56 protein-coding genes (1 of these 56 cut by a window edge) are annotated in these 53,184 nt (G+C 72.8%); 36 read left to right on the top strand and 20 right to left on the bottom strand.

The genetic code is table 11. The features are described from left to right. The first annotated feature begins 652 nt into the window (after positions 1-652). The 12 genes from HP550_RS21850 to HP550_RS21795 all read left to right on the top strand — a co-directional run bounded on the left by HP550_RS21850 (position 653) and on the right by HP550_RS21795 (position 13,677). Positions 653-1,621, top strand: a complete 969-nt coding sequence (locus tag HP550_RS21850; protein WP_343048326.1) for a hypothetical protein — start codon at positions 653-655, stop codon at positions 1,619-1,621. Next, positions 1,618-2,658, top strand: coding sequence for an HAD-IIA family hydrolase (locus tag HP550_RS21845; RefSeq protein WP_175349770.1), 1,041 nt, complete (start codon positions 1,618-1,620; stop codon positions 2,656-2,658). The genes HP550_RS21850 and HP550_RS21845 overlap by 4 nt, the downstream gene beginning before the upstream one ends. 153 nt (positions 2,659-2,811) lie before the next feature. Beyond that, complete coding sequence (locus tag HP550_RS21840) at positions 2,812-3,000, top strand: hypothetical protein (protein ID WP_175349509.1); 189 nt, start codon at positions 2,812-2,814, stop codon at positions 2,998-3,000. Between the two features lie 6 nt (positions 3,001-3,006). Then, complete coding sequence (locus HP550_RS21835) at positions 3,007-3,828, top strand: TlyA family rRNA (cytidine-2'-O)-methyltransferase (RefSeq protein ID WP_175349769.1); 822 nt, start codon at positions 3,007-3,009, stop codon at positions 3,826-3,828. Then, positions 3,825-4,718 carry an NAD kinase gene (locus HP550_RS21830; protein WP_175349768.1) on the top strand — a complete coding sequence of 298 codons (894 nt, stop codon included), beginning with the start codon at positions 3,825-3,827 and terminating at the stop codon, positions 4,716-4,718. Before HP550_RS21835 ends, HP550_RS21830 begins: the two co-directional genes overlap by 4 nt. Beyond that, positions 4,715-6,445, top strand: a complete 1,731-nt coding sequence (recN, locus tag HP550_RS21825) for a DNA repair protein RecN (RefSeq protein ID WP_175349767.1) — start codon at positions 4,715-4,717, stop codon at positions 6,443-6,445. Before HP550_RS21830 ends, recN begins: the two co-directional genes overlap by 4 nt. A 6-nt stretch (positions 6,446-6,451) precedes the next feature. Continuing rightward, a complete protein-coding gene (gene steA / locus HP550_RS21820; protein ID WP_175349766.1) occupies positions 6,452-7,630 on the top strand; it encodes a putative cytokinetic ring protein SteA in 1,179 nt (392 codons plus the stop codon). Positions 7,631-7,727: 97 nt separating this feature from the next. Beyond that, positions 7,728-8,762, top strand: coding sequence for a copper transporter (locus HP550_RS21815; RefSeq protein ID WP_175349765.1), 1,035 nt, complete (start codon positions 7,728-7,730; stop codon positions 8,760-8,762). Continuing rightward, positions 8,759-9,649 carry a hypothetical protein gene (locus HP550_RS21810; protein WP_175349764.1) on the top strand — a complete coding sequence of 297 codons (891 nt, stop codon included), beginning with the start codon at positions 8,759-8,761 and terminating at the stop codon, positions 9,647-9,649. The genes HP550_RS21815 and HP550_RS21810 overlap by 4 nt, the downstream gene beginning before the upstream one ends. Next, entirely contained in the window at positions 9,646-11,328 is a 1,683-nt protein-coding gene (gene murJ / locus HP550_RS21805; RefSeq protein WP_175349763.1) for a lipid II flippase MurJ, read from the top strand. The genes HP550_RS21810 and murJ overlap by 4 nt, the downstream gene beginning before the upstream one ends. An 85-nt stretch (positions 11,329-11,413) precedes the next feature. Further along, positions 11,414-13,084 (top strand): CTP synthase, encoded by a 1,671-nt coding sequence (gene pyrG / locus HP550_RS21800; RefSeq protein ID WP_175349762.1) that lies wholly within the window; start codon positions 11,414-11,416, stop codon positions 13,082-13,084. Beyond that, the gene (locus tag HP550_RS21795) at positions 13,084-13,677 is read left to right on the top strand and encodes an NUDIX domain-containing protein (protein ID WP_175349761.1); all 594 of its coding nucleotides are present in this window, start codon (positions 13,084-13,086) and stop codon (positions 13,675-13,677) included. The genes pyrG and HP550_RS21795 overlap by 1 nt, the downstream gene beginning before the upstream one ends. A gap of 54 nt (positions 13,678-13,731) precedes the next feature. Here the strand turns inward: HP550_RS21795 and HP550_RS21790 are convergent, their stop codons facing one another. The 5 genes from HP550_RS21790 to HP550_RS21770 all read right to left on the bottom strand — a co-directional run bounded on the left by HP550_RS21790 (position 13,732) and on the right by HP550_RS21770 (position 18,340). After that, a complete protein-coding gene (locus HP550_RS21790) occupies positions 13,732-14,544 on the bottom strand; it encodes an ABC transporter permease (RefSeq protein ID WP_175349760.1) in 813 nt (270 codons plus the stop codon). After that, on the bottom strand, positions 14,544-15,575 hold the full coding sequence (locus HP550_RS21785) for an ATP-binding cassette domain-containing protein (RefSeq protein WP_175349759.1): 1,032 nt from the start codon (positions 15,573-15,575) through the stop codon (positions 14,544-14,546). Before HP550_RS21785 ends, HP550_RS21790 begins: the two co-directional genes overlap by 1 nt. 58 nt (positions 15,576-15,633) lie before the next feature. Then, entirely contained in the window at positions 15,634-16,560 is a 927-nt protein-coding gene (locus tag HP550_RS21780) for a COX15/CtaA family protein (RefSeq protein ID WP_175349758.1), read from the bottom strand. 119 nt (positions 16,561-16,679) lie between these two features. Further along, complete coding sequence (locus HP550_RS21775) at positions 16,680-17,429, bottom strand: ABC transporter permease (protein ID WP_175349757.1); 750 nt, start codon at positions 17,427-17,429, stop codon at positions 16,680-16,682. Beyond that, on the bottom strand, positions 17,426-18,340 hold the full coding sequence (locus HP550_RS21770; protein WP_175349756.1) for an ATP-binding cassette domain-containing protein: 915 nt from the start codon (positions 18,338-18,340) through the stop codon (positions 17,426-17,428). Before HP550_RS21770 ends, HP550_RS21775 begins: the two co-directional genes overlap by 4 nt. A gap of 178 nt (positions 18,341-18,518) precedes the next feature. On the opposite strand from HP550_RS21770, the gene HP550_RS21765 reads away from it, so the two are divergent. The 9 genes from HP550_RS21765 (at position 18,519) to HP550_RS21725 (ending at position 25,852) form a co-directional block, all read left to right on the top strand. After that, positions 18,519-19,253, top strand: coding sequence for a helix-turn-helix transcriptional regulator (locus HP550_RS21765; RefSeq protein WP_175349755.1), 735 nt, complete (start codon positions 18,519-18,521; stop codon positions 19,251-19,253). Beyond that, the gene (gene sufB, locus HP550_RS21760; RefSeq protein ID WP_281362276.1) at positions 19,250-20,695 is read left to right on the top strand and encodes a Fe-S cluster assembly protein SufB; all 1,446 of its coding nucleotides are present in this window, start codon (positions 19,250-19,252) and stop codon (positions 20,693-20,695) included. Before HP550_RS21765 ends, sufB begins: the two co-directional genes overlap by 4 nt. Continuing rightward, positions 20,695-22,005 carry a Fe-S cluster assembly protein SufD gene (gene sufD / locus HP550_RS21755; protein ID WP_175349754.1) on the top strand — a complete coding sequence of 437 codons (1,311 nt, stop codon included), beginning with the start codon at positions 20,695-20,697 and terminating at the stop codon, positions 22,003-22,005. The genes sufB and sufD overlap by 1 nt, the downstream gene beginning before the upstream one ends. Next, the gene (locus HP550_RS21750) at positions 22,002-22,334 is read left to right on the top strand and encodes a non-heme iron oxygenase ferredoxin subunit (protein ID WP_175349753.1); all 333 of its coding nucleotides are present in this window, start codon (positions 22,002-22,004) and stop codon (positions 22,332-22,334) included. The genes sufD and HP550_RS21750 overlap by 4 nt, the downstream gene beginning before the upstream one ends. A 19-nt stretch (positions 22,335-22,353) precedes the next feature. Next, positions 22,354-23,118, top strand: coding sequence for a Fe-S cluster assembly ATPase SufC (sufC, locus tag HP550_RS21745; protein ID WP_175349752.1), 765 nt, complete (start codon positions 22,354-22,356; stop codon positions 23,116-23,118). 18 nt (positions 23,119-23,136) lie between these two features. Continuing rightward, entirely contained in the window at positions 23,137-24,447 is a 1,311-nt protein-coding gene (locus HP550_RS21740) for a cysteine desulfurase (protein WP_343048324.1), read from the top strand. Further along, the gene (sufU, locus tag HP550_RS21735) at positions 24,444-24,923 is read left to right on the top strand and encodes a Fe-S cluster assembly sulfur transfer protein SufU (protein ID WP_175349751.1); all 480 of its coding nucleotides are present in this window, start codon (positions 24,444-24,446) and stop codon (positions 24,921-24,923) included. The genes HP550_RS21740 and sufU overlap by 4 nt, the downstream gene beginning before the upstream one ends. After that, the gene (locus tag HP550_RS21730; protein ID WP_175349750.1) at positions 24,920-25,255 is read left to right on the top strand and encodes a metal-sulfur cluster assembly factor; all 336 of its coding nucleotides are present in this window, start codon (positions 24,920-24,922) and stop codon (positions 25,253-25,255) included. The genes sufU and HP550_RS21730 overlap by 4 nt, the downstream gene beginning before the upstream one ends. 99 nt (positions 25,256-25,354) lie before the next feature. Beyond that, entirely contained in the window at positions 25,355-25,852 is a 498-nt protein-coding gene (locus tag HP550_RS21725) for a hypothetical protein (RefSeq protein WP_175349749.1), read from the top strand. A 4-nt stretch (positions 25,853-25,856) separates the two neighbouring features. On the opposite strand, the gene ypfJ is transcribed toward HP550_RS21725, so the two are convergent. From ypfJ to HP550_RS21705, 4 genes are read right to left on the bottom strand one after another with little or no spacing between them, the layout of a single operon-like run. Next, complete coding sequence (ypfJ, locus tag HP550_RS21720) at positions 25,857-26,723, bottom strand: KPN_02809 family neutral zinc metallopeptidase (protein ID WP_175349748.1); 867 nt, start codon at positions 26,721-26,723, stop codon at positions 25,857-25,859. A gap of 50 nt (positions 26,724-26,773) precedes the next feature. Further along, a complete protein-coding gene (locus HP550_RS21715) occupies positions 26,774-27,406 on the bottom strand; it encodes a CbiQ family ECF transporter T component (protein ID WP_175349747.1) in 633 nt (210 codons plus the stop codon). Then, on the bottom strand, positions 27,403-28,116 hold the full coding sequence (locus tag HP550_RS21710; RefSeq protein WP_175349746.1) for an energy-coupling factor ABC transporter ATP-binding protein: 714 nt from the start codon (positions 28,114-28,116) through the stop codon (positions 27,403-27,405). Before HP550_RS21710 ends, HP550_RS21715 begins: the two co-directional genes overlap by 4 nt. Positions 28,117-28,123: 7 nt before the next feature. Beyond that, a complete protein-coding gene (locus HP550_RS21705; RefSeq protein WP_175349745.1) occupies positions 28,124-28,813 on the bottom strand; it encodes a biotin transporter BioY in 690 nt (229 codons plus the stop codon). A 161-nt stretch (positions 28,814-28,974) separates the two neighbouring features. On the opposite strand from HP550_RS21705, the gene HP550_RS21700 reads away from it, so the two are divergent. Then, positions 28,975-30,573 (top strand): ATP-binding cassette domain-containing protein, encoded by a 1,599-nt coding sequence (locus HP550_RS21700; protein WP_175349744.1) that lies wholly within the window; start codon positions 28,975-28,977, stop codon positions 30,571-30,573. Here HP550_RS21700 and HP550_RS21695 read toward each other — a convergent pair. The 3 genes from HP550_RS21695 to HP550_RS23175 are packed head-to-tail and all read right to left on the bottom strand — an operon-like array spanning position 30,570 to position 32,097. Further along, entirely contained in the window at positions 30,570-31,502 is a 933-nt protein-coding gene (locus HP550_RS21695) for an SURF1 family cytochrome oxidase biogenesis protein (RefSeq protein WP_175349743.1), read from the bottom strand. The genes HP550_RS21700 and HP550_RS21695 overlap by 4 nt on opposite strands. Next, positions 31,499-31,741, bottom strand: coding sequence for a hypothetical protein (locus HP550_RS21690; protein WP_175349742.1), 243 nt, complete (start codon positions 31,739-31,741; stop codon positions 31,499-31,501). Before HP550_RS21690 ends, HP550_RS21695 begins: the two co-directional genes overlap by 4 nt. Continuing rightward, the gene (locus HP550_RS23175; RefSeq protein ID WP_343048323.1) at positions 31,738-32,097 is read right to left on the bottom strand and encodes a DUF3099 domain-containing protein; all 360 of its coding nucleotides are present in this window, start codon (positions 32,095-32,097) and stop codon (positions 31,738-31,740) included. Before HP550_RS23175 ends, HP550_RS21690 begins: the two co-directional genes overlap by 4 nt. 133 nt (positions 32,098-32,230) lie before the next feature. Here HP550_RS23175 and fabG point away from each other — a divergent pair, with 133 nt between their 5' ends. The 4 genes from fabG to HP550_RS21665 all read left to right on the top strand — a co-directional run bounded on the left by fabG (position 32,231) and on the right by HP550_RS21665 (position 34,844). Next, entirely contained in the window at positions 32,231-32,962 is a 732-nt protein-coding gene (gene fabG, locus HP550_RS21680) for a 3-oxoacyl-ACP reductase FabG (protein ID WP_175349740.1), read from the top strand. 41 nt (positions 32,963-33,003) lie between these two features. After that, entirely contained in the window at positions 33,004-33,774 is a 771-nt protein-coding gene (fabI, locus tag HP550_RS21675; RefSeq protein WP_175349739.1) for an enoyl-ACP reductase FabI, read from the top strand. Positions 33,775-33,804: 30 nt separating this feature from the next. Next, positions 33,805-34,323 carry a histidine phosphatase family protein gene (locus tag HP550_RS21670; protein WP_175349738.1) on the top strand — a complete coding sequence of 173 codons (519 nt, stop codon included), beginning with the start codon at positions 33,805-33,807 and terminating at the stop codon, positions 34,321-34,323. A gap of 122 nt (positions 34,324-34,445) precedes the next feature. Further along, positions 34,446-34,844, top strand: a complete 399-nt coding sequence (locus HP550_RS21665; RefSeq protein ID WP_175349737.1) for a hypothetical protein — start codon at positions 34,446-34,448, stop codon at positions 34,842-34,844. Positions 34,845-34,906: 62 nt separating this feature from the next. Here the strand turns inward: HP550_RS21665 and serB are convergent, their stop codons facing one another. Together serB and glgC are read right to left on the bottom strand one after the other, a co-directional pair. Beyond that, a complete protein-coding gene (gene serB, locus HP550_RS21660; RefSeq protein WP_343048322.1) occupies positions 34,907-35,551 on the bottom strand; it encodes a phosphoserine phosphatase SerB in 645 nt (214 codons plus the stop codon). A gap of 44 nt (positions 35,552-35,595) precedes the next feature. Then, entirely contained in the window at positions 35,596-36,837 is a 1,242-nt protein-coding gene (gene glgC / locus HP550_RS21655; protein WP_175349736.1) for a glucose-1-phosphate adenylyltransferase, read from the bottom strand. A gap of 112 nt (positions 36,838-36,949) precedes the next feature. Between glgC and glgA the strand changes: the two genes are divergently transcribed. Beyond that, positions 36,950-38,176 (top strand): glycogen synthase, encoded by a 1,227-nt coding sequence (glgA, locus tag HP550_RS21650; protein WP_175349805.1) that lies wholly within the window; start codon positions 36,950-36,952, stop codon positions 38,174-38,176. A 26-nt stretch (positions 38,177-38,202) separates the two neighbouring features. Here the strand turns inward: glgA and HP550_RS21645 are convergent, their stop codons facing one another. Then, positions 38,203-38,991 (bottom strand): hypothetical protein, encoded by a 789-nt coding sequence (locus HP550_RS21645; protein ID WP_175349735.1) that lies wholly within the window; start codon positions 38,989-38,991, stop codon positions 38,203-38,205. A gap of 86 nt (positions 38,992-39,077) precedes the next feature. On the opposite strand from HP550_RS21645, the gene HP550_RS21640 reads away from it, so the two are divergent. The 9 genes from HP550_RS21640 to HP550_RS21600 all read left to right on the top strand — a co-directional run bounded on the left by HP550_RS21640 (position 39,078) and on the right by HP550_RS21600 (position 49,486). Next, on the top strand, positions 39,078-39,872 hold the full coding sequence (locus tag HP550_RS21640; RefSeq protein WP_175349734.1) for an ABC transporter ATP-binding protein: 795 nt from the start codon (positions 39,078-39,080) through the stop codon (positions 39,870-39,872). 94 nt (positions 39,873-39,966) lie between these two features. After that, on the top strand, positions 39,967-40,401 hold the full coding sequence (locus tag HP550_RS21635; protein WP_175349733.1) for an NfeD family protein: 435 nt from the start codon (positions 39,967-39,969) through the stop codon (positions 40,399-40,401). 52 nt (positions 40,402-40,453) lie between these two features. After that, on the top strand, positions 40,454-41,617 hold the full coding sequence (locus HP550_RS21630) for an SPFH domain-containing protein (protein WP_175349732.1): 1,164 nt from the start codon (positions 40,454-40,456) through the stop codon (positions 41,615-41,617). A 104-nt stretch (positions 41,618-41,721) separates the two neighbouring features. After that, positions 41,722-42,405: a TetR/AcrR family transcriptional regulator gene (locus HP550_RS21625; protein WP_343048320.1), complete on the top strand. Its 684-nt coding sequence runs from the start codon at positions 41,722-41,724 to the stop codon at positions 42,403-42,405. Beyond that, a complete protein-coding gene (locus HP550_RS21620) occupies positions 42,405-44,150 on the top strand; it encodes an ABC transporter ATP-binding protein (RefSeq protein WP_175349731.1) in 1,746 nt (581 codons plus the stop codon). The genes HP550_RS21625 and HP550_RS21620 overlap by 1 nt, the downstream gene beginning before the upstream one ends. After that, positions 44,147-46,120, top strand: coding sequence for an ABC transporter ATP-binding protein (locus HP550_RS21615; RefSeq protein WP_175349730.1), 1,974 nt, complete (start codon positions 44,147-44,149; stop codon positions 46,118-46,120). The genes HP550_RS21620 and HP550_RS21615 overlap by 4 nt, the downstream gene beginning before the upstream one ends. Before the next feature lie 47 nt (positions 46,121-46,167). Then, complete coding sequence (locus HP550_RS21610; RefSeq protein WP_175349803.1) at positions 46,168-47,400, top strand: MFS transporter; 1,233 nt, start codon at positions 46,168-46,170, stop codon at positions 47,398-47,400. A gap of 27 nt (positions 47,401-47,427) precedes the next feature. Further along, a complete protein-coding gene (locus tag HP550_RS21605) occupies positions 47,428-48,654 on the top strand; it encodes an endo-1,4-beta-xylanase (protein WP_175349729.1) in 1,227 nt (408 codons plus the stop codon). 4 nt (positions 48,655-48,658) lie between these two features. Further along, the gene (locus HP550_RS21600) at positions 48,659-49,486 is read left to right on the top strand and encodes a TrmH family RNA methyltransferase (protein ID WP_175349728.1); all 828 of its coding nucleotides are present in this window, start codon (positions 48,659-48,661) and stop codon (positions 49,484-49,486) included. Between the two features lie 19 nt (positions 49,487-49,505). Here HP550_RS21600 and HP550_RS21595 read toward each other — a convergent pair whose 3' ends face one another. The 5 genes in view from HP550_RS21595 to HP550_RS21575 are tightly spaced (at most 57 nt apart) and all read right to left on the bottom strand, a layout consistent with a single transcriptional unit that may run on beyond the window. Next, positions 49,506-50,000, bottom strand: coding sequence for a DUF4240 domain-containing protein (locus HP550_RS21595; RefSeq protein ID WP_246281218.1), 495 nt, complete (start codon positions 49,998-50,000; stop codon positions 49,506-49,508). 57 nt (positions 50,001-50,057) lie between these two features. Continuing rightward, complete coding sequence (locus tag HP550_RS21590) at positions 50,058-50,990, bottom strand: alpha/beta hydrolase (RefSeq protein ID WP_175349726.1); 933 nt, start codon at positions 50,988-50,990, stop codon at positions 50,058-50,060. Between the two features lie 29 nt (positions 50,991-51,019). Further along, positions 51,020-52,315 carry a Fic family protein gene (locus HP550_RS21585; protein WP_175349725.1) on the bottom strand — a complete coding sequence of 432 codons (1,296 nt, stop codon included), beginning with the start codon at positions 52,313-52,315 and terminating at the stop codon, positions 51,020-51,022. Positions 52,316-52,364: 49 nt separating this feature from the next. Then, on the bottom strand, positions 52,365-52,931 hold the full coding sequence (locus HP550_RS21580; protein WP_175349724.1) for a YbaK/EbsC family protein: 567 nt from the start codon (positions 52,929-52,931) through the stop codon (positions 52,365-52,367). Continuing rightward, on the bottom strand, positions 52,928-53,184 hold the 3' end of the coding sequence (locus tag HP550_RS21575; RefSeq protein ID WP_175349723.1) for a YbhB/YbcL family Raf kinase inhibitor-like protein. It continues 268 nt past the right edge of the window; only the last 257 of its 525 coding nucleotides appear in the window; its start codon lies off the right edge, out of view; its stop codon occupies positions 52,928-52,930. The genes HP550_RS21580 and HP550_RS21575 overlap by 4 nt, the downstream gene beginning before the upstream one ends.

Genomic DNA, 53,184 nt, shown 5'->3' with positions numbered 1-53,184 from the left:
CCCGTCCTACGGCCAGCGCCCTTCGGGTGACCGGCCTTCGTACGGTGACCGCTCAACTGGAGGGCGTCCTTCGGGTGACCGCCCCTCGTACGGTGACCGCTCCGGCGGTGGCCGTCCCTCGGGCGACCGCCCGTCCTACGGTGACCGCGATCGTTCTGGTGGTGGCCGTCCTTCGGGTGACCGGCCGTCCTACGGCCAGCGGCCCGATGGTGACCGGCCCTCGTACGGCGATCGTTCTGGTGGTGGCCGTCCTTCGGGTGACCGGCCGTCCTACGGTGATCGTTCCGGCGCTGGGCGTCCGGATGCTCGCGATGGTCGGTCGTCCGGTGAGCGCAGCGGCTCCGACCGGCGACCGTCCGGGGACCGTCCGGCGTCGTCCGGTCAGCGTCCCTCGTACGAGGACCGCAACGGGCGCCCCACGGGCGACCGTCCGCAGCGCACGTCCTCGTCCCGTCCGCCCGCGGCCGGCAACCGTGCCGACCGACCGGCGACGGGTGACCGCCGCGGCCCGGGCGGCCGGCCGGCTCGGGACGACCGTTCCGCGCCGCACGCAGGCGCCAACGGGGAGCGTCGCGAGGGCGGCGACGACCGCCGTCTCACGCGTCCCCCGCAGGAAGAGCGCGCCGTCGCGCCCGAGATCCCGGACGAGGTCGTGTTCAGCGACCTGGACCGGGCAGTCCGCGGCCGGCTGCGCACGCTGAGCAAGGACAACGCCGACGGCGTCGGTCGTCACCTGGTGATGGTCGGCCGGCTGCTCGACACCGAGCCGGAGCTGGCGTACGAGCACGCGCAGGCTGCGGTCCGTCGTGCGGGTCGCGTCGACGTCGTGCGGGAGGCAGCCGGACTGGCCGCCTACCGGACGGGCCGATACGCCGAGGCGCTGCGCGAGCTGCGGACGGTGCGGCGGCTCAACGGGTCCTCGGAGCACCTGGCGATCATGGCCGACTGCGAGCGTGGCCTGGGCAGGCCCGAGCGCGCACTCGCCCTGGCGCAGGAGCCGGAGGCCGACACGCTCGACGCCGAGTCGAGCATCGAGCTGGCGATCGTCGTCAGCGGCGCGCGGCTGGACCTCGAGCAGCCCGATGCGGCCGTGGCGGCGCTCTCGACCGCTGCGGTGCGGGCGGCGACCGGTCTGGTCGCCGTGCGGGTGGCTCAGGCGCGGTCGACTGCGCTCGAGGCAGCCGGGCGTGCCGACGAGGCCGCCGCCGAGCTGGCCCCGTACACGCAGGAGCAGCTCGACGAGGCCGCAGGCGATGTCGAGGTGGAGGACGAGGTGGTCTCGTTCGACCTCAGCGAGTTCGACGAGGACGGCGAGTACGACGAGGACGCCTTCGAGGCGCCGGCCGCCGCAGACGACAGCGCACTGGCCGTCGCGGACGCCACCGCACCGACCGTCCCGGACGACAGCGCACGCAACACGGATGACGACGCCGACGACGAGGAGAACGACGTCGTCGACGGAGCCGAGGACGCCAGCGATGGCAGTGACGAGGCGGACGACGCCACGGCCGACGAGCCGGACGAGTACGTCGACGCCGGTGCAGCCGACGGCCGGACGCTCGACGAGCCGGAGAACCTGCTGGGCGGTCAGGAGTCGGACGAGGCGGAGGGCGGTCGGTGACGGGCGGGCTCATCGGCTCGGACACGCCGCTGGCGGACCGGTTCGACCTCGCGCTCGTCGACCTGGACGGGGTGGCCTACCGCGGTCACGAGCCGATCGACGGTGCGGCCGAGGGGCTGACTGCGGCGCGGGAGCGCGGGATGCGGCTGGTGTTCGTCACCAACAACGCGTCGCGCGAGCCCGAGTCGGTCGCGGACCAGCTCACAGACCTCGGGATCGTCACGCACGCCTCCGAGGTGATGACCGCCGCGCAGGCGGCCGCGCAGCTGCTGCGGACGCGGCTGCCGCGCGGGTCGAAGGTGCTGGTCGTCGGCGGTGCCGGGCTGGTCACGGCCGTGCGGCTGGCCGGGTACGAGGTCGTGCACTCCGCCGACGACGAGCCCGCGGCGGTCGCGCAGGGCTTCTCGCCCGAGGTGGGCTGGCCGCAGCTCGCGGAGGCGGCCTATGCCGTCGGCCGCGGGGCATGGCACGTGGCGTCGAACCTCGACCTGAGCCTGCCGACGGCACGGGGCTTCGCACCGGGGAACGGTTCGCTCGTCGGTGCCGTGCAGGCGGCGACGGGCGTCGTGCCGGACAGCGCGGGCAAGCCCTCACCGACCATGTACCAGATGGCCGTGGAGCGGGTCGGCGCGCGCGAGACTCTCGTGATCGGCGACCGGCTCGACACGGACCTGGGCGGTGCGCGCGCGGGCGGCTACATCGGGCTGCACGTGCTGACCGGCGTGAGCTCGGCGCGTGACGACGTGCTCGCCGTGCCGGGGGAGCGGCCGCACCTCATCGGCGCGGACCTGCGCTCGTTGCTCGTCGCGCACCCGGAGCCGCACCAGGCCGCGGAGGGCTGGTGGACCGTGCGGGACGCGTCGGCGCGGGTGGTCGACGGCCGGCTCGAGCTCGGCCGCACTGCCGACACGTCCGTCGAGGGCCAGGTCGACGTGGTCCGCGCCGCGTGCGCCGCGGCCTGGGCTTCCGTCGACGGCGGAGCGGAGCTCGACCCGAGCTCGGTCCCCGAGCTGGCGACGGACCTCGCGAGCCCGTGACGAGGACCGGTCGCGCCTGTGTGTGGCGACCGGTCGACGTCGGCTCCGCCAGGTAGCGTGGGCGCGGTCCCGGACTCCGTGCAGCGGGGGCGCCTGCCGAGGTCGGCGCGCACAGGGACCACGGCGGGACACGACCACGTCAGGAGCGGCGCAGTGAGCGAGACCGGCATGGAAGCGGCACCGGCACGGGCGTCGGAGCTCGAGTCGACCTCCGACGCGGCGGTCGACGAGGCGCTGTCGACGCTGGTGGGTCTCGAGGACCAGCCGCTGCGAGCCCACGTGGCGGTGTTCGACGCGGTCCACGGGGCGCTCCAGGACCGGCTCGCGGACGCGGAGGGCTGACCCGCGGTGACCACACGCCTCGACACCGAGCTCGTGCGCCGCGGCCTGGCCCGGTCGCGTCGGCACGCCGGTGAGCTCATCGCGGCCGGCCGAGTGACCGTCGACGGTTCCGAGGTCTCGCGGAGCGCCGCACAGGTGACCGACGAGCGCGAGGTGACGGTCCGGTCCGACGACGCCGACCCGGGGTACGCCTCGCGCGCCGGTCACAAGCTGGCGGGTGCGCTCGACGCGCTCGGCGCCGACGGCCCGGTGGTCGACGGTCGACACTGCCTCGACGCCGGCGCGAGCACCGGAGGGTTCACCGACGTGCTGCTGCGCCGGGGTGCCGCCGTGGTCGTCGCGGTCGACGTGGGCCACGACCAGATGGTCGACGAGCTGCGCGCGGACCCGAGGGTCGACGTCCGCGAGGGCGTCAACGTCCGCAGCCTGACGCGCGGTGACGTCACCCCCGCTCCGGAGCTGGTCGTCGCCGACCTCTCGTTCATCTCGCTCACGCTCGTTCTTCCTGCCCTCGTCGAGGTCGCCCGTGACGACGCCGACCTCCTGCTGATGGTGAAGCCGCAGTTCGAGGTCGGGCGCGAGCGACTCGGGTCGGGCGGCGTGGTGCGTCTGCCGGGTCTGTGGGTCGACGCCGTGCTGGGCGTCGCGCGCGCGGGCGCCGAGCTCGGGCTGGCCGTGCGGGACGTCGTGCGCAGCCCTCTGCCTGGCCCCAGCGGCAACGTCGAGTTCTTCGTGTGGTTCCGCCGTCCGGACGTCGCGGGTGCCGTCGAGGTCCCCGTCGACCGGATCACCTCCGCGGTGCTCGCGGGCGGGGAGGCGGACCGATGACCCGGCGCGCCCTGGTGGTCACCCACGGCGGCCGCGAGGAGGCCGTGGCGGCCACCCGCGAGGTGGTGCGCGAGCTCGAGCGCGCCGGCGTCGAGCCCGTGCTCGCCGCCGAGGACGCAGACGCCACCAGCCTGCCGCCGTTCGAGCTGGCGATCGTGCTCGGTGGCGACGGCACGATCCTGCGGGCCGCGGAGCTCACCCGCGGCTCGTCCGTCGCCCTGCTCGGTGTGAACCTGGGGCACGTCGGGTTCCTCGCCGAGAGCGAGCGCGAGGACGTCGGCGAGGCGGTGCGGCGGCTGACCGCCGGCGAGTTCGACGTCGAGGAGCGCGGCACCCTGGACGTGCGGGTGCTCCGTCCCGACGGCAGCACCGGCACCGGGTGGGCGCTCAACGAGGCGGCGCTCGAGAAGGTCGACCGCTCTCGCATGCTCGAGGTGCTCCTCGAGGTCGACGGCCACCCGCTGTCGTCGTTCGGTTGCGACGGGATCGTCGCGGCGACCGCCACCGGCTCCACCGCGCACGCGTTCTCCGCCGGCGGGCCCGTGGTGTGGCCGGACGTGGACGGCATGATCCTGGTGCCCATCTCCGCGCACGCGCTGTTCGCCCGGCCGCTGGTCGTCGGGCCCCGCAGCACGCTCGCGATCGAGGTCCTGGAGCGTTCGCCGGCGGCGGGGTTGGTCACGCTCGACGGGCGTCGTCGGCTCGAGGTACCCCAGGGCTCGCGCGTCGAGGTGACCCGCAGCGACGTCCCGGTGCGCCTGGCGCGACTGACCCCGGCGCCGTTCACCACCCGGCTCGTGAACAAGTTCGGGCTGCCGGTCGACGGCTGGCGGGGGCGGCCCAGCGCACCCCGGCCCACGCGCTCCATCCACCCGGAGGTGCGGCCGTGATCGAGGAGATCCGGATCGAGAACCTCGGGGTGATCGGCCGCGCGCACGTCGAGCTCGGTCCCGGGCTCACCGTGCTCACGGGCGAGACGGGTGCGGGCAAGACGATGGTGCTGACGGCGCTCAACCTGCTGCTCGGCGGCAAGGCGGACCCGGCCACGGTGCGGGTCGGGTCGGCGACCGCGTCCGTCGAGGGACGCGTGGTGCTGGACCCTGGCGCTCCCGCGCTCGCCCGCGCCGCCGAGGCGGGCGCCGACCTGGACGACGACGGGAGCCTGGTCCTGCTGCGGACCGTCGGCGCGGGCTCCGACGGCACCACGGGGCGGTCACGCGCGTACGTGGGCGGACGGTCGGTGCCCCAGGGGCTCCTGGCGGAGCTGGCGGACGAGCTGGTCACGGTGCACGGGCAGGCGGACCAGGCTCGGCTCCGCTCGCCCGCCGTGCAGCGCGAGGCGCTGGACGAGTTCGTCGGTGCGGCACACCGTGAGCTTCTCGCGAGCTACCGCGGTGCCTGGGCGCAGCGTGCGCGGGTGGATGCGGAGCTCACCGACCTCGTCGACCGCGCGCGGGACCGCACGCGCGAGGCGGAGCTCCTGCGTCTGGGGCTGGCCGAGGTCGAACGGGTGGACCCGCAGCCGGACGAGGACGTGACGCTGGCCGACGAGGTCGAGCGGCTCTCGCACGCGGAGGACCTGCGGACCGCCGCCGCGGGCGCGCACACGGCGCTCGTCGGCGAGGACGACGGGGCCGACGGGTCCGCCGCCGTCGGCACCATCGAGCTCGCGCGTCGGCTCCTCGAGCACGAGGGCAGCCACGACCCCGCACTCGCCGCGCTCGCCACGCGCATCGCCGAGGCGGGGTACCTGCTCGCGGACGTCTCGACCGACCTCGCCGCCTACCTGGAGGACCTGCAGGCCGACCCGCTGCGGCTCGAGGCCGCCCAGCGTCGTCGCGCGGAGCTCGGCAGCCTGACCCGGAGCTACGGGTCGACGATCGCCGAGGTGCTGGCCTGGGCGGACACCGCCGGCCGGCGGCTGCTGGACCTCGACGGCGGCGAGGGGCGGATCGACGAGCTGCGGGAGGACCGCGCTCGCCTCGACGCCGAGCTCGGCACGCTCGCGGAGCAGCTGACGAGCGGCCGACGCGCCGGCGCCGAGCGGCTGTCGACGGTGGTGTCCGACGAGCTCGCGGGCCTCGCGATGGGCGGGGCCGAGCTGCGCGTCGTCGTCGAGCCTGCCGACGAGCCCGGACCGCACGGCGCCGACAGGGTCGAGATGCTGCTGGTGCCGCACGCGGGTGCGCCGGCCCGGGCGCTCGGCAAGGGGGCGTCCGGTGGCGAGCTCTCCCGCGTCATGCTGGCCATCGAGGTCGCGCTGGCCACCGCGCCGGGCGCCACGCGGCCCGGGACGTTCGTGTTCGACGAGGTCGATGCGGGCGTCGGCGGCCGTGCCGCGGTGGAGGTCGGACGGCGGCTGTCGTCCCTCGCGCAGGGCAGCCAGGTGCTCGTCGTCACCCACCTCGCGCAGGTCGCGGCGTTCGCGGACCGGCACCTGGTGGTCACCAAGTCGACCGCCGACGGTGTCGACGTCGTCACCGAGTCGGACGTGCGCTTGGTCACGCAGGAGGACCGCGTACGTGAGCTCGCCCGCATGCTGTCCGGTCAGGAGGACTCGCACGCCGCGCGGACGCACGCCGCAGAACTGCTCGAGCTCTCGTCCGTGGGACGATGAGCGGCGATGAGAGCCTCCCTGCGCAAACGCACCGCCCTGCCCGAAGCCGGCGTCGTCGCCGGTCCGGCACGTGTCGACCCCCGGACCAAGGGGCTGACCAAGCGTCTGCGCCCCGGTGACATCGCGGTCATCGACCACCTGGACCTCGACCGCGTGTCCGCCGAGGCGCTGGTGGCGTGCCAGCCGGCCGCGGTGCTCAACGCCGCGCGCTCGACGTCGGGCCGCTATCCCAACCTCGGCCCGGAGATCCTCATCGAGGCCGGGATCCCGCTGATCGACGACCTCGGCGCGGACGTCATGTCTCTCACCGAGGGCCACCGGCTCCGCATGGTGGACGGTGCCGTCTACGACGGCGAGACGCTCGTCGCCGAAGGGGTCCTGCAGACCGAGGCCACGGTTGCCGCCGCGATGGAGGAGGCCCGCGCCGGCCTCTCCGTGCAGCTGGAGTCGTTCGCCGCGAACACCATGGACTACCTGCGCCGCGAGCGGGACCTGCTCCTCGACGGTGTCGGCGTGCCCGACATCTCGACCGTGATCGACGGCCGGCAGGTTCTCATCGTGGTCCGCGGCTACCACTACAAGGAAGACCTGGTCACGCTGCGGCCGTACATCCGCGAGTACCGGCCTGTGCTCATCGGGGTCGACGGGGGAGCGGACGCGATCCTCGACGCCGGCTGGAAGCCCGACCTGATCGTCGGCGACATGGACTCCGTGTCCGACCGCGCCCTGATGTGCGGCGCGGAGGTCGTGGTGCACGCCTACCGCGACGGCCGCGCGCCGGGTCTCGCCCGCGTCGAGCAGCTGGACGTCAAGCACGTCGTGTTCCCGGCCACCGGCACCAGCGAGGACGTCGCGATGCTGCTCGCCGACGACAAGGGCGCCGAGCTGATCGTCGCGGTGGGGACGCACGCCACGCTGGTGGAGTTCCTCGACAAGGGCCGTTCCGGCATGGCGAGCACCTTCCTCACGCGCCTGCGCGTCGGCAGCAAGCTCGTCGACGCCAAGGGCGTCTCGCGGCTCTACCGGAACCGCATCTCCAACCTCCAGCTGACGCTCCTGGTCCTCGCCGGACTCCTCGCCCTCGGCGTGGCGCTGGCGTCGACCGCGGCAGGCCAGACCCTGATCGGCCTCTCGGGCGCCCGGATCGACGACATCACGTCGTGGGTGAGCGGTCTGTTCGGATGACGCCTCGGATGAGCCCTCGGACGAGCACAGCCGCCGCCCTCGCCCTGCACCTGGTCCCGGCGAACGCCGGTGACGTACCCGACGGAGACCTCGCACCGTGATCGACTTCCGCTACCACATCGTCTCGCTCATCTCGGTCTTCCTGGCGCTGGCCGTCGGCATCGCGCTGGGTGCCGGTCCGCTGAAGGAGACGATCGGCGACACCCTCACGGGCCAGGTCGAGCAGCTCCGCGGGGAGAAGGACGCGCTCCGGGCCGAGCTCGACACCACGTCGAGCGACCTTCAGGACGCCGAGACCTACATCGACGCGGCCGGCCCGCAGCTTCTGGACGGCACGCTGACGGACCGTCGGGTCGCCGTCGTGGCGCTCGGTGAGGTCGACGAGTCGATCCGCACCGCGATCGACGCGCGGCTGACGCAGGCCGGTGCCAGCGTGACGGCGCACGTCACCCTGACGGAGACCTGGATGGACCCGGACGCGCGCACGTTCCGCCAGGCGCTGGTCGGACAGCTGCTCACGTACCTCGACCCGGTCCCGGCCGACGACGCCGGTGTCGAGGGGGAGCTCGCCTCCGCCCTGGTGCAGGCGCTCGTCACGTCGGACCCCACCAACCCGGACGTGCTCTCCGACGACGCCTCGGTGCTGCTCCAGCTGCTCTCGTCGAGCGAGAGCGACAGCCCGCTGGTGACCGTGGCCGACGAGGTCACGGTCCCCGCGGACGCGATCGTGGTCATCGGCGTACCCCGCGAGGAGCCGACCACGGAAGCGACGCCGAGCCCCGAGCTGTCGGAGTCGACCGTCGAGGCCCAGCTCGCGGTCCTCAGCGCCGCGCAGGAGCTCTCGTCCGGCGCGGTGCTCGCCGACGGCCCTCGCGGCGAGGGCAGCCTGACCGACGCCGTGCTCGCCGACCAGGACCTGGCCGCGACGATCACCACCGTCTCCGGCACGGCGATCGTCACCGGGCAGGTCAACGTGCCGCTCGCCCTGGCCGGCCGGATCGCCGGCACCAACGGTCACTACGGCTTCGGTGACGACGAGACCCCGCTGCCGGCCGCCGTGGTCCTGCCACCGGTCGACCGCACGCCGCGGCTGCCCGAGGGTACGGAGCCCACCGCCGGGACCGAAGGATGACGGTAGGCGTCCCTCGGCGCGTCCTCGCGGGTGTCGTCGCGAGTGCAGTGACCGCCGTCGTGCGGGGAGCGTTCGATCACCAGGCGCCGGGCGGGCAGGCGCGCTGGACCCGCATCAACCACCGCGGTGAGCCGATCAGCCTGCTCGAGGGGCCTGCAGCGGCCGCGGGACTGCTCGCCGGGGGACTGGTCGGCGCGCCCTCGCCACGCGGGGCCGTCGCGCTCACGCTGGCGACCGCGTCCGGAGCGGCCTTCGGCCTGGTCGACGATCTCGCCGAGGACACGTCGTCGCGACGCAAGGGGCTGCGCGGCCACCTCGGTGCTCTCGCGCGCGGCGAGCTCACGACCGGCGGTCTGAAGGTGCTCGGCATCGGCGGCGGGGCGCTCGTCGCGGCCGCCGTGGCCACGCCGGGGCACCGCGCGGACGGCACGCGGCGCTCGGCGGTCGGCTGGCTGGCGGACGTCGCGGCGTCGGGTGCGCTGATCGCCTCCAGCGCCAACCTCGTGAACCTGCTCGACCTGCGCCCGGGACGCGCGCTCAAGGCGGCCACGCTCGTCGCGGCCCCGCTCGCGCTCGGACCGGGCGACGGCGCCGGCGCAGGTGCCTCGGTGCTGGGCGTGGTGGGGGCTGCCATGGACCAGGACCTGGCCGAGGCGGACATGCTCGGGGACGGTGGCGCGAACGCCCTGGGGGCCACGCTGGGGACCGCCGTGGTGCTGAGCACGCCGCGGCCCGTGCGGCTCGCGTGCCTCGCGGTCGTCGTGGCGCTCACCGTCGCCAGCGAGAAGATCAGCTTCACGCGCGTCATCGAGCGCACCCCGGTGCTGCGCGAGGTGGACGGCTGGGGTCGGCGGCCGGTCGACCCGCCTGCGGACCGGTCCGCGTGAGCCCGGCCGCGCGGCGCACGCTCGCCGGTCTCGGTGGCGCCGCTGCGATGATCGCCGCCGTCACCGTCCTGAGCCGCGTGCTCGGGTTCGGCCGGTACCTCGTCCAGGCGCACGCGTTCCACGACGGCAGCATCGGCGGCGTCTACAACGCGGCCAACACGCTGCCCAACGTCCTCTTCGAGGTCGCGGCGGGCGGCGCGCTGGCCGGCGCACTCGTGCCGCTGCTCGCGCTGCCCGTCGCCCGCGGCCTGCGCAAGGACATCGACGCGATCACGTCCGCCACCTTCGGCTGGACGCTCCTGGTGCTGGTGCCTCTCGGCGCCGCACTCGCGGCCTCCAGCGGGCTCATCGCGTCGGTGTGGCCGGGGCGCCTCGACGACGCGCAGCGGGACCTGCTCCAGTACTTCATCGCCGTCTTCGCGGTCCAGGTGCCCATGTACGGCATCGCGGTGCTCCTCTACGCGGTGCTTCAGGCGCACAAGAAGTTCTTCTGGCCGGCGTTCGCTCCGGTGCTGTCGTCCGTCGTCGTCATCGCGACCTACCTGGTCTACGCGGCGCTCGCCGGCGGGGAGCTCGACGACCCCGCGGCAGTCACGTCCGAGGCGCTGGCGGTGCTCGGGTGGGGGACCACGCTGGGCGTCGCGGCGATGTGCTTCCCGATGTTCGTGCCGGTCCGGCGGCTGGGCGTACGCATCCGGCCGACCCTGCGATTCCCCGCGGGCACGGGTCGGCGCCTGGCCGCCCTCGCGTTCGCCGGGGTGGGCTCGCTCGTCGCTCAGCAGCTCTCGGTGCTGGTGGCGCTGCTGGTGGCCGCCGAGCGCGGGAACGCCGGCACCTGGTCGGTCTACCTGTGGTCCCAGCAGGTGTACCTGCTGCCCTACGCGGTCCTCGTGGTGCCCCTGGCCACGTCGACGTTCCCCCGGCTCGCGCAGCGCGCGGCGTCGGGTGAGCACGACGCGTTCGCCCGGATGGCGTCCGGGACCGCCCGTGCGGTGCTGGCCGCCGCGGCCCTCGGTGCGGCCGCCGTCGCCGCCGCCGCTCCCGCGGTCACGGACGTGTTCGTGGCCATCGCCGACGGCGGTACGGGCCTGCGTGCCATGACGCTCACGATCTCCTGGCTCATGCCGGGCCTGCTCGGCTTCGCGCTCATGTTCCACGCGTCGCGGGCGCTCTACGCACTCGAGCGCGGGCGCGCCGCCATCACGGCCAACGTCGCGGGATGGGGGACCGTCGCTGTGGCGACGCCCGTGCTCGCAGCGGTGCGGGCGCCCGCCGGGAACGACCCGGAGGCGACCCTGCTCGCCCTGGCCCAAGCCAGCTCGCTCGGCATGCTCGTCGGGGGTGTCGTCGCGGTCGTGCTGCTGCGGCGCGCGGCGGGCAGAGCAGCGACGGCGGGGCTGCCGCGCACGGCGGTGGTGCTCGTCCTCGGAGCCGGGGTCGGTGCCCTGGCGGGACGGTGGGTCGTGGACGCGGTCGCCGAGGTCGGCGGCCACGGTCCGCTCACCGCGCTCGGCGCGGCCGCGGGCGGCGGGATCATCGCCGCCCTCGTCGTCGCCGGTGCGCTCGCTCTGGGTGACCGGGCGACGCTGCGGGACTTCCGGAGCATCGAGGCGGAGCCGCGGCCGGTCGTCGTCGACCGGGTCCCGGACCCCGCGAACCCGAGCGCGCCGACGTTGTGACCGCCGGGCCCCGGAGCGACGACGTGTCCGGACTCACCCGCGCCGTGCTCCGGTAACGGGCAATCGTCGGGTAGGTTGGAATCCCGTGACAGAGCGCGCGCATCGACTCTCCGGGCGGTCGGATTCCACGACCCGGCACATCTTCGTCACCGGGGGTGTCGCCTCCTCCCTCGGTAAGGGTCTGACGGCGAGCAGCCTCGGCAGACTCCTTCGCTCCCGTGGCCTCCGCGTCACGATGCAGAAGCTCGACCCGTACCTCAACGTGGACCCGGGCACCATGAACCCGTTCCAGCACGGCGAGGTCTTCGTGACCGAGGACGGCGCCGAGACGGACCTCGACGTCGGCCACTACGAGCGGTTCCTGGACGTGGACCTCGTGGGCTCGGCCAACGTGACCACGGGCCAGGTCTACTCGCAGGTGATCGCCAAGGAGCGTCGTGGCGAGTACCTCGGCGACACGGTGCAGGTCATCCCGCACATCACCGACGAGATCAAGACGCGGATGCGCCAGCAGGCGAACTCCGACATCGACGTGATCATCACAGAGATCGGCGGCACGGTCGGCGACATCGAGTCGCTGCCGTTCCTCGAGGCGGCCCGCCAGGTGCGTCACGACCTGGGCCGCGACAACTGCTTCTTCCTGCACGTCTCGCTGGTGCCGTACATCGGGCCGTCGGGCGAGCTCAAGACCAAGCCGACCCAGCACTCCGTCGCCGCCCTGCGCAGCATCGGCATCCAGCCGGACGCGATCGTGCTGCGGGCCGACCGCGACGTCCCGGACGCCACCAAGCGCAAGATCGCGCTCATGTGCGACGTCGACATCGAGGGTGTCGTCACCGCCAAGGACGCGCCGAGCATCTACGACATCCCGCGGGTGCTGCACTCGGAGGGCCTCGACGCCTACGTCGTGCAGCGGCTGAGCCTGCCGTTCCGCGACGTCGAGTGGAAGGGCTGGGACGAGCTGCTCCACCGCGTGCACCAGCCGTCCCACCGCGTCGAGGTCGCGCTCGTCGGCAAGTACATCGACCTGCCGGACGCGTACCTGTCCGTGACCGAGGCCCTGCGCGCCGGCGGCTTCCACCACGACACCAAGGTCGTCATCCGCTGGGTCACCTCGGACGACTGCCAGACACCCGAGGGCGCCCGCCTGGCGCTCGAGGGCGTCGACGCCGTGCTGGTGCCCGGCGGCTTCGGCGTCCGGGGGATCGAGGGCAAGCTCGGCGCGCTGCGCTGGGCGCGCGAGAACCTCATCCCGACGCTCGGCATCTGCCTGGGGCTCCAGTGCATGGTCATCGAGTACTCGCGCACGGTCCTCGGGCTCGACGGCGCGTCGTCCTCCGAGTTCGACGCCGACCCCGCGCACCCGGTGATCGCCACGATGGCCGAGCAGCTGGCGATCGTCGGCGGCGACGGTGACCTGGGCGGGACCATGCGCCTGGGCGCCTACGAGGCCGTCCTGACGCCCGGGTCCGTCGTCGCGGAGGCGTACGGGGCCACGCGCGTCTCCGAGCGGCACCGGCACCGGTACGAGGTGAACAACGCGTACCGCGACAAGCTCGAGGACGCAGGCCTGGTCATCTCCGGCGTGTCGCCCGACACCTCGCTGGTCGAGTTCGTCGAGCTGCCCAAGGACGTGCACCCGTACTACGTGTCCACGCAGGCGCACCCCGAGTTCAAGTCGCGGCCCACGCGGGCGCACCCGCTGTTCTCCGGGCTCGTCGAGGCGGCCCTCGCGCAGCGCGGCGACGAGTCCTGATGCTCGCTGACGTCGAGGCGCCCCGCCCGGTCGTGTCGCACGACGTGATCCACGCGGGGCGGATCTTCGACCTGGTCGGCGACGTGGTGGACCTCGGCGAGACGCAGGTGCTTCGGGAGTACGTGGCGCACCCGGGTGCGGTCGCGGTCATCGCGCTCGACGACGACGACCGCGTGCTGCTGCTCTCGCAGTACCGGCACCCGGTGCGCTCCGAGCTGTGGGAACCGCCCGCGGGGCTGCGCGACGTCCCGGACGAGGACCTCGCCGTGGCCGCTGCACGGGAGCTCGCCGAGGAGGCCGACCTGGTGGCCGGCTCCTGGTGGCGGCTGGTGGACTTCTTCACCACGCCCGGCGGGTCGGACGAGCGGATCCGGGTGTTCCTGGCGCGCGACCTGCAGCCCGTGGCGGAGGCCGACCTGCACACGCGCACCGACGAGGAAGCGGGCATGGTGCCGGTGTGGGTCCCGCTCGACGACGCCGTCGATGCGGCGCTGTCCGGGCGCCTGCGCAGCCCCACGGCGGTCACCGGGGTGCTCGCCGCCGCGGCGGCCCGGGCACGCGGCTGGTCGACGCTGGAGGCTGTGACCGTCTGACGGTCGCTGAGCACGACGATGCCGCCCCTCGGGGCGGCATCGTCGTCTCCGGGCTCAGCGGCTGGTCGAGCGCTGGTACTGGAGGTTGGACAGCGGGACGAACACGATGATGAAGATCGCCGCCCAGATCAGCGTGTAGAGCACCGAGTTCTGGAGCGGCCACGCGTCCGGGGTCGGCACCCCCTCGGGGATGTTGCCGAACAGCTCGCGGGAGGCCTGCGTGACCGCCGACACCGGGTTCCACTCGGCGAACGTCTGGAGCGGCGCCGGCAGCGTCTCGAGCGGGACGAACGTGTTGGCGACGAACGTGAGCGGGAAGATCACGATGAACGTCGCGTTGTTGAACACCTCGACGCTGGGTACCAGCATCCCCAGCCACGCCATGATCCACGAGATCGAGTACGAGAAGATCAGCAGCAGCAGGAAGCCGAGCGCCGCCTCGCCGAACGAGCTGTGGATGCCCCAGCCCACCAGCAGGCCCGTCAGAGACATGACGATGAGCACCAGGATGTTGTTGGCGACGTCCGAGATGGTGCGGCCGGTCAGCACGGCGGAGGGCGCCATCGGCAGGGACCGGAACCGGTCGATGATCCCCTTCTTGATGTCCTCCGCCAGGCCGGCGCCCGTGATGGTGGCACCGAAGATGACGGTCTGGGCGAAGATCCCCGCCATGAGGAACTCGCGGTAGGCGTCGGCGTCGGCACCGCCGGGGACGTCGATCGCGCCGCCGAACACGTAGGCGAACAGCAGCACGAACATGATCGGGGAGAGCGTGGTGAAGACCAGCAGGTCGGGGACGCGCTTGATCTTGATGATGTTGCGCTTGGCGACGACGTAGCTGTCCGAGAACACGGTGGGCGCAGCCATCAGGCACCTCCGCTGACGGACTGTGGGGCGGCGGCGTGACGACCCGGAGCCGGGGGCGGGTCGGGCTCGCTCGCTCGGGCCTCCGGTTCCTCCTCGCTGGCGTGCCCGGTCAAGGACAGGAACACGTCGTCCAGCGTGGGCCGTCGCAGGCCCACGTCGTCGATGCCGATGTGTGCGTCGTCGAGGACGCGCAGCGCCTCGGTGAGGACCTGCGCGCCCCCGCTGATCGGCATGAGCAGCGTGCGGCGGCCCTCGTCGAGTGCGGCCTTGCCCACGCCGAGGGGTTCGAGCAGGTCCCGGGCGGCCAGCAGTGTGTCGGGGTCGCGGACCGTGAGCTCGAGGCGCTCGCCGCCCACCTGGGTCTTCAGCTGGTCGGCGGTGCCCTGCGCGATGATCTTGCCGTGGTCGATGACCACGATGTCGTCGGCCAGCAGGTCGGCCTCCTCCAGGTACTGCGTGGTGAGCAGCAGGGTGGTGCCACCGGCCACGAGGTTCTGGATCACCTCCCACATCTCGGTGCGGCCACGCGGGTCCAGCCCGGTGGTCGGCTCGTCGAGGAAGATGATCGGCGGGTCCGCGACGAGCGCGCCGGCGAGGTCGAGCCGGCGGCGCATGCCGCCCGAGTAGGTCTTGGACGGTCGGTCTGCCGCGTCCTCGAGCCGGAACGCCGCGAGCAGCTCCCGCGCCCGCTCCCGGGAGCGTTTGGCGCCCAGGTGGTACAGCCGGCCGATCATGTCGAGGTTCTCGAAGCCGGTGAGGTACTCGTCGACGGCGGCGTACTGGCCGGACAGGCCGATGCGTCGCCGCACGTCCCGCGGCTTGGTCAGGACGTCCACGCCGGCCACGGTGGCCGAGCCCGCGTCGGGCCGCAGGAGCGTGGTGAGGATGCGGACGATGGTCGTCTTGCCGGCCCCGTTGGGACCGAGCAGGCCCAGCACGGAGCCGGTGGGCACGGCCAGATCGACCCCGTCGAGGGCCGTGACGGTCTTGTATCGCTTGACGAGTCCCTGAGCGGTGATCGCGTCTGCCATGGTTCGAGGCTAGGAGAGACCACCGACACGAGAACAGCAGATACCGGGACGAAGCACGTCAGGCACCCCGCGTGCGCAGGCTCCCGACGAAGAACGTGACCGCAGCCGCGAGCAGTGCCGCGCCGAGCATGTGCAGGTTGACCAGCGCGATCGGCAGGCCGGTGAACAGCTGGACGTAGCCGATGGCGCCCTGGCCGAGCGTGACGGCGAGGACCACCAGACCCGTGGTCCACGGCCGCCCCCGGACCCCGCGGCGGCGCAGCAGGACCAGGACGACCACGAGCACCGCGACGAACGCCCAGACGGAGGCCGCGTGCAGCTTGGCCATGAGCCACGGGTCGACGCCGAAGCGGTATCCGACCTCGTCGTCGCCGGAGTGCGGGCCGGCGCCGGTGACGACCACGCCGAGCACGAGGACCACGGTGGTGAGCGCGACGAGGGCGCGCACGGCGAGCGTCGTGGTGCGGTCCACGAGCCGGACGGCCGGACCGTCGCCCTCGCTGGTCCGCACGACCAGCCACGCCGAGAACGCGACGAGCGCCATCGAGATGAGCAGGTGGCTGCCGACGATCGCGGGGTGCAGGTCCACCAGCACGGTGATCCCGCCGATGACGGCCTGGATCAGCACGCCGACGACGGGGACCAGCCCGAGGCGGCGGTAGGACCACGGCCGGCGCCGGTCGAGGACCACGAGGACCGCGACCACGGCGGCGACGGCCACGAGCAGCACGCTGACGGTCCGGTTGCCGAACTCGACGTACGGGTGGAACGACGTCGCACTGTGGAGCTGGGGGGTGAACTGGCCGGGCTCGCACTGGGGCCACGTGGAGCACCCGAGGCCGGAGGACGTCAGCCGCACCGCACCGCCGGTGACGATGATGACGATCTGCCCGACGAGGTTGGCGACCACGGCGGTCCAGGTCCACCGGTCGCGGAACCGGTCCAGGGTCGACTGGCGGGTGTCGAGGGCAGGGGACGAGCTCACGACGACCAGCCTACGGTCCGGCCACCACGCACCGGACCGGCCCGTGGGCGAGGCGCGTCACAGCGCTCGGCGCACGGAACCGCGCTCTGTGCCGACGGTCAGTGCCAGCGGAACGGTGCTCAGTGCCAGCGGAACAGCCGGCTCGCACCCCAGCCCAGGGCGGCGGTCCAGCCGACGAGGACCACGACCGACCAAGCGGGTAGGGCGCCGTGCATCAGCGTCTCGCGCATGGCCTCGCCGAGGGCGCCCGACGGCAGCAGCAGGGCGATGTGGGCCATCGGGCCGGGCAGCTGCTCGGCGGGGATGACGACCCCGCCGGCGACCGCGAGGACGAGCAGCAGCAGGTTGGCGAGCGCGAGGACGGCCTCGGCACGCAGCGTCCCCGCGACGAGCAGGGCGAGCGCGGTGAAGGCGGCGGTGCCCAGGACGATCGCCACGAGGGCCAGGACGAGGCCCGCGGGGTCGGGGCGCCAGCCGAGCAGGAGCGCGACCGCGCCGATCACGACCACCTGCACGAGCTCGACCACGAGGACGCCCAGCACCTTGCCCGCGAGCAGCCCGCCGCGCCCGAGCGGGGTGGTGGACAGCAGCCGCAGGACGCCGTTCCGGCGGTCGAAGGAGGAGGCGATGGCCTGCGAGGTGAACGACGACGTCATCACCGCGAGCGCCAGGATGCCGGGCGTGAGGAAGTCGATCCGGCTGGCGCCGCCGGTGTCCAGGTCGATCGCGGTGACCCTCGACAGACCGGCGAGCACCAGGACGGGCACGATGAGCGTGACGAGCAGCTGCTCGCCGTTGCGCAGGATGGCGCGCGCCTCGAACGCGGTCTGCGCGAGGACGCGCTGGGTCGTCGGGGCTGCCGTGCTCATCGCAGGTTCCGTCCGGTCAGGTCGAGGAAGACGTCCTCGAGGGTGCGACGCCCGACGGTCAACCGGGTGGCCAGCGCCCCGTGCGCGGCGAGCCAGGCCGTCACCGCCGCGACCGCCTCGGGGTCGACGGCCCCGGTGACCGTGTACGAGCCGTCGCGCGGCTCGGTGACGTCGAAGTCCGTCCCCAGCGCGTCGCGCAGGGCGAGGCCGGGGGTGGTCTCGAGCCGCAGGGTGCGGTCGTCGGCGGACGAGACGAGCGACGGCACCGAGCCCTCGGCGATCACGCGGCCGTGGTCGACCACGACGACATGGTCGGCGAGGTCCTCGGCCTCGTCCATGAGGTGCGTCGTGAGGACGACGGCGACGCCCTCGTCGCGCAGCTCGCGCACCAGGTCCCAGACGGCGTGCCGGGTCTGCGGGTCCATGCCCGCGCTCGGCTCGTCGAGGAACACGACCTCGGGCCGGCCGACGATCGCCGCGGCGAGCGCGAGCCGCTGGCGCTGGCCCCCGGAGAGCCGCCGGACCGTGGTCCGCGCGAACGAGCCGAGCCCGAGGCGCTCGGTCAGCTCGCCCACGTCCCGCGGGTCGGCGTACATCCGGGAGACGTGCGCGAGCATCTCGTGCGCCTTCACGCCGGTCGGCAGCCCGCCGTCCTGGAGCATGACCCCCACCCGCGGGCGCAGGTCCCGGGCGTCGGCGAGCGGGTCGAGCCCGAGGACGCGCACCGAGCCGCCGTCGGGCTCCCGCAGACCTTCGCAGCACTCGACCGTCGTGGTCTTGCCGGCGCCGTTGGGCCCGAGGACCGCGGTCACCTGTCCGCGGTGGGCGACGAGGTCGAGCCCGTCGACGACGGCGCGGCCGCCGTAGCGCTTGACGAGCCCGGAGATCTCGAGCGCGGGGGAGTCGGGCACGAGAGGGAAGTCTAGGGCGCTCGCCGGACGGTGCCGGTGTGAGGGACGCGACCCTGAGCGAAGGCTCACCTTGCTTGCGGGGATGGATATTCGCAACAAGGATGTTGCCAATATCGCGGCCCCTTCTCTCAGACATCCGTGCGCGGCCGCTCGTACCGAAGACCCGACGGAGGTGTGCATGAACGCGACGCTGCGTGCAGTCGACCACCCCACCGCGGACACCGCCACGGACTTCGACGCCGGCACCCGCCAGCGCGTGCTCCAGATCATCGCCGCGGCCGGTCCGGTGTCCGCCGCCGAGCTCGCCGCGCAGCTCGACCTCGCGCCCGCCGGCATCCGTCGCCACCTCGGTGTCCTCGAGGCCACGGACCAGATCACGGTGCACGACGGAGCCAACGGGCCGAAGGGTCGCGGTCGCCCGGCGCGCCGGTACGTCGTGACCAGCCACGGGCAGTCCGCGCTCTCGCACCGGTACTCCGAGCTCGCCGCGCAGGCGCTCCGCTTCCTCGCCGAGACCGCCGGCCCGCAGGCCGTCCAGGGCTTCGCCGAGCAGCGCGTCCGCGAGCTCGAGGAGCGGCACGCCGTCGCCGTCGACGCCGCCGGACCGGACGTCGCCGCCCGCGTCCGCGCGCTGGCGGACGGCCTCGCCGCGGACGGGTATGCCGCCTCCGCGCGACCCGCCCCCGGGGGAGCCGCCATGCAGCTGTGCCAGGGGCACTGCCCCGTCCAGGACGTCGCGCACCAGTTCCCGCAGCTGTGCGAGGCCGAGGCGCGGGCGTTCTCCCGGCTCCTCGGCGTGCACGTGCAGCGCCTCTCGACGCTGGCCGGCGGCGGCCACGTCTGCACCACGAACATCCCGATCTCCACCGCCCCTGCCCACCCCGTGCTCTCCGTGGAAGGACATTCAGCATGAGTGCACAGACCGACAGCACTGCGGCAACCCCGCAGATGACCCAGGACGAGGCCATCGCCTCCATCGGGAACTACAACTACGGCTGGCACGATGCCGACGCAGCCGGGGCGGTCGCCACCCGTGGCCTGTCCGAGGCCAAGGTCCGCGAGATCTCCGCGCTCAAGAACGAGCCCGAGTGGATGCTCAAGACGCGCCTGAAGTCGCTGCGCCTGTTCGACAAGAAGCCCATGCCCTGGTGGGGCTCGGACCTGTCGGGCATCGACTTCGACAACATCAAGTACTTCGTGCGGTCGACGGAGAAGCAGGCCACCAGCTGGGAGGACCTGCCCGACGACATCAAGAACACGTACGACCGGCTGGGCATCCCGGAGGCCGAGAAGCAGCGCCTCGTCGCCGGCGTCGCCGCGCAGTACGAGTCCGAGGTGGTCTACCACCAGATCCAGGAGTCGCTCGAGGAGCAGGGCGTCATCTTCCTCGACACCGACACTGCTCTGAAGGAGCACCCGGAGATCTTCGAGCAGTACTTCGGCTCGGTCATCCCGCCCGGGGACAACAAGTTCGCGTCGCTCAACACCGCCGTGTGGTCGGGTGGCTCGTTCGTCTACGTGCCGCCGGGCGTGCACGTCGAGATCCCGCTCCAGGCCTACTTCCGGATCAACACCGAGAACATGGGCCAGTTCGAGCGGACGCTGATCATCGCCGACGAGGGCTCGTACGTGCACTACGTCGAGGGCTGCACGGCACCGGTGTACTCGAGCGACTCGCTGCACTCCGCGGTCGTCGAGATCATCGTCAAGAAGAACGCGCGCGTCCGGTACACGACCATCCAGAACTGGTCGAACAACGTGTACAACCTGGTCACCAAGCGGGCGACCGCGGCCGAGGGCGCCACCATGGAGTGGGTCGACGGCAACATCGGCTCCAAGGTGACCATGAAGTACCCGGCCATCTACCTGCTGGGCGAGCACGCGCGCGGCGAGACGCTGTCGATCGCGTTCGCCGGTGCGGGCCAGCACCAGGACGCCGGCGCCAAGATGGTGCACGCCGCGCCGTACACTTCCAGCTCGATCGTCTCCAAGTCGGTCGCGCGCGGCGGCGGTCGCACGTCCTACCGCGGGCTGGTCCAGGTGCTCGAGGGTGCCCACCACTCCGCGTCGAACGTGCTCTGCGACGCGCTGCTGGTCGACCAGATCTCCCGCTCGGACACGTACCCGTACGTGGACGTCCGCGAGGACGACGTGTCGATGGGCCACGAGGCGACCGTGTCGCGCGTGAGCGAGGACCAGCTGTTCTACCTGATGTCCCGAGGCATGCCCGAGACCGAGGCCATGGCCATGATCGTGCGCGGGTTCGTCGAGCCCATCGCCCGTGAGCTGCCCATGGAGTACGCCCTCGAGCTGAACCGCCTCATCGAGCTCCAGATGGAAGGGGCCGTCGGCTGATGACGACCACCACAGACCTCTCGACGGACCACTCCCGGGCCACGGCTGACGGCAGCCACAGCCACGGGGTCGGGCCGCTTCCCGAGGCCTCCCGGGCGTCCCGCCCCACCTCGTTCGACGTCGCCGACTTCCCGGTGCCGAACGGACGCGAGGAGGAGTGGCGCTTCGCGCCGGTCGCCCGGCTGGCACCGCTGTTCGCGGCGGCGACCGACGGCGTGCTCGACGGCCACGGCGTGCTCACGACCGTGGTCGAGGCGCCCGAGGTGCGGGTCGAGATCGTCGAGCGCGACGACGCCCGCCTCGGCAAGGCCGGCAAGCCCGGCGACCGCACCGCGGCCGTCGCGTGGGCCTCGTTCCCGCGCGCCACGATCGTCACGATCCCCAAGGAGGCCGTCGCCTCCGAGGTGACGTCGATCCGGATCGAGGGCGTCGAGGGTGCCGGCACGCACGAGGCCGCGCTCGAGCCGAGCGCCACGCACCTGCTCGTGCACGCCGAGCCGCTGTCGCAGGCGGTCGTCGTCATCGACCACGTCGGGCACGCCGCGCTCACGGAGACGGTCGAGATCGTCGCCGACGAGGGCGCGCACCTGACCGTCGTCACGGTGCACGACTGGGCCGAGGGCTCGGTGCACGCCTCCTCGCACCGGCTGCGCATCGGCCGCGACGCGACGGTCAAGCACATCGCGGTGACGCTCGGCGGCGACGTCGTGCGGATCACGCCCGACGCCGAGTTCGTCGGCGAGGGCGCGAACGTGAAGATGGTCGGCCTGTACTTCGCCGACGCCGGCCAGCACCAGGAGCAGCGCCTGTTCGTCGACCACGCGGTGCCTAACTGCATCTCGCGCGTCACGTACAAGGGCGCGCTCCAGGGCGAGGGTGCGCACACGGTGTGGGTCGGTGACGTGCTCATCCGGGCCGCCGCCGAGGGCACCGACACGTACGAGCTCAACCGCAACCTCGTCCTGTCCGACGGCGCCCGCGCCGACTCGGTGCCCAACCTCGAGATCGAGACCGGTCTCATCGAGGGTGCCGGGCACGCCAGTGCGACCGGCCGGTTCGACGACGAGCAGCTCTTCTACCTGCGCGCCCGCGGCATCCCGGAGTCCGACGCGCGCCGGCTCGTGGTGCGCGGCTTCTTCGCGGAGCTCATCCACGAGATCGGCGTCCCGTCGATCGAGGAGCGCCTCATCGGGGCGATCGAGCGCGAGCTCGAGAAGTCGATGAGTGTGCTCGACGCGCTGTCAGAAGACACGACGGCCATCACTCACGTCGAGGGTTCCGAGGTGTCCCTCACGACGGAGCGTGCATGAGCGCCCAGCTGGCCTGCTACGACGAGGACGTGCCCGTCGAGGGCACGCTCCGCGTCGAGCTGGAGGCTGAGCACGGCACGGTCGAGGTCGCGCTCGTGCGCGACTCCGCCGGAGAGCTCCACGCCATCAGCGACATCTGCTCGCACGGCGCCGTCTCCCTGTCGGACGGGGAGGTGGAGGACTGCACGATCGAGTGCTGGCTCCACGGCTCCCGCTTCGACCTGCGCACCGGCAAGCCCACCGGGCCGCCCGCCGTGCGCTCCGTCCCCGTCTACCCCGTGACCGTCGACGGCCAGCGCGTGCTGGTCGACGTCGACGCCCCGCTCTAAGAAGTCTGGAAGGAACAGCATGTCCACCCTGGAGATCCGCGACCTGCACGTCAGCGTCGAGACGAAGGAGGGCGCCAAGCAGATCCTGCGCGGCGTCGACCTGACCGTCGCCAGCGGCGAGACCCACGCCATCATGGGTCCGAACGGCTCCGGCAAGTCGACGCTGGCGTACTCGCTGGCCGGCCACCCGAAGTATCACGTCACCAGCGGCACCGTGACGCTGGACGGCGAGGACGTCCTCGCGCTGTCCGTCGACGCCCGCGCCCGCGCCGGGCTGTTCCTGGCCATGCAGTACCCGGTCGAGGTCCCCGGGGTCAGCGTGTCCAACTTCCTGCGCACCGCCAAGACCGCGATCGACGGCCAGGCTCCGCCGCTGCGCACCTGGGTCAAGGACGTCCGCAAGGCCATGGACGACCTGCGCATGGACCCGACGTTCGCGGAGCGGTCCGTCAACGAGGGCTTCTCGGGCGGCGAGAAGAAGCGCCACGAGATCCTGCAGATGGAGCTGCTCAAGCCGAAGTTCGCGATCCTCGACGAGACCGACTCGGGCCTCGACGTCGACGCGCTGCGCGTCGTGTCCGAGGGCGTGAACCGCGTCAAGGAGAACCCGGACGTCGGCGTCCTGCTGATCACGCACTACACGCGGATCCTGCGCTACATCACGCCGGACTTCGTGCACGTGTTCGTGGACGGCAAGGTCGCCGAGGAGGGCGGGCCTGAACTGGCCGACCGCCTCGAGAACGAGGGCTACGACCGCTTCCTGTCGAGCACTGCGGCCGTCTGAGGACCTCGGAGACCCACCGTGACCAGCATCCTCGACGGCGCCGCCCGGACGCTCGACGCGTCCGAGCTGGCCGCCGTGCGCGCGGACTTCCCGCTGCTCGCACGGACCCTGCGCGGCGGGCGGCCGCTGGTCTACCTCGACTCCGGGGCCACCTCGCAGAAGCCCGAGGTCGTCCTCGACGCCGAGCAGGACTTCTACGGGCAGCGGAACGCCGCGGTGCACCGTGGCGCGCACCAGCTCGCCGAGGAGGCCACCGAGGCGTTCGAGGACGCGCGTGACCGTGTGGCGTCGTTCGTCGGTGTCTCGCCCGGGTCCCTGGTGTGGACGTCGAACGCGACCGCAGGGATCAACCTCGTCGCGTACGCGATGTCGAACGCGTCGCTCGGCCGCGGGGGAGCGGCCGCCCGGCAGTTCGCCCTCGGCCCGGGCGACGAGATCGTGGTCACCGCTGCGGAGCACCACGCGAACCTGGTGCCGTGGCAGGAGCTCGCGCTGCGCACCGGGGCGACCCTGCGGTGGCTCGGGGTCGACGACGACGGGCGGATCCGCGTCGACGAGCTGGACACCGTGGTGACCGAGCGCACCAAGGTGCTGGCGTTCACGCACGCCTCGAACGTGACGGGTGCGATCACGCCGGTCGAGCCGTTCGTGGCCCGCGCCCGCGCGGTGGGTGCTCTGACCGTGCTGGACGCCTGCCAGTCGGTCCCGCACCTGCCGGTGGACCTGACAGCCCTGGGCGTCGACTTCGCGGCGTTCTCGGGGCACAAGATGCTCGGACCGACGGGTGTCGGCGCGCTCTACGGGCGGCGCGAGCTGCTCGAGGCCATGCCCCCGGTGACCACCGGCGGGTCGATGGTCGAGGTCGTCACCATGGAGTCGACGACGTACGCCCCCCCGCCGCAGCGGTTCGAGGCCGGCACGCAGATGGTCGCCCAGACTGTCGGGATGGGCGCCGCAGCCTCCTACCTGGCCGAGCTGGGCATGGACGCCGTGGCCGCGCACGAGGCGCACCTGGCGCGGCTGCTGCTCGACGCCGTCGCCTCGGTGCCTGGCGTGCGGGTCATCGGCCCCACGGACACCCGCGACCGCCTGGCCACCGTCTCGTTCGTCGTCGACGGCGTGCACGCGCACGACGTCGGCCAGGTGCTCGACGACGCCGGCGTGGCCGTGCGCGTGGGCCACCACTGTGCGCAGCCCCTGCACCGGCGGTTCGGCGTAGCGTCGACGTCACGCGCCAGCGCCGCGGTCTACACGACGAACGAGGAGATCGAGGTCTTCCGGGAAGCACTGACGGGGGTCCGGGCGTTCTTCGGTCTGGAGGTGTCATGAGCACGGGATCGATGGAGCAGCTGTACCAGCAGGTCATCCTCGACCACGCCAAGTTCCCGCACGGCAAGGGACTGGGCGCGGCTGCCGACCTGCACTTGCACACGGGCGAGTCGCACCAGGTGAACCCGACGTGCGGCGACGAGGTCACCCTGCAGGTGGACCTCGACGACACGGGTGTCGTCCGCGACGTCCGCTGGGACGGTCAGGGGTGCAGCATCTCTCAGGCCTCGGTCTCGGTGCTGCACGACCTGGTCGTCGGCAACGACCTCGCCACGGTGGACCAGCTCGGCGGCACGTTCCGCGCGCTCATGCAGACGCGCGGCAACGGGCTGGACGACGAGGCCGAGGACGCCCTCGGCGACGCGACCGCCTTCACGGGCGTCGCCAAGTACCCCGCGCGGATCAAGTGCGCCCTGCTCGGCTGGGCGGCGCTGACCGACGCACTCATCAAGACCGGCGCACGGGAGAACTCATGAGCACGGACACGCCCACGCCCGCCCCCATCACCGTGGCCGACATCGAGGAGGCCATGCGCGACGTCATCGACCCCGAGCTGGGCATCAACGTGGTCGACCTCGGGCTGGTCTACGGGCTGACCATCGACCAGACCAACACCGCCGTCATCGACATGACGCTCACGTCGGCGGCCTGCCCGCTGACCGACGTCATCGAGGACCAGTCGGCGCAGGCGCTCGAGGGCCTGGTCGACGGCTTCCGCATCAACTGGGTGTGGATGCCGCCGTGGGGTCCCGAGAAGATCACGCCCGACGGCCGCGAGCAGATGCGTGCCCTCGGGTTCAACATCTGAGGTCGCCGTCTCCGGAGCCCCGGTCAGCCCTGTGCCGACCGGGGCTTCTGCGTGCAGGAACAGCGGTCGGCGGGGAGCTCGATGGAGCATCCTGAGGGTATGAGAGCACTCGAGGGCAACGTCGCCACCGCCCCGATCACGTTCCGACTGCGCGCCGATGCCGTGGTCGTCAGCGCGGTGGCGGCTGCGACGGGGGTCGCGGTGCTCGCCATCGCGCGGTCGATCGGGAGCGTCGGCTGGATGCTCGCCGACGTGCCGGGCGCCGCCAACAACGTGCTGCGAGAGGCCGCGTTGGCGTCGTTCGGCGCGGGGTTCGTGATCGTTGCCGTCGTCGGGGCGGCGGCTCGGCGGCACGGGGTGAAGCGCAGGGCGGGCGTCGTCGCGGTGCTCCTGAGCGTGGCCGCGCTGTTCCTGGCCGTGGTGGGGGCAGGCAGGTTCGCCGCCCACTCCGCCGCGGCGGTGCTCCGGCCGGTGCTCGTCGACGCCGCAGCGCTGAACACATCGGGGGGCTCGAACGGTGTCGCGATGCTGGCCGTCGCCCTGAGCATGGCTGGGGCAGCGCTCGTCGCGCTGCGCGTGGGGCGCACACGCCCCTGAGACCTCAGAGCTGGTCGGTGGCGAACGTGTCGCAGGCGGCGAGCGTGCCCTGCTCGTAGCCGGTGGTGAACCAGCGCTCCCGCTGCTCGCTCGACCCGTGGGTCCACGAGTCCGGGTTCACGCCACCGCCGGACTGCTCCTGGATGTTGTCGTCACCGACCGCCTCCGCCGCGCCCAGGGCGTTCTGGAGCTGCGCCGTCGTGATCGGCTCGAGGTAGGTGACGCCGGTGTCCGGGTCCACGGTCGTCGCCGCGTTCCCGGCCCACATGCCGGCGTAGCAGTCCGCCTGCAGCTCGACGCGGACGGAGTCGGACTCGGCGCCCGCGCCCTGACGGTCGGCCTGGTCCATCACGCCGGTGATCTGCTGGATGTGGTGGCCGTACTCGTGCGCGATGACGTACTGCTCGGCCAGGGGACCGTCCTCGGCACCGAGCTGGGCCAGCTGGTCGAAGAACGAGACGTCCACGTAGATCGTGGCGTCCGGCGGGCAGTAGAACGGCCCGGTGGAGCTCGACGCGTTGCCGCAGCCGGTGCTGACGGCGGCGTTGAACGACACCGCCTCGGGGATGCTGAACTGGCCGCCGGCGGCCGGGATGGTCGCGCCCCAGAACGTGTCGAGCGAGTCGAGCGTGGCGCTGTACAGGCACTCCCGGTCGGTGTTCGCCTGCTCGGCCGTGCAGGCCCCGACGGTCTCTCCGGTCTCGGGCGTGGGCTGCTGGGCGCCGCCGGTGACCCCCGACAGGTCCACCCCCGTGAAGAGGTAGACGACGAGCGCGAGGATGCCGATCGCACCGCCGCCCGCCGCGACCTTGCCGCCGCCGCCCTTGCGGACACGGCCGCCACCGAAGCTGCCACCCTCCTGGAACGTCACGCAGGCAACCTAGCGGGGCGCGGGTCCGTCCGCCCGTCGAGAGCGGGTGATCAGCGCTCGTCGAGACCCCGGGCGGCGAGCGCGTCGCCGGTTGCGCGGGCGTGGGCGACCATCCGGACCGCGGCGGGCACGAGGAGCGCGCGCGGCTCGCGCTCCAGCCCTCGGGCGCGTGCGGCGTCGCGCGTCTCCAGCGACATCCGCGCCAGCACGGGGATGGTCCGCAGGAAGAGGCCGACGGCGAGCGCGAACGTCTCGGGGCGCAGACCGACGTGCCGGAGCGGGCGCGCGAGGCGGGCGAGCACGTCCAGGAGCGTGTCCGCGCGCGTGGTGGCCGTGACGACCGCCGCCAGCAGCACGAGGGCCACCAGGTCGAGGGCGACCTCCACGGCGGTGGCCCAGCCGCGCGTCCACCACTGGTAGGCGCCGACGAGCACGGCCGTGAGGAGCGCCGGCACGAGTCCCCGGGTGGTGCGGTGCCACGGGACGCGTCCCACCAGCTGAGCGAGCAGGGCGACGGCCAGGAAGACCAGCGCCGAGACCGGCCCGCGGACGGCGACGACGGCGACCGCGACGAGTGCCAGGAACGCGAGCTTGACCCCCGCCGGCGCGCGGTGGATGACGCTGGTGCCGGGGTGGTAGAGCCCGAGCGGTCCGGCCCACGGAGGGCGGATCGGCCCGCTCACGTCGGCACCTGCATCAGGGCCCGGTACGACGCGACGCCGTCGGCCGGGTCCCCGTCGAACACCACGGCACCGTCGTCGATCACCAGGACGCGCTGCGCCCGGAGCGCGGCGTCGAGGTCGTGGGTCACCGTGATCACCTGCTGGTCCAGATCGTCCAGCAGGCGGTCGACCACGCCGCGCCACCGCAGGTCGAGCAGCGTCGTCGGCTCGTCGCACACCAGCACCGCGGGCTCCGTCGCTAGGACGGAGGCCAGGGCGAGCAGCTGGCGCTGACCCCCGGACAGGGCGTGCACGGGGACCTCGGCGCGGTCGGCCAGACCGAGGCGCGCGAGCGCGGCACGGGCGGCGACGTCGCGTTCCGTCGAGGTCAGCGGCAGCCGGCGCAGCGACAGGGCGACGTCCTCGACCGGCGTCGGCATGACGAGCTGCGCGTCGGGGTCGGTGAACATGAACCCGACCCTGCGGCGCACCGCCGCCCCGTCCCTTGCCGTGTCCAGGTCGTCCACGCGCACGGTGCCGGACGACGGCAGGACCAGCCCGTTGAGCAGCCGGGCCAGGGTGGACTTGCCCGAGCCGTTCGCCCCGACGATCGCGATGCGGCGCTCGGCGAGCTCCAGGGTCACCGGCCCGAGCAGCCGCACGACCCGGTCGGCACCGCCGTCCGGATCCGGGCTGTAGGCCGTGACGAGGACGTCGTCGAGCGCGATCATCGGCAGGTCAGCGGCGCGAGCGCAGCATGTCGGGGAACGCCTTGAAGATCGCGACGGCCACCGCGGCGGCGGCGAGGTTCTTGATCACGTCACCGGGCCAGTACACGACGTCGATCGCCAGGGCCTCGCGGAACGTGACCCCGAGCCGCGCCATGAGACCGACGATCCCGGCGGGGTGGATGACGACGAAGCTGGTGGCCAGCCCCGCGACGAACAGCAGCGGGTAGCGCCACGCGGAGGCGGCATGCCGGACGCCGTCGCCGAACCGACGAGCCAGACGGTCGGCGAACGAGGACGCCATCAGCCGGTCCGCCAGCCGCAGAGCCAGCCCGCCGAACACGCCGGCCACGACGGCAGCGAGCGGGAACGAGAGAAGGTAGCCGACCGACGGCTTGCTCAGCACGACGAGCCCGCCGGTGCCCTCGGCGAAGATCGGCAGGCCGGCCAGCCCGAGGGCCAGGTACAGCAGGGCCGCCAGGCCGCCGCGGCGCCCCCCGAGGACCAGGCCGGCGAGGATCACCCCGAACGTCTGGAGGGTGAGGGGAACACCGGACGGGGTCGGGATGCCGGGCAGGATCGCGCACACCGCGATGAACGCCGCGAAGGTGGCCACGAGGGCGACGTCGGTGCTCACCGAGGCGCGCGCGACGGGGGCGGGCAGTGCGGCGGCGGTCTCATTTTCAGGTGCGCTGGTCATGGCTACCCCTCGATAGTCGTGGCGAGTGCGGTGCGATCCCGCTGGTTCGGGGGTGCTTCCTCGGACCCTTGCGACCGGACGCCACGCTAGCCGGTCGTAGACTTGCTGGCGTTTGTGCCCGCGGCCAACGCCAGCGCGGCGAACTCGGAGGAAACCGTCAAGTGATCACTGCCCAGGCTGTCGAGCTGCGCATCGGCGCACGCGTGCTGCTCGAGGAGTCGTCGTTCCGCATCGCGGCCGGCGACCGGATCGGTCTGGTCGGACGCAACGGCGCCGGCAAGACCACTCTCACCAAGACGCTGGCGGGGGAGACCCAGCCCACCGGCGGCCAGATCGTGCGCTCCGGGGAGGTCGGCTACCTCCCGCAGGATCCCCGCACGGGGGACCTGGACGCGCTCGCGATGGACCGCGTGCTCTCCGCGCGCGGTCTGGACGAGATCGTCCGCGCGATGCGCGTGACCGAGGGCGCGATGGCCAGCACCGACGACGACGTGCGGGACAAGGCGATGGAGCGCTACACGCGGCTCGACGCCCGGTTCAACGCCGCTGGCGGGTACGCCGCCGAGAGCGAGGCACACCGCATCGCGTCGAACCTCGGGCTCGACGAGCGCGTGCTCGGCCAGACGATCGGCACGCTCTCCGGTGGTCAGCGCCGTCGCGTCGAGCTCGCCCGGATCCTGTTCTCCGGCGTCGACACGCTGCTGCTCGACGAGCCGACCAACCACCTCGACGCCGACTCGATCCTGTGGCTGCGCGACTACCTGCGCACGTACTCGGGCGGGTTCGTCGTCATCTCCCACGACGCCGACCTGCTGCGCGCCACGGTCAACAAGGTGTTCCACCTGGACGCCAACCGCTCCCAGCTCGACCAGTACGCGCTCGGCTGGGACGCGTACCTGCAGCAGCGCGAGACCGACGAGAAGCGCCGCCGCCGTGAGCGCGCCAACGCCGAGAAGAAGGCCTCCGCCCTGATGGCGCAGGCCGACAAGATGCGCGCGAAGGCCACCAAGACGGTCGCCGCGCAGAACATGGCCCGCCGCGCCGAGCGCCTGCTGTCGGGGCTCGAAGAGGTGCGCGCATCGGACAAGGTCGCGCGGCTGCGGTTCCCCGAGCCGGCGTCCTGCGGCAAGACCCCGCTCACCGCGTCGGGCCTGTCCAAGACCTACGGGTCGCAGGAGGTCTTCACGGACGTCGACCTGGCCATCGACCGCGGGAGCAAGGTCGTCGTGCTGGGCCTCAACGGCGCCGGCAAGACCACCCTGTTGCGCATCCTGGGCGGGATCGAGAAGTCCGACACCGGCGAGGTCCGGCCCGGGCACGGTCTCAAGCTCGGCTACTACGCCCAGGAGCACGAGACGCTCGACCTGGAGCGCACGGTCGTCGAGAACCTCAAGTCCGCCGCGCCCGACCTCACCGAGACACAGGTGCGGTCCGTGCTCGGGTCGTTCCTGTTCTCGGGCGACGACGCCGACAAGCCCGCCCGTGTGCTGTCCGGCGGCGAGAAGACCCGCCTCGCGCTCGCGGCCCTGGTGGTCTCCAGCGCCAACGTGCTGCTCCTCGACGAGCCGACGAACAACCTCGACCCTGCGTCCCGCGAGGAGATCCTGGCGGCCCTGCGCGGCTACGCGGGCGCGGTCGTCCTGGTGTCGCACGACGAGGGCGCCGTCGCGGCGCTCGACCCGGAGCGGGTGCTGCTGCTGCCCGACGGCGACGAGGACCTGTGGAACCCGGCGTACCTGGACCTGATCGCGCTGGCTTAGCGGTCGTCCCGGCCGGGCTGCGCCAGCTGGGCGTCGATCAGCGCGTCCTCGGCATCCTCGTCGCGACCTCCGCGGCGGTGCGGCACGTCGGGGGCTGTCGGGGAGCGACGCTGCCGCGGCGCGTCCCGGGTGGGCCACAGCTCGACGCCCGACACGGTGACCGGCAGGGGTGCCTGCGCCGGCGGATCGCCGGCCGCCGCTGCCCGCTCGTCCTGGAGCTCGCGCCGGGCGCCCAGGCAGAACGCGACGAGGCCACCCAGCGCGAACGTCCACCACTGGAACGCGTACGACAGGTGCGAGCCCGGGTCCGTGCTCGGCGCCGGCAGCCGCCCGGGGACCGGTGAGATCGACGGGTCCTCGGCGGTCATGGCGACGTACGCGTCGTACGACTCGCCCTCGACGCCCCCGGCCGCGAGCACCTGGTCGACGGCGATCGCCTGCACCTGGCCCGCGGGAGCGGTCCGGTCGGACGCGGGCTCGTCGTGCCGCAGCCGCGCGGTGAGCGTGATCGTCCCCTCGGGCGGCGCGGGCGGGGTCACATCGACGCTCCCGTCCGCCCCCGGCTCCACCCAGCCGCGGTCGACGACCAGCACGGTGCCGGCGTCCTCCACGACGAACGGCACGAGCACGTGGTAGGCCGCCGCACCGTCGACGGGGCGGTTGCGCAGCAGGACGGTCCCGCTCGGCTCGTAGTGCCCGACCACCGTCACGCGCCGCCACACGTCCGCGTCAGTTAGTGGCGTGCCGGGGGAGTCGAGCACCGCGGACATCGGGACCGGCTCGGCCGACCAGTTGGTCTCCACCACGGCGATCGCCCCGTCGCGCCACACGTGCCGGTTCCACTGCCACCGGCCGAGGAACGAGCACGCGACCGCGAGCACGATGCCGACCAGGACCAGCCCCGTCGCGCGGCGGGCCGCGGGGCTCATGACCGAGGAGCGGACTCGAGCTCCGCCACGGGGACGACGCCCTGGAGGAAGCCGCGCACGTCGAGGAACGAGCCGAGGTGCTCCCGGTGGTCGTCGCACGCGAGCCAGACCTTGCGGCGCTCGGGGGTGTGCAGCTTCGGGTTGTTCCAGAGCAGGCCCCACGTCGCGTCGGCCCGGCAGCCGCGGCTGCTGCAGATCAGGTCGTCGACGGCGTCGGGGACGGGGCCGAAGAGGCTCATGCGCGACCGTCCGGGTCCTGCGACGGGCCGAGCCCGCGCGGGGCGCCAGAGCCGGGGCCGATCTCACGCGCAGCCATGAACGACCCGTCCGAGTCACGGCGCTCGCGGCCGGCGTTGGCGAACAGCACCGCGGAGTAGGGCAGCACGACGGCAGCGATGATCAGGAGCAGCGAGGCCCACATCGGGATCCGGCCCCAGGTGAGCACGGCGCCGGCGAAGCACAGGATGCGGACGCCCATCTGGAGCAGGTACCGCTTCTGCCGGCGAGCCAGGTCGTCCGTGAGCGGCTCGGGGGCGGTGGTGATGCTGTGGACCTCCTCCGAGGGGAGGTCCGGTCGCCGACGGCTGCTGCTCACTACCTGATCGTAGTCCGGTGAGCCTGTGGCGGCGCTGAGGAGGAGTGTTGTGTAGGTCCCACAACGCGGCGCGACGAACGTGGGCGCGGACCCTGCCGCGAGGCGCGCGAGACGTCGGATAGCGTCGTGTCCCGTGCCTGAGACTTCCGACCACACAGCCACCTCCCGCAGCGTCCTCGTCACAGGGGCGAACCGTGGCATCGGCCGCTCGATCGCCGAGCGGTTCGTCGCCAACGGCGACAAGGTCGCCACGATCTACCGGTCGGGTGACCTGCCGCACGGCGTCCTCGGCGTGGTCGGCGACGTGCGGGACACCGCGAGCGTCGACGCGGCGTTCGCCGAGATCGAGGCGGCCCACGGACCCGTCGAGGTGCTCGTGGCCAACGCCGGCGTCACGCGCGACCAGCTGCTGATGCGGATGACCGACGAGGAGTTCTCCGAGGTCATCGACGTCAACCTCACCGGCGCCTTCCGCTGCGCCCGCCGTGCCAGCAAGGGCATGATCCGGCTGCGCCGGGGCCGCATCATCTTCATCTCCTCTGTGGTCGGCCTCTACGGGTCGGCCGGCCAGGTGAACTACGCGGCCTCCAAGTCGGCGCTCGTCGGAATGGCCCGCTCGATCACGCGCGAGCTCGGCGGGCGGGCGATCACCGCGAACGTCGTCGCCCCTGGCTTCATCGACACCGACATGACGCGCGCGCTGCCCGAGGACAAGCAGAAGGCGTACCGCGACTCCATCCCGCTCGGCCGGTTCGCCCTGCCCGACGAGGTGGCGGGCGTCGTCGAGTTCGTCGCCTCCGACGCGGCCGGCTACATCTCCGGGGCGGTCATCCCCGTCGACGGCGGCCTGGGCATGGGCCACTGACCTCACTCCCGAAGCACGGCGACACACAGAACGGAACGCACATGGGTCTGCTCGACGGCAAGAAGCTCCTGGTCACCGGGGTCCTCACGGACGGGTCGATCGCCTTCCACGTGGCGCGCCTGGCGCAGCAGGAGGGCGCGGAGGTGCTGCTCACCTCGTTCGGCCGCCAGTTCCGGCTCACGCAGGCGATCTCGCGGCGGCTCCCGAGGGAGGCGCAGGTCCTCCAGCTCGACGTCACCGACACCGACGACCTCGCTGCGCTCGCGGACCGCGTCCGGGAGGCGGGCTTCGACTCGCTGGACGGCGTGGTGCACTCGATCGGGTTCGCGCCGCAGTCCGTGATGGGCGGCAACTTCCTCGCCGGCGAGTGGGACGACGTCGCGACGGCCCTCCAGGTCAGCGCCTACTCGCTCAAGTCCCTCGCGGTCGCCACGCAGCCGCTGCTCAGCTCGGGCGGTGCGATCGTCGGCCTCACGTTCGACGCCCGCTACGCGTGGCCGGTGTACGACTGGATGGGTGTCGCCAAGGCGGCGTTCGAGTCGACCTCGCGCTACCTGGCCCGCGACCTCGGCCCGCACGGCATCCGGGTGAACCTGGTCTCCGCCGGGCCGATCCGCACCACGGCCGCCAAGTCGATCCCCGGCTTCGAGGCGATGGAGGGCGGCTGGCCCGAGCGCGCGCCGCTGGGCTGGGACGCGTTCGACCCGGAGCCGACGGCACGTGCAGTCGCCGCGCTGCTCTCCGACTGGTTCCCGGCGACCACCGGCGAGATCGTGCACGTCGACGGCGGCTACCACGCGATGGGCCTGTGACGATCCCGTCGCGGATGGCACTCTGAGCGAGTGACGTCCGACTCCGGCACCCGGCGACTGCTGCTCCTGCGGCATGCCAAGGCCGAGCACCCGGACCTCATCGCGGACATCCAGCGCCCGTTGTCGCTGCACGGTCGGCGCCAGTCGACGCACGTCGGTGAGGGCCTGGCGGCGGACGACCTGGTGCCGGACCTCGTGCTCTGCTCCGCGAGCGTGCGGACGCGGCAGACGTGGGACCTGGCGCGCGCGTCGCTCGGGGCCGACCCCGACGTGCGGTTCCTCGACGAGCTCTACTACGCCGGCTCGCGCGCGCTGATCGACCTGGTCCGCGCGGTCCCCGCTGACGTCCGCACGCTCCTCGTCGTCGGCCACGAGCCCACGATGTCGCAGTCGGCGGTCGCGCTCGCCGGTCCCGACTCGGACCCGGCCACCCTGGCCCGCGTGCGCGTGGGGGTGCCGACCGCGAGCTGGTCCCTGCTCGAGGTCGACGGCTGGGACGCGCTCGGCAGCGGGTCGGCGACGCTGCGCAGGCTCGTGCTGCCCGGCTGAGGTCGGTACAGCCGGCACGCAGGCGAGCTCGTCCGACGGATCACCTGGCCGTCGCTGCGCAGGGCCGAGTCCTCAAGGCCGGCGTGCCGCCTGCCGTTGCTGTAGGCAAGGAGGCGAGCCACATGACCGATACGCAGCAGGTCCGCACCGCCACGCACGCCAGCGCGACCGCCGAGCAGCTCCGCGCGCGTCGGCACGAGCACGTGGCTCGAGCCCGGGCCGCCCATCTGATGCTCGCGGCCCGCCGGGCCCGCCACGGTGCCGACGCCGCAGCCGTCGCGTCAGCGGCCGCTCCCGACGACGAGCGGCTGATGCGGCAGGCACAGGCACTGGAGGTGACCGCCGACCACGTCGAGGTGGCCGCGACAGCCGCCCGCCGCGAGTGGGCGCTGGCGTCGTTGGCAGCGGACGACAGGCTGCGACTCTTCGCCGAAGCCGACCTGGAGCGCGACGTTCCGACGCAACGAACCGATCCCCACGGCGCCTCCCTCGGCGCCGGGCAGCAGGCTCGCCAGCCCTGACCAGGTACCGGGCGGGTCGTCGTCGAGCAGCCGCGCCAGGTCGAGACCCGGCACGAACGCGGTCACGGCGCGAAGACGGGCAGGTCGAGGACGGCGTCCAGCCGGTCGCGCACGACGGCGTCGGCGGCCGCGCACAGCAGAGGCTTCGCGTTGTAGGCGATCCCGAACCCCGCGGCGACCACCATGTCGAGGTCGTTGGCGCCGTCTCCGATGGCGATCGTGCGCTCCATCGGGATGCCGACCGAGGCCGCGTACTCACGCAGGGTGCGTGCCTTCGCTGCCCGGTCCACGACCGCTCCGCTCACCCGGCCGGTGAGCCGGCCGCCGACCACCTCGAGGGCGTTCGCCCGAGTCAGCGTGATGCCGAACGACGCGGCGAGGGGGCGGACGATCTCGATGAACCCGCCGGAGACCAGGCCCACGGGCCACCCGCGGGCAGCCAGCTCGGCCACCAGCTCCGCGGCGCCGGGCGACGGCTCCACCTCGGCGAGCACGTCGGCCAGCACGGACTCCGGCAGGCCGGCGAGCGTCGCGACGCGCTCGTGCAGGGACTCGGCGAAGTCGATCTCGCCGCGCATGGCGCGCTCGGTGATCTCGGTGACGAGCTCCTCCGAGCCCGCCCGGGCAGCGAGCATCTCGACGACCTCGCCGGTGATGAACGTCGAGTCGACGTCCATCACGACGAGGCGGGGCGGCTGCGGGCTCACGGGACCGCAGGGTAGCGGCGCGCGCCCACGGGTGCGCCCCCTGCTCAGTCCGTGATGACCGAGCCCTTGGGGACGACCGTGATGCCGGACTCCGTGACGGTGAAGCCGCGTGCGCGGTCGTGGTCGTGGTCGAGCCCGATGCGGACGCGCTCCGGCACGGTGACGTTCTTGTCGATGATGGCCCGGTGCACCTGGGCGTAGCGGCTCACGTGCACGTCGTCCATCAGCACCGAGTCGGTGACCTGCGCCCACGAGTGCAGCCGGACGCCCGGCGAGAGCACCGACCCCGACACCGTCGCGCCGGAGATCAGCACGCCCGGCGAGACGACCGAGTCGACGGCGTGGCCCAGCCTGCCCGCTCCGGCGTGGACGAACTTGGCGGGAGCCATGCTCATGTACCCGCTGTACAGCGGCCACTCGTCGTTGTAGAGGTTGAACACCGGCTCGATCGAGATGAGGTCGATGTTCGCCTCGTAGAACGCGTCGATCGTCCCGACGTCGCGCCAGTAGTCGCGGTCGCGCGGGGTCGAGCCGGGGACGTCGTTGCGCAGGAAGTCGTAGACGCCGGCGGTGCCGCGCTCGACGAAGTACGGCGCGATGTCCCCGCCCATGTCGTGGCGTGAGTTCACGTTCTCGGCGTCGGCGGTCACGGCCGCGACCAGCGCGTCCGCGTTGGCCACGTAGTTGCCCATCGACGCGAGGATCTCGCCGGGGGAGTCCGACAAGCCCACGGGGTCGGTCGGCTTCTCGAGGAACGCCTTGATGCGCGTCGGGTCCGTCGGGTCCACCTCGATGACGCCGAACTGGTCGGCCTCCTCGATCGGCTGCCGGATCGCGGCGACGGTGAACTCGGCGCCCGAGGCGATGTGGGCGTCCACCATCTGGGAGAAGTCCATGCGGTACACGTGGTCGGCTCCGACGACGACCACGATGTCGGGGCGCTCGTCCTCGATGATGTTGAGGCACTGGTAGATGGCGTCGGCGCTGCCGAGGTACCAGTGCTTGCCGACGCGCTGCTGCGCCGGGACCGCCGCCACGTAGTTGCCCAGCAGCGCGGACATCCGCCACGTCTTGGACACGTGTCGGTCCAGGCTGTGGGACTTGTACTGGGTCAGCACGATGACGTGCAGGTACCGGGAGTTGATGACGTTCGACAGGGCGAAGTCGATGAGCCGGTACAGGCCCCCGAAGGGCACCGCCGGCTTGGCGCGATGGGCGGTGAGGGGCATCAAGCGTTTGCCCTCCCCACCAGCGAGGACGATAGCGAGGACGCGCGGCGCTGCCATGGGCACGACCCTAGGCCCACCGCGCCGTCCCAGCGAGGCGTGACCTCGGTCACGCGCTAGCGTGTCGGCGGGAGAACCGGTCGTCGGTGCCGGTGGCGAGGGGATGGTTGTTGTGCGTGTCGACCTGCTGACCCGGGAGTACCCGCCGCACGTCTACGGCGGAGCGGGCGTCCACGTCGCGGGTCTGACCCGTGTCCTCGAGCGCACCATCGACGTGCGCGTGCACTGCTTCGACGGCCCACGCGACTCACCGGGCGTGACGGGCTACTCCGTCCCCACCGAGCTCGCGGGTGCGAACGCAGCGCTCCAGACGTTCGGGATCGACCTCGAGATGGCCGACGCCGTGGGCGCGGTCGGCGCCGACGGCGTCGCGTCCGACCTGGTGCACTCGCACACCTGGTACGCGAACCTCGGCGGCCACCTCGCCGGGCTGCTGCACGGCCTGCCGCACGTCGTCTCCGCGCACAGCCTCGAGCCGCTGCGCCCCTGGAAGGCCGAGCAGCTGGGCGGCGGCTACGCGCTGTCCAGCTGGGCGGAGAAGACCGCCTACGAGGGCGCCGCGGCCGTCATCGCGGTGAGCGGCGGCATGCGCGAGGACATCCTGCGGGCCTACCCGAGCGTGGACCCGGCGCGGGTCAAGGTGGTGCACAACGGGATCGACCTCGACCAGTGGCAGCGGCCGACCAGCGACGAGGCGGTGGCGAAGGCCGCGGCGACCGTCCGGGCGCTGGGCATCGACACGTCCCGCCCGAGCGTCGTCTTCGTGGGCCGGATCACCCGGCAGAAGGGTCTGCCGTACTTCCTGCGTGCGGTCGAGCTGCTGCCGCCGCAGGTCCAGGTGGTCCTCTGTGCGGGTGCGCCGGACACGCCGCAGATCATGGCGGAGGTGACCGGGCTGGTCGAGCAGCTGCGCACCAAGCGCTCCGGGGTCGTCTGGATCGAGCAGATGCTGCCGCGCGACGAGCTGATCGCCGTCCTCATGCACGGCACGGTGTTCGCGTGCCCGTCGGTCTACGAGCCGCTGGGCATCGTCAACCTCGAGGCCATGGCAGTCGGGCTGCCCGTGGTCGGGACCGCGACCGGAGGCATCCCGGAGGTCATCGACGACGGGGTCACGGGTCGGCTCGTGCCGATCGACCAGCTCCAGGACGGCACGGGCACCCCGGTCGACCCGGACCGGTTCGTGCACGACCTGGCCGAGGCGCTCACCGACGTCGTCGGCGACGAGACGCGGACGGCGCAGTGGGGTCTGGCGTCGCGCCGACGGGTCGAGGACCACTTCACGTGGGAGGCGATCGCCGAGCGGACGCTGGACGTCTACAGGGGAGCGCTAGCGTGATGGGGAGCGCGGCGCTGGGCTGACCCTCAGGGGGTCAGCTGCGACGCAGCGGCCGCCATCGCGCGGCGGGCCATCCGGTCGACCTGGCGCAGCGCCGTCGACCGCTGGTCGGCCTGCCACAGGTTCACTGCCGCTCCGTCGTCCTGCGTGGCCAGCGCGACGATCGCCCGCAGCCGCGCCGCGCTGGCGAGCACCCGCACGCGGCGGCCGTCGAGCTTGTCGGGCAGCCGCCACGCGGGCAGCTCGAGCTCGCGCAGGGCGGCCACCGTCTCGGCGGCGTCGGGGCGCCACTGCGCGACGTCGAGGCGGACCAGCGCGTCGGTCGCCTGGAGCAGCCCGTTGCGCAGCTCGCGCTCCGCGTCCTGGAGCGAGCCGGTCTGGGCGTGGACCGCGTGCCGCCAGTCGGGGACGTCGGAGAGCTCCCACGTGACCAGGTGCCCGGGTTCGAGCGCGGACCCGAAGCGCTGCACGACGGGCACGGCGACGAGGCACTCCTGCGGGGTGCGGATCAGCACCGCCTCGCCGGCCTCGGTCGCCGCCGCGCTCACCGCCGCCGGGGTCGCCCCGGGGTCGCCCGGCACGGGCAGCACGGCCGCGACGTCGCGGGGAGCGCCGGCGCACGCGTCGAGGAGCGCACCCAGCGGCTGGTCGGTGAGGTCGTCGCGGAGCGGCTCGTCGTGCGAGGGCCGGCGCTGGACCGTGTGCGGCTCGTCGTCGGACTGCACGGCGTCGACGAGCACCGCGCGGTCGGTGCTGTCGTCCGCCAGCCAGAGCGCGAGGAGGACGGAGCGGGGGAGCTCCAGGGTCAGGTCCACGGGACAACGGTAGACGTGACCCAGCGCACCCACGAGCGGCCCGTCGCAGGCCGCCGACGTGCGGCTCGACGGTTAGGGTCATGCCCATGACCGACGTGCTCGACCTCCAGGCCGTGACGATCCGCCGGGGAACGACGACGATCCTCGACGAGGTGACGTGGACGGTCCACGAGGGCGAGCGGTGGGTGGTGCTCGGCCGCAACGGCGCGGGCAAGACCACCCTGCTGCAGGTCGCCTCCGGACGGATGCACCCGACGGGCGGGACCGCCGACCTGCTCGGCGAGCGGATGGGCCGGGTCGACGTCTTCGAGCTGCGACCGCGCATCGGCCTCTCCAGCGCGTCCCTGGCGGACCGGATCCCCGCGGGGGAGAGCGTGCGCGACGTCGTGCTCACCGCCGCGTACGGCGTGACGGGTCGGTGGCGTGAGGAGTACGAGGCGCTCGACGACTCCCGCGCCACGGACCTCCTGGCGGCCTTCGGTGTGGCGCACCTGTCCAACCGCACGTTCGGCACCCTCTCCGAGGGGGAGCGCAAGCGCGTGCAGATCGCCCGCTCGCTGATGACGGACCCCGAGCTGCTGCTGCTCGACGAGCCCGCCGCCGGGCTCGACCTGGGGGGCCGCGAGGAGCTGGTCGCCGCGCTCGCCGAGCTGGCCGGTGACCACCGGTCGCCCGTCCTGGTGCTGGTCACGCACCACGTCGAGGAGATCCCGCCGGGCTTCACGCACCTCCTGCTGCTGCGCCAGGGCAAGGCGTTCGCGGCCGGCCCGATCGACGAGGTGCTGACCCCGGAGACGCTGTCGGCTGCATTCGGTCTGCCCCTCGTCGTGGACAAGACGGACGGTCGCTGGTCGGCGCGCGCCGCTTCCTCTCAGGGCTGAGCGTTTCCCCACAGGTTCGCAAAGAACCCGTCTAGTATCGGTTGGACAGCAGGCTCCGGAGTCGGGACCTGCCTGACCGAGGGAGTGGGCCGCGATGGGTTGGCTGTGGTGGATCGGAGCAGCGCTCGTGCTGGGCATCCTGGAGATGCTCTCGCTCGACCTGGTGCTCGCGATGTTCGCCGGCGGGGCCATCGCCGGTGCGATCGCCTACTGGTTCGGTGCCACGGTGCCGGTGCAGTTCATCGTCGCCGCGCTGACCTCGGTCATCCTGCTCTTCACGCTCCGTCCGTGGCTCTTGCGGCACCTGAGGGACCGGATGCCGTTGGTGGAGACCAACGCCGCGGCACTGGTCGGCCGCGACGCGGTGGTCGTCTCGACCGTCACCGTCGAGGGTGGCCGCGTGAAGCTCAACGGTGAGGTGTGGAGCGCCCGGGCGGATGCCGCCGAGGCGATCCTGCCGGGCACCGAGGTGCGGGTGTCCCGTATCGACGGAGCGACGGCTGTCGTCGTCCCCGTCGTCGGCGCCTGAGCCCTGCACGACCGCGGGCAGCTCGCCCGCGAGTGACCCTTCTGGAGGATTCATGGACGGCTTGGGCAGTGGGCAGATCGCTCTCTACATCGTGCTGGGGCTGGTCCTGCTGTTCGTCGTCATCGCGCTGGTGCGGGCGGTCAAGATCGTGCCGCAGGCCGTCGCGATCATCGTCGAGCGGCTCGGGCGCTACTCCCGCACGCTGGATGCCGGCCTGCACCTGCTCATCCCGTTCGTCGACCGCGTGCGGGCCGGCGTCGACCTGCGCGAGCAGGTGGTGTCGTTCCCTCCGCAGCCCGTGATCACCTCGGACAACCTCGTGGTGAGCATCGACACGGTCATCTACTTCCAGGTGACCGAGCCCAAGTCGGCGGTCTACGAGATCGCCAACTACATCCAGGGCATCGAGCAGCTCACCGTCACCACGCTGCGCAACGTCGTCGGGTCGATGGACCTCGAGCAGACGCTGACCAGCCGTGACCAGATCAACGGCCAGCTGCGTGGCGTGCTCGACGAGGCGACCGGTCGCTGGGGTGTGCGCGTGAACCGCGTCGAGCTCAAGTCGATCGACCCGCCGGAGTCCATCAAGGGCTCGATGGAGCAGCAGATGCGCGCCGAGCGTGACCGTCGTGCGGCGATCCTCACGGCCGAGGGCTTCAAGCAGTCGCAGATCCTCACCGCCGAGGGCGAGAAGCAGGCCGCGATCCTGCGGGCCGAGGGTGGTGCCCAGGCGGCGATCCTCACCGCCGAGGGCGAGGCCCGTGCCATCCTCCAGGTGTTCGACGCCGTGCACCGTGGCGACGCCGACCCGAAGCTGCTGGCGTACCAGTACCTCCAGATGCTGCCGAAGATCGCGGCGACCCCGTCGAACAAGATGTGGTTCCTGCCGTCCGAGCTCACCAGCGCGCTCGGCACGTTCGCCAAGGGGTTCGGCGGCGCGTTCACCGGGAGCGACGGGGGAGTGTCCGACTCGGGCAGGCCCGCCGGGACCTCGCCCCTGGGCGACGACCTGCCGCCGACCACGCTGACGGATCCGGCCGAGGCGCTCGCCGAGGCGCGACGGGAGTCGGCGGCGGCGACTGCCGACGCCACGAGCTCGGGCACCCTGAGCGGTCTGCCGTTCGACCCCTCCGTGGAGCTCGGTCAGCGGCCCGGCGGGGGAGCGGTGCCCCCGCGGGCGCCCGAGCCCCCGCCCGAGGACGCGCCGACCGTCTGACGCTCGCAGGGCCGGACCGCCATGGTCCGGCCCTGCGGCATGTTCGCTCACAGCGAACAAGGCTGGTGTACCGGAGTGAGCACTCACTCAGTTACCCTCGCCGCGTGGAGACCTTCACCGACCCGGTCCCGGCCCGCTCGGGGCGCGCGACGCCGCTGCCTCCCGACGAGCGGCGCGCGGCGATCCTGCTGGCCGTCCGTCCCGTGCTCCTCGAGCGCGGGGCCGCCGTCACGTCCCGCGAGCTCGCCGAGGCGGCCGGCGTCGCGGAGGGCACGCTCTTCCGGGTGTTCACCGACAAGGTGACCCTGATCCGCGAGGCGGTGCTCGCGGCGATCGACCCCGCGGACTCCGTGCCAGAGGTCCTGACGATCGACCGCACGCTGCCCCTGCGCGAGAAGCTGAGCACGCTGATGCGGCAGGCGCACTCGCACGTCGGCGAGTCGATGCGGTGGATGGGCCTCCTGCACGAGGTCGGCCGGCTCGAGCCCGCCGGCCCCTCAGCGGAGCACCGCGAGGCGGCGATCCGGCAGTGGGGGCGTCGGCAGCAGGCCGGGACCGCCGCCGTCACCGCGGCCGTCGCCGAGCTGCTGGAGCCCGACGCGGCCCTGCTGCGCCTGCCGGTCACCGACGTCATCGAGCTCTTCAACACCGTGCTCATCGGCGCCACCATGCGTACCGTCGACGCCGCCCGGCGCGGGCTCGACGCCGGCCCCCCGGATCACGAGCAGCTCATCGACCTGATCCTGCACGGCGTGCTCGCCCCCACCCCGACCGACAGGAGCGCGTGATGCTCGTCAAGCTGCTCAAGGAGCACCTCGCGCCCTACCAGGGCGCGGTGGTCGCCGTGGTCGTGCTCCAGCTGGTGCAGACGATCGCGACGCTCTACCTGCCCAGCCTGAACGCGCGGATCATCGACGACGGCGTGGCCCAGGGCGACACGGCGGAGATCATGCGGCTCGGCGGCGTGATGCTCGCGGTGAGCCTGGTGCAGGTGGTCGCCGCGGTGATCGCCGTCTACTTCGGCTCCCGGACCGCCATGGCGTTCGGCCGCGACGTGCGCAAGCGGCTGTTCGGGCACGTGCAGACGTTCTCCGAGCAGGAGGTCGCCAAGTTCGGTGCGCCGACGCTCATCACCCGCACGACGAACGACGTGCAGCAGGTGCAGATGGTGGTGCTGCTGACGTTCACCCTGATGATCATGGCGCCGATCATGCTGGTCGGCGGCGTGGTGATGGCCATGCGCGAGGACGTCGGGCTGTCGGCCGTGCTCCTGGTCTCGGTGCCCGTGCTCGGCGTCGTCATCGCCCTGATCGTCACGCGGATGATCCCGTACTTCCGGACCATGCAGAAGCGGATCGACGCCATCAACCGGGTGCTCCGCGAGCAGATCGCGGGCGTCCGGGTGGTGCGGGCGTTCGTGCGCGAGCGCCGGGAGTCCGCCCGGTTCGACGGGGCGAACACCGACCTCTACGACACCTCGCTCCGCGTGGGCAAGCTCATGGCGCTGATGTTCCCGGCGGTCATGCTGGTGCTCAATGCCACGACCGTCGCCGTCCTGTGGTTCGGTGCGGAGCGCATCGACGCGGGCCACCTGATGATCGGGCAGCTCACCGCGTTCCTGTCCTACATCGCGTACATCCTCATGGCCGTGATGATGTCGACGATGATGTTCGTGATGGTCCCGCGGGCCGTCGTGTCGGCCGAGCGCATCGGTGAGGTGCTGCTGACCAGCACCTCGGTGGTGCCGCCCGCGCAGCCGGCCACGCTGCGGACCGGTGCGGAGTCTCGGCCGGGCCTCCTGGAGCTGCGCGGCGTCGAGTTCCGTTACCCGGGTGCCGAGCGCGCGGTGCTGCACGGAGTGGACCTGGTGGCCGAGCCGGGCAGGACCACGGCCATCATCGGCTCCACGGGTGCCGGCAAGACGACCCTGCTCAACCTGATCCCGCGGCTGTTCGACGTGACCGGCGGCGAGGTGCTCATCGACGGCGTCGACGTGCGCGCGCTCGACGCCGACCAGCTGTGGACCCAGATCGGCCTGGTCCCGCAGAAGCCCTTCCTCTTCGTCGGCACGGTCCGCTCCAACCTCGAGTACGGCCGGTCGGGGGCGTCCGACGACGAGCTCTGGCACGCGCTCGAGGTCGCGCAGGCCCGCGACTTCGTCGAGGCGCTCGAGGGCGGGCTCGACGCGGAGATCGCGCAGGGCGGTACCAACGTCTCCGGCGGGCAGCGACAACGGCTCGCCATCGCCAGAGCCCTGGTGCGACGGCCGAACATCTACCTGTTCGACGACTCGTTCTCCGCGCTCGACTACGCCACGGACGCGCGGCTGCGGGCGGCACTGGTGCCGGAGACCCGGGAGGCCACCGTGCTGGTCATCGCGCAGCGCGTGGCCACGATCCGGCACGCGGACAGCATCGTCGTCATGGAGGACGGTCTGGTGGTCGGGGTCGGCACGCACGCCGAGCTGCTGGAGTCCTCGGAGACCTACCGGGAGATCGTGTACTCGCAGGTCAGCGTGGAGGAGGCGGCATGAGCACCCAGACGCAGCGCATCCCGCCCGTCCGCCGCGGTCCCGGCGGCCCGATGATGTCGATGGGCATGCCCGTCGAGAAGTCGATGAACTTCCGCGGGTCCGCCGGCCGCTTCCTGCGCGAGATGCGCGGCGAGCGGCTGCCGATGGTGCTCATCGTCGCCCTGGCTGTCGCGTCGGTGGTGCTCGCGGTCATCGGGCCCAAGCTGCTGGGCAACGCCACGAACATCATCTTCGACGGGGTCATCGGCACCCAGCTGGGCGCCGCGTTCCCGGCCGGCACCACGACCGACCAGGCGGTCTCGGCGCTGCGTGCGAGCGGGCAGGACACGTTCGCGGACGTCGTCGCCGGCAGCGGGGCCGTGCCCGGCGTGGGGATCGACTTCGACCGCCTGTGGCAGCTGCTCATGGTCGTGCTGCTCATCTACGTGGGCTCGTTCCTGTTCGGCTGGCTCCAGGGGCGGCTGACCGCGGTCGTCGTGCAGCGCGTCGTGTACGGGCTGCGCCAGCGGGTGGAGGCGAAGCTGTCGCGGCTGCCGCTGCGGTACCTCGACTCCCAGCCGCGCGGCGAGCTGCTCAGCCGGGTGACCAACGACATCGACAACGTGGCGCAGACGCTCCAGCAGACGCTCTCGCAGCTGATCACCTCGGTGCTCACCGTGGTCGGCGTGCTGGTGATGATGTTCCTCATCTCGCCGCTGCTCGCGGTGATCGCACTGGTCACCGTGCCGCTCTCGGTGCTGATCGCCGGCGCCATCGCCAAGCGGTCCCGGCCGCAGTTCATGGAGCAGTGGGCGTGGACCGGCAAGTTGAACGCACACATCGAGGAGATGTTCACGGGCCACGCGCTGGTGACCGTGTTCGGGCGGCAGGCCGAGGCGGCCGAGGTGTTCGCCGAGCGGAACGAGAAGCTCTACGACGCGAGCTTCCGGGCCCAGTTCATCTCCGGGATCATCCAGCCGGCGCTCGGGTTCGTCTCCAACCTCAACTACGTGATCGTCGCGGTCGTCGGCGGGCTGCGCGTCGCGTCGGGCACCATGACGCTCGGTGACGTGCAGGCGTTCATCCAGTACAGCCGCCAGTTCACGCAGCCGATCACGCAGATCGCCTCGATGGCCAACCTGCTGCAGTCCGGGGTCGCGTCGGTGGAGCGGGTGTTCGAGCTGCTCGACGCCGCCGAGCAGTCACCCGACCCGGCGGACCCGACGCCGCCCGTCCAGCCCACCCGGGGGCGGGTCGCCTTCGAGCACGTGGCGTTCAGCTACTCGCCGGACAAGCCGCTCATCGAGGACCTGTCGCTGGTGGCCGAGCCGGGCCAGACCATCGCGATCGTCGGCCCCACGGGTGCCGGCAAGACGACGCTGGTGAACCTGCTCATGCGGTTCTACGAGGTGGACGGCGGCCGGATCACGCTCGACGGCGTGGACACCCGGGAGCTGACCCGGGACGCGCTGCGCTCGCAGATGGGCATGGTGCTCCAGGACACCTGGCTGTTCGGCGGCACCCTGGCGGAGAACATCGCCTACGGCGCCGACGGGGCGACCCAGGAGGAGATCGTCGCAGCGGCGGAGGCGACCCACGTGGACAAGTTCGTGCGGACGCTGCCCGACGGCTACGACACGAAGGTCGACGACGAGGGCTCGAACGTCTCGGCGGGCGAGAAGCAGCTGCTCACCATCGCGCGCGCGTTCCTGGCCGACCCGGCGATCCTCATCCTCGACGAGGCGACGTCATCGGTCGACACCCGCACCGAGGTGCTGGTCCAGCAGGCGATGAACGCCCTGCGGCACGGGCGCACCTCGTTCGTCATCGCGCACCGGCTGTCCACCATCCGCGACGCCGACACCATCCTCGTCATGGAGGACGGCGCGATCGTCGAGCAGGGGTCGCACGACGAGCTGCTCGCCGCCGACGGCGCCTACGCCCGGCTGTACGCGAGCCAGTTCGCCGCCGCGGTGGCGCCGGTGGACTGACGGCCCACGAGGGCCCCTCTGACGGCACGTACGCTCGGGCCGTGACCATGCCCGCGCCCCGGACGGGCTTCCCACGCGACCGGCTGACTCTCGCGCTCTACGGGCCGTTCGTGGTGTGGGGCTGGCTCCTGTACAGCTTCAACCCGAGCGTGCCGCTGCTCGCGGACGAGCTAGGTATCAGCGACGCTCAGGCGGGACTGCACGGGACGGCGATGGCGATCGGTGGCATCCTCGCCGCGTTCCTCACGCCGAGGCTCGTTCGCAGGTGGGGCCGCCGTGCCGCGGTCGTCATCGCGTGCGTGTGCATCGCGGCCGGGACGACCGGACTGGTCGCGGCACCCGCGCTCGGCTGGAGCCTGGCGGGCATGTTCGTCATGGCGATCGGGGGGAACATCGCCATCAGCGCCGCACAGGCGGGGCTCGCCCTGCGGCACGGCAGCAAGGCGTCCGCGGCGCTGACCGAGGGCAACGGCGTCGGCTCGTCGGTCGGCCTGCTCGGCCCGCTGGCGGTCGGTGCCTGCGTCGCCGTCGGATGGGGATGGCGTCCTGCGGTCGCGATCACGGCCGTCCTGGCAGTGGCCACGGCGTTCGTCATCACCAGGATCCCCGTGGGAGGTGCGATGACCCCGCCGGACGTGGTCGACCCGGCCGGCCCGCCCGCGCCGTCACCGGTCCGCGCGGTCCTGTCGCTGCCTGCGCGCTTCTTCCTGGGCACCCTCGTCGCGGCGATCGCGCTGGAGTTCGCCACCACCTACTGGGCGACCGGCCTGGTGATCGAGCAGACCGGCGCCGGACCGGGCATCGCCGCAGCCACCACCGCGGGCCTGGTGGCCGGCATGTCGCTCATCCGGTTCGTGGTCGGTCCGCTGTCGCTGCGGGTGGCACCGACGATGCTGCTGGCGGTCGCGTTCCTCGTCGCGATCGGGGGCTGGGCGATCCTGTGGACCGCGACCACGCCGACCGTCGCGATCGTGGGCCTGTTCGTCGCCGGGCTCGGGTACGGCGCGCAGTACCCGCTGTCCATCGCGCTCCTGCTGGCCACCGCGCCCGGTCGCGCCGACGCCACGCAGGCGCTCGCGACGCTCGCAGGCGGTGTGGCGATCGGGGTGGCCCCCTTCGCGCTCGGCGCCCTGTCCGACGCCGTCGGGACCCACCAGGCGTTCGTCGTGGTGCCGGTCATCGCGCTCGTCGGCGCGGTCGTGGCGTTCCTGGGCGGCCGGGCTGCCCGCCGGACCCCCCGCGCCTCCGTCGAGATGGAGCCCAGCGTGGCGGATCGATAACGTTATCGAGCATGGCACGCTGGGCCCATGCCCACGCTCAGCCACCGGCGCGCCGACGTCGTCGTCACCGTCCTCGACAGCGCCGGCCACCCGCTCGCCGACACCGACGTCGTGGTCGCCCAGGAACGGCACGCGTTCCTGTTCGGCAACATCGGGTTCGACTTCGTCGGGCCGGCCAACGGTGAGGGCGACGCCTCGGAGACGTCGTCGGCCGGTTCCGCGGGCGCCCTCGCCGACCTCTGGCTCGACGTGTTCAACGCCGCGACGCTCCCGTTCTACTGGGGCGGCTTCGAGCCGGTGCGCGGCCGGCCGGACACCGCACGGCTGCTCACCGCGGCACGCTGGTTCGCCGACCGCGGCGTCGTCGTCAAGGGGCACCCGCTGGCCTGGCACACGGTCGGCGCACCGTGGCTGCTGGACCTGACGACGGACGAGATCGCCGACGCCCAGGACGCCCGGATCCGCCGGGAGGTCGCGGACTTCGCCGGGGTGATCGACACCTGGGACGTGATCAACGAGGTCGTGATCATGCCGGTGTTCGACAAGGAGCCCAACGGGCTGACCCGGCTGGCCTGGGACCGCGGACGCATCCCCACCATCCGGCTGGCGTTCGACGCCGCCCGCCAGACCAACCCGTCGGCCACCCTGCTGCTGAACGACTTCGACATGTCCACCGCGTACGAGTGCCTCATCGAGGGGGTGCTCGAGGCGGGCATCCAGGTCGACGCGATCGGGCTCCAGAGCCACATGCACCAGGGCTACTGGGGTGAGGGGAAGACGCTGGCGATCCTGGACCGGTTCGCGCGCTTCGGGCTCCCGCTGCACCTGACCGAGACCACGTTGCTGTCGGGCGAGCTCATGCCCGCGCACATCGAGGACCTCAACGACCACCAGGTCGCGTCGTGGCCGTCGACGCCCGACGCCGAGGCGCGGCAGGCGGACGAGATCGAGCGGCACTACCGCACCCTGGTCGGGCACCCGGCGGTGCAGGCCGCGACGTACTGGGGGATCACCGACGAGGGCGCGTGGCTGGGCGCACCCGGCGGGCTGGTACGGGCCGACGGCACGCCCAAGCCCGCGTACGACGCGCTGCGTCGGCTGGTGAAGGACGAGTGGTGGCTGGCGCCGACGACACTGCGGACCTCCTCGACGGGACGCGTGCCGGTGAGTGGGTTCCTCGGCACCTACACCGTCGACGGGACGGCGTTCTCGCTGGAGCGCGACGGGGAGGTCGTCGTCCGGCTGGAAGGATGAGCCCGTGCCCGTCGCCTCCGTCCAGCCCGTCACCGACCCCGCCGACGAGCGCCTCGCCGACTACGTCTCCCTGACCGACGTCGCGCTGCGCTCGCGGCAGGAGCCCGCCAAGGGCCTCTACATCGCCGAGAGCTCCACGGTCCTCGGTCGCGCGCTCGCCGCCGGGCACCGGCCGCGGTCGGTCCTGCTGTCCCCGCGGTGGCTGCCGGACCTGGAGCGGCTGCTGGCGAGCCTGCCGGCCGACGACGTGGTCGTCCCCGTGTACGTGGCCGAGGAGCCCGTGCTCGAGGCGATCACCGGGTTCCACGTCCACCGCGGGGCGCTCGCCGCGATGCACCGGCCGCCGCTCGCGCCCGTCTCGGAGCTGCTGGTCGGCGCGCGTCGGGTTGCGGTGCTCGAGGACATCGTCGACCACACCAACGTCGGCGCCGCCTTCCGGTCCGCCGCGGCGCTCGGCGTGGACGCCGTGCTGGTCACCCCGCGCTGCGCCGACCCGCTGTACCGTCGGTCCGTCCGCGTGTCGATGGGGACCGTGTTCCAGGTGCCGTGGACGCGGATCGACCCCTGGCCCGAGGGCATCGCCGTGCTGCGCGAGGCCGGGTTCGTCACCGCGGCGATGGCGCTGTCGGACGACGCGATCACCCTCGACGCCCTGGTGGCCGACCCGCCCGAGCGGCTCGCTCTCGTGCTCGGGGCCGAGGGGCACGGGCTCAAGCCGGTGACCGTCGCCGAGTCCGACCTGGTGGTGCGGATCCCGATGGCTGGCGGCGTGGACTCGCTCAACGTCGCCGCGGCCGCCGCGGTCGCGTTCTGGGCGACCCGGGTGCAGTGAAGCCGCCTCCCCAGGCGCATCACTGAGGATTGCCGGGTGGCAGCGCACGGCGCCGCCACCCGCCGAGCTCGTTCGACCCGGTCTCGTAGCTGTAGGGAGCGTCACGGTCCCAGGGGAAGGGGCGCTTGGTCGTCGCTTCGTACGCCTCCGGCGCGACCGTCAGCAGCTCTTCCGCCAGCTCCCAGCGACGTCGGAACGCCGAATGCTCCGCGAGGATCGCCTCGACCGTCGTCCGGCCCTCCGCGACCGCCGCGCAGCGTGCGTAGAGGAAGCCGTCGGCGCTGATGCCGGGAACCCTCGGGAGCCACCACGGTTGGTCGCTGGCCCGCCACCTCTGCGTCGCGATCGAGCGAAGGTCCAATCGGTGGAGGACCTCGGAGAAGCGGTCGTGGAACGCCAGGACCTCGTTCCCGTCCTCGAGTCGGCGGAGCGCGAGCCACAGGCGGTGCCGGCCGCGGTCGTCGGCGACCCCGCCGAGCTCGTCGATCAGTGCCCAGAACCGCTCCTCTGCCATCACGCGAAGACGGTCCCAGAGTTGGCCGGCTGATGTGGGCAGAACGGCTGACCGCGTTCACGCAGGATCGTCACGCGGGAGCGTGTAGCGCAGGAAGCCCATGGTCCGCGCCCACGTCTCTCGGCGGGCGTGGGCTGTGAGGACCGGGTCGCCGCCGAACCGGAACGTGACGCCCGGACCGGGGCCTTGGCTGGTCGCGATGTGGCCGGGTGGCCCGGCGATCAGGTGCCCGACGCTGTCAAGGACGACGTTCGCCCAGGGGAACGGGTGATCGGCCAGGCGGTCGGCGGCGACCTGGTGGTACGCCGGGGAGTCCCACATCTGGTCGTCGCCGGCGGCCACCAGCAGGACGCCGCCGCGGATGCGCTCGACCGGGATGCTCACGCGCTCCAGCTCGCCGGAGTCGGTCGGCAGCGGGGCGAACCCGTCGCGCAGCGCGATCGGGTCGTGGCGCTCGATCGCCTCCTGGAACTCCTGCGTGACCGCGTACGGCAGGAACGGCAGCGGCTCGCCGTCCACGGTCCACGCCGGTCCGGACGACCGCAGGATCCGGTCCAGCCGGCCCACGTCGTAGTCGATGCCGGCGGTGACGACCCCGCTGCCGACCACGCTGACCACCGACCCCACGCGCTCGTCGCGGCTGCCCACCAGCAGCGCCGCCTCGCCGCCGCGGGAGCCGCCGAGCAGGCCGATCGAGCCGGGTGCGAACCCCTGCGCCTCGAGCAGGTCGATCGCCCGACTGAAGTACTCGAGGGGCACGTCGAGGAGCATCCGCGGGACGCCGGCCGCCCCGAAGTAGGCGAGGGCGAGCGCGGCGAACCCTTCCTCCGCGAGCGCGACGGCGTCCCGCTCGTGCATCCCGCCCTCGGACCCGCCGATGACCACGACGGCGGTGTCGGCACCGGCGGCGGGCCGGACCAGCACGCCCGCGATCCCGTGCGCGCGGCACACCGCCCTGTCCCTGATGACGCGGTGGGTCGTCCGGCTCATGCCGCGCACCCTAGCGAGAGGCACTGACGTCAGCGGTGCTGGCCCCGATGGCCGCGGGGCAGGCGGCAGGCGCGACCGGCGCGGGGGAGCCAGGCGCCGCACGCGGTCTCCGGCCCCGGTGCGACCGGTGCGACGGCGACCTCGACGCCCTCGGCCTCGGGCGTGCCCGGCTCCGCGACGAGCTCCAGCAGCTCGGTGGCCACGTAGACCGTGCGGGTGCGGTCCGCCTTCCGGTCCGTGCGGAGCACCCCCGCGCCGGCCAGCGAGTCGAGGGCGTTCCGAGCCGCGACCGTCGTGATCTCGTACCGCGCGGCCACGGACGCCGCATCGAGGACGGGATGCGTGGGGAGGTCGGCGACCACCCGGTGCGCGACGCCGCGGCGGACGCGCCCGGTCGGCGAGCGGTCCCGCAGGTAGGCGTCGAGGGTGTCGGTCTGCCGGCTCTGCCAGTCCGTCACCTGGCCGGAGAGCGCGAGCGCGTCGGCGGCCGCCGCGACGACCGCCTCCGCGACGACCGTCACGATCGCGACGCCCTGGTCCCCGCGGCGGTAGGTGTCCAGGGCGGCGTAGTAGCGCTCGCGGTCCCGGAAGAGGGCGGTGCTGACGGGCAGAGTGATCTGTGGCGCGACGCCGTAGCGGGCCAGGACGGTCCCGATGAGGACCCGGCCGGCGCGGCCGTTGCCGTCGGCGAACGGGTGGATGGTCTCCAGCTGGGCGTGCGCGAGGGCGGCGGCAAGCACCGGGCGGTGCCGGCGGGAGGCTACGTACGCGTCGAGGTCGTCGAGCAGCCCCGGCACGAGCTCGTGCGGCGGGGCGTTGTAGTGCGCCTCGAGCGGGGTCCGGCCGCCGATCCAGACGGGCTCGGTGCGCACCCCCGCATGCCGCGGTGCGATGAGCCGCTGGAGCTCCACGACGTCCCACACGAGGGAGACGTCCGGGTCCAGCGCACGCTCCACCGACTCCCGCACCGCGTGCAGGGTGCGGGCGACGGTGACGGCGGACTCGCGGCCGCGTGCCACGAAGTCCGCGACGGCGACCGCTCGGGGCGTCGGCTCGTACCCCTCGATCAGCGAGGACGCGGCCGCTTCCGAGCGCACGAGCAGGTCGCCGATCTGCCCGAGGCCCGCGTGCGCGGCCAGGTCGGCGGCCTCCCGGGCGCGGCTCTCCGCCTCGTCCAGGAGCATGGTGACGCCCGGGTCGAGCGGCAGGTCGTGGTCGAGCAGCGAGTCGGGGACGAACGCCTGGTAGCTGCCCGAGCGGGTGAACCGGCGCGGGACGCCGTCGGTGGCGCGCGGCGTCCACTGCTGTGTGACGTAGCTGCCCATGCCCACCTCCCCGCTCGTAAACTTGCCTCCGATGCTACTCGAAGAAAGTTTATGCGAGCGCGAGACCCTCGATGACGCCCACGCCGGGCGCCCGGGCCAGGAGCGCCCCGGGCAGCGCGAGCTTCGACCGGCGCATCCCGCTGCCGATGATCACCGTCGGCCCGGCGTCGGGGTCGTCCACGGCCACGCGACCGTCCACCAGCACCCGGTAGCGGGCGGGGAGCCCGAGCGGGGTGATGCCGCCGTACTCCATGCCCGACTCCTCGACCGCGCGGTCCATGGGCAGGAAGGACGCCTTGCGGACGTCGAGCAGCCGCTTGACGGTGGAGTTCACGTCCGCGCGGGTGGTCGCCCGGACGACGGCTGCGGCCACCCGCTCCTCGCCCTCGCGCCGACCGGCGACGAGCACGCAGTTGGCCGATGCGGCAGGCGGCAGCCGGTAGGCCTCGGTCAGCGCGGCGGTGTCCGCGAGGTCGGGGTCGATCTCCGTGACGAGCACCGCCTCGGCCACGGTCGGGTCGATCGCGGCCCACGCCTCGATCGCGGCGAGCGTGGGGACAGCGAGCAGGTCAGGGCGGTCGAGAGCGCGCACCCAGGTCAGCGTGCCGAGCGTCACCGCTGGTAGGTCCCGACGAGGACCGCCCGCGCGAGCGTGTGGAAGGTGACGGCGGTGTTCGCGGCGCCCGGCATCGCGTCCGGGCCGAGCCCGAGGGACGGCACGTCGAGGGCGTGCACGACGAAGAAGTAGCGGTGCGCCTGGTCCCCGGGCGGGGGAGCGGCGCCGACGTAGCGGGCCTGCCCGTCGTCGCCGCGCAGCGCGAACGCCCCGGCGGGCAGGTCCGCACCCGCGGCCAGCGACGTGGTGGTGA

Source organism: Cellulomonas humilata, assembly GCF_013359775.1.
In the GTDB taxonomy this organism is placed as follows: Bacteria; Actinomycetota; Actinomycetes; order Actinomycetales; family Cellulomonadaceae; genus Cellulomonas; species Cellulomonas humilata.
The sequence above is the reverse complement of the archived record's forward strand: the minus strand, read 5'-3'. Positions and strand labels throughout refer to the sequence as shown.

Excerpts from the sequence above, each read along its gene's own strand:
- HP550_RS21830 (WP_175349768.1), top strand. The coding sequence starts at position 3,825 with ATGACCCGGCGCGCCCTGGTGGTCACCCACGGCGGCCGCGAGGAGGCC.
- steA (WP_175349766.1), top strand. The coding sequence starts at position 6,452 with ATGAGAGCCTCCCTGCGCAAACGCACCGCCCTGCCCGAAGCCGGCGTC.
- HP550_RS21810 (WP_175349764.1), top strand. The coding sequence starts at position 8,759 with ATGACGGTAGGCGTCCCTCGGCGCGTCCTCGCGGGTGTCGTCGCGAGT.
- HP550_RS21795 (WP_175349761.1), top strand. The coding sequence starts at position 13,084 with ATGCTCGCTGACGTCGAGGCGCCCCGCCCGGTCGTGTCGCACGACGTG.
- HP550_RS21790 (WP_175349760.1), bottom strand. The coding sequence starts at position 14,544 with ATGGCTGCGCCCACCGTGTTCTCGGACAGCTACGTCGTCGCCAAGCGC.
- HP550_RS21785 (WP_175349759.1), bottom strand. The coding sequence starts at position 15,575 with ATGGCAGACGCGATCACCGCTCAGGGACTCGTCAAGCGATACAAGACC.
- HP550_RS21775 (WP_175349757.1), bottom strand. The coding sequence starts at position 17,429 with ATGAGCACGGCAGCCCCGACGACCCAGCGCGTCCTCGCGCAGACCGCG.
- HP550_RS21765 (WP_175349755.1), top strand. The coding sequence starts at position 18,519 with ATGAACGCGACGCTGCGTGCAGTCGACCACCCCACCGCGGACACCGCC.
- sufB (WP_281362276.1), top strand. The coding sequence starts at position 19,250 with ATGAGTGCACAGACCGACAGCACTGCGGCAACCCCGCAGATGACCCAG.
- sufD (WP_175349754.1), top strand. The coding sequence starts at position 20,695 with ATGACGACCACCACAGACCTCTCGACGGACCACTCCCGGGCCACGGCT.
- HP550_RS21750 (WP_175349753.1), top strand. The coding sequence starts at position 22,002 with ATGAGCGCCCAGCTGGCCTGCTACGACGAGGACGTGCCCGTCGAGGGC.
- sufC (WP_175349752.1), top strand. The coding sequence starts at position 22,354 with ATGTCCACCCTGGAGATCCGCGACCTGCACGTCAGCGTCGAGACGAAG.
- sufU (WP_175349751.1), top strand. The coding sequence starts at position 24,444 with ATGAGCACGGGATCGATGGAGCAGCTGTACCAGCAGGTCATCCTCGAC.
- HP550_RS21730 (WP_175349750.1), top strand. The coding sequence starts at position 24,920 with ATGAGCACGGACACGCCCACGCCCGCCCCCATCACCGTGGCCGACATC.
- HP550_RS21725 (WP_175349749.1), top strand. The coding sequence starts at position 25,355 with ATGAGAGCACTCGAGGGCAACGTCGCCACCGCCCCGATCACGTTCCGA.
- HP550_RS21710 (WP_175349746.1), bottom strand. The coding sequence starts at position 28,116 with ATGATCGCGCTCGACGACGTCCTCGTCACGGCCTACAGCCCGGATCCG.
- HP550_RS21705 (WP_175349745.1), bottom strand. The coding sequence starts at position 28,813 with ATGACCAGCGCACCTGAAAATGAGACCGCCGCCGCACTGCCCGCCCCC.
- HP550_RS21695 (WP_175349743.1), bottom strand. The coding sequence starts at position 31,502 with ATGAGCCCCGCGGCCCGCCGCGCGACGGGGCTGGTCCTGGTCGGCATC.
- HP550_RS21690 (WP_175349742.1), bottom strand. The coding sequence starts at position 31,741 with ATGAGCCTCTTCGGCCCCGTCCCCGACGCCGTCGACGACCTGATCTGC.
- fabI (WP_175349739.1), top strand. The coding sequence starts at position 33,004 with ATGGGTCTGCTCGACGGCAAGAAGCTCCTGGTCACCGGGGTCCTCACG.
- HP550_RS21665 (WP_175349737.1), top strand. The coding sequence starts at position 34,446 with ATGACCGATACGCAGCAGGTCCGCACCGCCACGCACGCCAGCGCGACC.
- glgC (WP_175349736.1), bottom strand. The coding sequence starts at position 36,837 with ATGGCAGCGCCGCGCGTCCTCGCTATCGTCCTCGCTGGTGGGGAGGGC.
- HP550_RS21640 (WP_175349734.1), top strand. The coding sequence starts at position 39,078 with ATGACCGACGTGCTCGACCTCCAGGCCGTGACGATCCGCCGGGGAACG.
- HP550_RS21635 (WP_175349733.1), top strand. The coding sequence starts at position 39,967 with ATGGGTTGGCTGTGGTGGATCGGAGCAGCGCTCGTGCTGGGCATCCTG.
- HP550_RS21630 (WP_175349732.1), top strand. The coding sequence starts at position 40,454 with ATGGACGGCTTGGGCAGTGGGCAGATCGCTCTCTACATCGTGCTGGGG.
- HP550_RS21620 (WP_175349731.1), top strand. The coding sequence starts at position 42,405 with ATGCTCGTCAAGCTGCTCAAGGAGCACCTCGCGCCCTACCAGGGCGCG.
- HP550_RS21615 (WP_175349730.1), top strand. The coding sequence starts at position 44,147 with ATGAGCACCCAGACGCAGCGCATCCCGCCCGTCCGCCGCGGTCCCGGC.
- HP550_RS21610 (WP_175349803.1), top strand. The coding sequence starts at position 46,168 with ATGCCCGCGCCCCGGACGGGCTTCCCACGCGACCGGCTGACTCTCGCG.
- HP550_RS21605 (WP_175349729.1), top strand. The coding sequence starts at position 47,428 with ATGCCCACGCTCAGCCACCGGCGCGCCGACGTCGTCGTCACCGTCCTC.
- HP550_RS21595 (WP_246281218.1), bottom strand. The coding sequence starts at position 50,000 with ATGGCAGAGGAGCGGTTCTGGGCACTGATCGACGAGCTCGGCGGGGTC.
- HP550_RS21590 (WP_175349726.1), bottom strand. The coding sequence starts at position 50,990 with ATGAGCCGGACGACCCACCGCGTCATCAGGGACAGGGCGGTGTGCCGC.
- HP550_RS21585 (WP_175349725.1), bottom strand. The coding sequence starts at position 52,315 with ATGGGCAGCTACGTCACACAGCAGTGGACGCCGCGCGCCACCGACGGC.